Origin of the sequence: Halorubrum sp., from assembly GCF_046498025.1 — an archaeon.
In the GTDB taxonomy this organism is placed as follows: domain Archaea; phylum Halobacteriota; class Halobacteria; order Halobacteriales; family Haloferacaceae; genus Halorubrum.
Genome location: NZ_JAWOBM010000047.1, coordinates 1 through 46,565, shown reverse-complemented (window position 1 = coordinate 46,565; position 46,565 = coordinate 1). Strand labels below are relative to the sequence as shown.

At 69.1% G+C, this 46,565-nt stretch carries 41 protein-coding genes and 3 tRNA genes; 19 read left to right on the top strand and 25 right to left on the bottom strand.

The annotated features are described in order from the left end of the window. Window positions 1-262, bottom strand: a 262-nt coding sequence (locus R6U01_RS10165) for a cation transporter (protein WP_410286342.1), incomplete at its 3' end; no start/stop codon positions are given. Between the two features lie 320 nt (window positions 263-582). After that, the gene (locus R6U01_RS10160) at window positions 583-1,182 is read right to left on the bottom strand and encodes an AsnC family transcriptional regulator (RefSeq protein ID WP_410286341.1); all 600 of its coding nucleotides are present in this window, start codon (window positions 1,180-1,182) and stop codon (window positions 583-585) included. Between the two features lie 132 nt (window positions 1,183-1,314). On the opposite strand from R6U01_RS10160, the gene R6U01_RS10155 reads away from it, so the two are divergent. Then, complete coding sequence (locus R6U01_RS10155) at window positions 1,315-1,512, top strand: heavy-metal-associated domain-containing protein (protein WP_410286340.1); 198 nt, start codon at window positions 1,315-1,317, stop codon at window positions 1,510-1,512. A gap of 71 nt (window positions 1,513-1,583) precedes the next feature. Here R6U01_RS10155 and lpdA read toward each other — a convergent pair whose 3' ends face one another. From lpdA to R6U01_RS10120, 7 genes are all read right to left on the bottom strand, one after another. Further along, window positions 1,584-3,011 carry a dihydrolipoyl dehydrogenase gene (lpdA, locus tag R6U01_RS10150; RefSeq protein WP_410286339.1) on the bottom strand — a complete coding sequence of 476 codons (1,428 nt, stop codon included), beginning with the start codon at window positions 3,009-3,011 and terminating at the stop codon, window positions 1,584-1,586. Then, window positions 3,011-4,648, bottom strand: coding sequence for a 2-oxo acid dehydrogenase subunit E2 (locus tag R6U01_RS10145; protein WP_410286338.1), 1,638 nt, complete (start codon window positions 4,646-4,648; stop codon window positions 3,011-3,013). The genes lpdA and R6U01_RS10145 overlap by 1 nt, the downstream gene beginning before the upstream one ends. Before the next feature lie 48 nt (window positions 4,649-4,696). Next, window positions 4,697-5,683 (bottom strand): alpha-ketoacid dehydrogenase subunit beta, encoded by a 987-nt coding sequence (locus tag R6U01_RS10140; protein WP_410286337.1) that lies wholly within the window; start codon window positions 5,681-5,683, stop codon window positions 4,697-4,699. Continuing rightward, complete coding sequence (pdhA, locus tag R6U01_RS10135; RefSeq protein WP_410286336.1) at window positions 5,684-6,787, bottom strand: pyruvate dehydrogenase (acetyl-transferring) E1 component subunit alpha; 1,104 nt, start codon at window positions 6,785-6,787, stop codon at window positions 5,684-5,686. A gap of 336 nt (window positions 6,788-7,123) precedes the next feature. Next, window positions 7,124-7,561, bottom strand: a complete 438-nt coding sequence (locus R6U01_RS10130; protein ID WP_410286335.1) for a CopG family transcriptional regulator — start codon at window positions 7,559-7,561, stop codon at window positions 7,124-7,126. A gap of 126 nt (window positions 7,562-7,687) precedes the next feature. After that, the gene (locus tag R6U01_RS10125) at window positions 7,688-8,362 is read right to left on the bottom strand and encodes an RPA family protein (RefSeq protein ID WP_410286334.1); all 675 of its coding nucleotides are present in this window, start codon (window positions 8,360-8,362) and stop codon (window positions 7,688-7,690) included. 1 nt (window position 8,363) lies between these two features. Beyond that, window positions 8,364-9,290: a replication factor A gene (locus R6U01_RS10120; protein ID WP_410286333.1), complete on the bottom strand. Its 927-nt coding sequence runs from the start codon at window positions 9,288-9,290 to the stop codon at window positions 8,364-8,366. Window positions 9,291-9,646: 356 nt separating this feature from the next. Between R6U01_RS10120 and R6U01_RS10115 the strand changes: the two genes are divergently transcribed. The 4 genes from R6U01_RS10115 (at window position 9,647) to R6U01_RS10100 (ending at window position 14,188) form a co-directional block, all read left to right on the top strand. Then, a complete protein-coding gene (locus tag R6U01_RS10115; RefSeq protein ID WP_410286332.1) occupies window positions 9,647-9,949 on the top strand; it encodes a hypothetical protein in 303 nt (100 codons plus the stop codon). 86 nt (window positions 9,950-10,035) lie between these two features. After that, window positions 10,036-11,226, top strand: coding sequence for a hypothetical protein (locus R6U01_RS10110; protein ID WP_410286331.1), 1,191 nt, complete (start codon window positions 10,036-10,038; stop codon window positions 11,224-11,226). Between the two features lie 194 nt (window positions 11,227-11,420). Beyond that, on the top strand, window positions 11,421-13,277 hold the full coding sequence (locus R6U01_RS10105) for an ABC transporter substrate-binding protein (RefSeq protein WP_410286330.1): 1,857 nt from the start codon (window positions 11,421-11,423) through the stop codon (window positions 13,275-13,277). Continuing rightward, entirely contained in the window at window positions 13,274-14,188 is a 915-nt protein-coding gene (locus R6U01_RS10100) for a phosphatase PAP2 family protein (protein WP_410286329.1), read from the top strand. The genes R6U01_RS10105 and R6U01_RS10100 overlap by 4 nt, the downstream gene beginning before the upstream one ends. Window positions 14,189-14,247: 59 nt before the next feature. Here the strand turns inward: R6U01_RS10100 and R6U01_RS10095 are convergent, their stop codons facing one another. Next, the gene (locus tag R6U01_RS10095) at window positions 14,248-14,967 is read right to left on the bottom strand and encodes a DsbA family protein (protein ID WP_410286328.1); all 720 of its coding nucleotides are present in this window, start codon (window positions 14,965-14,967) and stop codon (window positions 14,248-14,250) included. A gap of 85 nt (window positions 14,968-15,052) precedes the next feature. Between R6U01_RS10095 and thiD the strand changes: the two genes are divergently transcribed. Then, a complete protein-coding gene (gene thiD / locus R6U01_RS10090) occupies window positions 15,053-15,898 on the top strand; it encodes a bifunctional hydroxymethylpyrimidine kinase/phosphomethylpyrimidine kinase (RefSeq protein ID WP_410286327.1) in 846 nt (281 codons plus the stop codon). Window positions 15,899-15,980: 82 nt separating this feature from the next. Here thiD and R6U01_RS10085 read toward each other — a convergent pair whose 3' ends face one another. From R6U01_RS10085 to R6U01_RS10050, 8 genes are all read right to left on the bottom strand, one after another. Continuing rightward, window positions 15,981-16,778, bottom strand: a complete 798-nt coding sequence (locus tag R6U01_RS10085) for a ZIP family metal transporter (RefSeq protein WP_410286326.1) — start codon at window positions 16,776-16,778, stop codon at window positions 15,981-15,983. A gap of 230 nt (window positions 16,779-17,008) precedes the next feature. Continuing rightward, window positions 17,009-17,593: a hypothetical protein gene (locus R6U01_RS10080; RefSeq protein ID WP_410286325.1), complete on the bottom strand. Its 585-nt coding sequence runs from the start codon at window positions 17,591-17,593 to the stop codon at window positions 17,009-17,011. Continuing rightward, a complete protein-coding gene (locus R6U01_RS10075) occupies window positions 17,593-18,435 on the bottom strand; it encodes a signal peptidase I (protein WP_410286324.1) in 843 nt (280 codons plus the stop codon). The genes R6U01_RS10080 and R6U01_RS10075 overlap by 1 nt, the downstream gene beginning before the upstream one ends. A 74-nt stretch (window positions 18,436-18,509) precedes the next feature. Beyond that, window positions 18,510-19,325, bottom strand: a complete 816-nt coding sequence (locus R6U01_RS10070; RefSeq protein WP_410286323.1) for a SipW-dependent-type signal peptide-containing protein — start codon at window positions 19,323-19,325, stop codon at window positions 18,510-18,512. Next, complete coding sequence (locus R6U01_RS10065) at window positions 19,322-20,080, bottom strand: hypothetical protein (RefSeq protein WP_410286322.1); 759 nt, start codon at window positions 20,078-20,080, stop codon at window positions 19,322-19,324. The genes R6U01_RS10070 and R6U01_RS10065 overlap by 4 nt, the downstream gene beginning before the upstream one ends. Before the next feature lie 181 nt (window positions 20,081-20,261). Beyond that, window positions 20,262-21,626, bottom strand: a complete 1,365-nt coding sequence (locus R6U01_RS10060; protein ID WP_410286321.1) for a SipW-dependent-type signal peptide-containing protein — start codon at window positions 21,624-21,626, stop codon at window positions 20,262-20,264. Window positions 21,627-21,782: 156 nt separating this feature from the next. After that, a complete protein-coding gene (locus R6U01_RS10055) occupies window positions 21,783-23,315 on the bottom strand; it encodes a SipW-dependent-type signal peptide-containing protein (RefSeq protein WP_410286320.1) in 1,533 nt (510 codons plus the stop codon). 106 nt (window positions 23,316-23,421) lie between these two features. Then, entirely contained in the window at window positions 23,422-24,234 is an 813-nt protein-coding gene (locus tag R6U01_RS10050) for a SipW-dependent-type signal peptide-containing protein (RefSeq protein ID WP_410286319.1), read from the bottom strand. 428 nt (window positions 24,235-24,662) lie between these two features. On the opposite strand from R6U01_RS10050, the gene R6U01_RS10045 reads away from it, so the two are divergent. Continuing rightward, complete coding sequence (locus tag R6U01_RS10045; protein WP_410286318.1) at window positions 24,663-25,223, top strand: hypothetical protein; 561 nt, start codon at window positions 24,663-24,665, stop codon at window positions 25,221-25,223. Between the two features lie 400 nt (window positions 25,224-25,623). On the opposite strand, the gene R6U01_RS10040 is transcribed toward R6U01_RS10045, so the two are convergent. Next, window positions 25,624-26,493 (bottom strand): hypothetical protein, encoded by an 870-nt coding sequence (locus tag R6U01_RS10040; protein ID WP_410286317.1) that lies wholly within the window; start codon window positions 26,491-26,493, stop codon window positions 25,624-25,626. A 289-nt stretch (window positions 26,494-26,782) separates the two neighbouring features. Between R6U01_RS10040 and R6U01_RS10035 the strand changes: the two genes are divergently transcribed. From R6U01_RS10035 to azf, 4 genes are all read left to right on the top strand, one after another. Beyond that, on the top strand, window positions 26,783-27,337 hold the full coding sequence (locus tag R6U01_RS10035) for a hypothetical protein (protein ID WP_410286316.1): 555 nt from the start codon (window positions 26,783-26,785) through the stop codon (window positions 27,335-27,337). Between the two features lie 58 nt (window positions 27,338-27,395). Further along, entirely contained in the window at window positions 27,396-30,284 is a 2,889-nt protein-coding gene (gene mutS / locus R6U01_RS10030) for a DNA mismatch repair protein MutS (RefSeq protein ID WP_410286315.1), read from the top strand. Between the two features lie 62 nt (window positions 30,285-30,346). After that, window positions 30,347-30,697, top strand: a complete 351-nt coding sequence (gene sepF / locus R6U01_RS10025) for a cell division protein SepF (protein WP_410286314.1) — start codon at window positions 30,347-30,349, stop codon at window positions 30,695-30,697. Window positions 30,698-30,828: 131 nt separating this feature from the next. Beyond that, entirely contained in the window at window positions 30,829-31,716 is an 888-nt protein-coding gene (gene azf, locus R6U01_RS10020) for an NAD-dependent glucose-6-phosphate dehydrogenase Azf (protein WP_410286313.1), read from the top strand. A 9-nt stretch (window positions 31,717-31,725) separates the two neighbouring features. On the opposite strand, the gene R6U01_RS10015 is transcribed toward azf, so the two are convergent. The 3 genes from R6U01_RS10015 to R6U01_RS10005 form a co-directional block, all read right to left on the bottom strand. Beyond that, window positions 31,726-32,403: a DUF309 domain-containing protein gene (locus R6U01_RS10015; RefSeq protein WP_410286312.1), complete on the bottom strand. Its 678-nt coding sequence runs from the start codon at window positions 32,401-32,403 to the stop codon at window positions 31,726-31,728. Between the two features lie 174 nt (window positions 32,404-32,577). Further along, window positions 32,578-32,859: a hypothetical protein gene (locus R6U01_RS10010; protein WP_410286311.1), complete on the bottom strand. Its 282-nt coding sequence runs from the start codon at window positions 32,857-32,859 to the stop codon at window positions 32,578-32,580. A 108-nt stretch (window positions 32,860-32,967) separates the two neighbouring features. After that, window positions 32,968-33,261 carry a hypothetical protein gene (locus tag R6U01_RS10005; protein ID WP_410286310.1) on the bottom strand — a complete coding sequence of 98 codons (294 nt, stop codon included), beginning with the start codon at window positions 33,259-33,261 and terminating at the stop codon, window positions 32,968-32,970. Between the two features lie 597 nt (window positions 33,262-33,858). On the opposite strand from R6U01_RS10005, the gene R6U01_RS10000 reads away from it, so the two are divergent. Then, on the top strand, window positions 33,859-35,715 hold the full coding sequence (locus R6U01_RS10000) for a cation:proton antiporter (protein WP_410286309.1): 1,857 nt from the start codon (window positions 33,859-33,861) through the stop codon (window positions 35,713-35,715). A gap of 162 nt (window positions 35,716-35,877) precedes the next feature. Here the strand turns inward: R6U01_RS10000 and R6U01_RS09995 are convergent. Further along, window positions 35,878-35,950 (bottom strand) — tRNA-Arg (locus R6U01_RS09995). Between the two features lie 339 nt (window positions 35,951-36,289). On the opposite strand from R6U01_RS09995, the gene R6U01_RS09990 reads away from it, so the two are divergent. The 3 genes from R6U01_RS09990 (at window position 36,290) to R6U01_RS09980 (ending at window position 39,332) form a co-directional block, all read left to right on the top strand. After that, on the top strand, window positions 36,290-37,756 hold the full coding sequence (locus tag R6U01_RS09990; RefSeq protein ID WP_410286308.1) for a single-stranded DNA binding protein: 1,467 nt from the start codon (window positions 36,290-36,292) through the stop codon (window positions 37,754-37,756). Between the two features lie 139 nt (window positions 37,757-37,895). Further along, a complete protein-coding gene (locus R6U01_RS09985) occupies window positions 37,896-38,327 on the top strand; it encodes a histone (protein WP_410286307.1) in 432 nt (143 codons plus the stop codon). Beyond that, the gene (locus R6U01_RS09980; protein ID WP_410286306.1) at window positions 38,328-39,332 is read left to right on the top strand and encodes a histone deacetylase family protein; all 1,005 of its coding nucleotides are present in this window, start codon (window positions 38,328-38,330) and stop codon (window positions 39,330-39,332) included. 140 nt (window positions 39,333-39,472) lie between these two features. Here the strand turns inward: R6U01_RS09980 and R6U01_RS09975 are convergent. Both R6U01_RS09975 and R6U01_RS09970 read right to left on the bottom strand, forming a co-directional pair. Next, window positions 39,473-39,545, bottom strand: a tRNA-Asp gene (locus R6U01_RS09975). A 30-nt stretch (window positions 39,546-39,575) separates the two neighbouring features. Beyond that, window positions 39,576-39,648: transfer RNA gene (locus R6U01_RS09970), tRNA-Asp, on the bottom strand. A 260-nt stretch (window positions 39,649-39,908) separates the two neighbouring features. Here R6U01_RS09970 and R6U01_RS09965 point away from each other — a divergent pair. The 4 genes from R6U01_RS09965 to R6U01_RS09950 are packed head-to-tail and all read left to right on the top strand — an operon-like array spanning window position 39,909 to window position 46,457. Then, window positions 39,909-40,136: a DNA-directed RNA polymerase subunit H gene (locus tag R6U01_RS09965; RefSeq protein WP_410286305.1), complete on the top strand. Its 228-nt coding sequence runs from the start codon at window positions 39,909-39,911 to the stop codon at window positions 40,134-40,136. Beyond that, window positions 40,133-41,698, top strand: a complete 1,566-nt coding sequence (locus R6U01_RS09960) for a DNA-directed RNA polymerase subunit B'' (RefSeq protein WP_410286304.1) — start codon at window positions 40,133-40,135, stop codon at window positions 41,696-41,698. Before R6U01_RS09965 ends, R6U01_RS09960 begins: the two co-directional genes overlap by 4 nt. A 1-nt stretch (window position 41,699) precedes the next feature. Further along, on the top strand, window positions 41,700-43,529 hold the full coding sequence (gene rpoB, locus R6U01_RS09955) for a DNA-directed RNA polymerase subunit B (RefSeq protein ID WP_410286303.1): 1,830 nt from the start codon (window positions 41,700-41,702) through the stop codon (window positions 43,527-43,529). Between the two features lie 6 nt (window positions 43,530-43,535). Further along, window positions 43,536-46,457, top strand: coding sequence for a DNA-directed RNA polymerase subunit A' (locus R6U01_RS09950; RefSeq protein ID WP_410286302.1), 2,922 nt, complete (start codon window positions 43,536-43,538; stop codon window positions 46,455-46,457). Window positions 46,458-46,565: the final 108 nt, after the last annotated feature.

Sequence of the window (46,565 nt, the reverse complement as noted above, 5' to 3'; positions counted from 1 at the left end):
CCGCGCAGTTCGCACAGGTCATGTCCGTGATCGCGACGGTGACGGTCTCGCTGACCGCGCCGTAGCCGGCCGCCTCGATCGCGTCGAATATCTCGCCGAGCGACACCGCTTCCGGGTCGTACTCGACGGACCCCTCGTCGGTGGCGTAGTTGGCCTTCGCCGAGACCACCCCGTCGAGGTCGTCGAGGGCGTCCTCGATCGACGCCGAGCAGTTGGCACAGGACATGCCGGTGACGTTCAGATGGGCTGTTCTCGTTGGCATGGGTCCCACTACGGGTCCCACCCTTAGGCGGCTTTCTGCTTCGAGATCGGGGGTTCAGGTGGATCGAAACCTTGGATTCCAAAGCGACGGGCGGGCAGGGCGTCGGTGAGAGACGAGCGACAACATTGTTTAAAAAGAGGACAGTGGCGCGCGCCTGCGAGCGGCTGGGGCTTTGGAGGTGTCCACGGAGTCACCGACCGCGGAGAGCCGAGCGGCTGGGATTTTGGAGGTGGTTCCCGACGAAAACGATTTATAAACGGTCATCGGTCGGATTACTGAGAATCGAGGAGAAAGCCTCGCGCTTCAGCGCGGGGAGGATGTCAAACCCCTTCCTCCAGCCGCTGGTACCGCTCTCGGAACCGCGACAGGCAGGACGAACAGCAGAAGTGGTACACCGTCCCGTCGATCCGCGCCGTCTCGCCCTCGCTGTCGACGGTGTTGGAACACTCCGCGCAGGTCAGCGCGAACGCCACCCCCTCGATGGAGGGCGTCCACTCGAACTCGTCGACCAGCGTGACCGCGTAGTCGTCGATCGCCACCCCCTCGAACAGCCCGCCGACCCACTCCCGGACGTTGCGCCCCTCGACGCGGGCGTACGCCCGCAGGTCTCCCTCGGCCGTGACGAACACGTGCTCGACGGCGTCGGCGTCACGGAGGCGGTCCCGCGCCGCGTCGAGCGCCTCGGGCCGGTCCGACGGCAGTTCCACGTCGATCAGCATGGGGACGCCGGCCCGGAGCGTCGTCCGGTCGACGTCGACGGTGAACCCATTGATGACGCCGGCCTCCTCCAACCGCGTGACGCGGTCGGAGACCGCCGGCCCCGACAGCCCCACGCGCTCGCCGATCTCGCTGAACGGTCGTCGGGCGTCCTCGGCCAGCAGCGACAGGATCTCCAAGTCCGTCTCGTCGAGGTCGCGCATGCCCGAGGCGACGGTCTCACGACACAAGACGGTTGCCCCGATTCGCTTCGGATTCGAAAGTTTGGACCGGGATCTCTCCCCGGTCGCGAAGCAACAAGCGACAAACGTCTCCCCCGCGTAGGATCGGTCATCATGAGCCGAACGCTCACCGTCGAAGGGATGTCCTGTGAACACTGCGAGCAGAGCGTCAAAGAGGCGCTCGAAGGCGTCGCGGGCGTCGAGGACGCGAGCGCCGACCACGAGAGCGCGTCCGCGACCGTCGACGGCGACGCCGACCCCGACGCACTCGTGGCCGCGGTGCGCGAGGCGGGCTACGACGCGTCCGCGTGAAACGGAAGGCGGGCTACGACGCGCCCGCTTAAAAAGGAAGACGGGCATCGAACCCGCGGATTTCTCCCGTTCTACCGGTTCAACGTGTGGATCGCCTGGCCGCGGGCGTTCTCCGCGGCCTCCATCACCGCCTCCGCGAGCGTCGGGTGCGTGTGGACCGTCGCGGCCACGTCCTCCAGCGTCGCGCCCATCTCGATCGCGAGCGCGACCTCGGCGATCAGCTCGGAGGCCTCCGGTCCGACGATCTGTCCGCCGAGCACGAAGCCGGTCTCCTCGTCGGCGACGAGCCGGACGAACCCCTCGGTGTGGCCCGTCGTCATCGCGCGCCCGGAGGCGTTGAACGGCATCTGGCCGACGACCGGGTCGAACCCGGCGTCCTCGGCCTCGCGCTCGGTCATTCCCACCGTCCCGATCTCGGGGTCGGTGAAGACGGCCGCGGGGATCGCCTGCTGGTCGAGCGCGGCCGGCTCGCCGGCGATCACCTCGGCGGCGACGATCCCCTCCGTCGAGGCCGCGTGCGCGAGCATCGGCTCGCCCGAGACGTCGCCGACGGCGTGAATGTGGTCGACCGCGCTCCGCGTGCGGTCGTCCGTCTGGATGAAGCCTCGGTCGTCCGTCTCGATGCCGGCGTTCTCCGGGTCGAGCCCCTCCGTGACCGGCTGGCGGCCGACGGCGACGAGGATCTTGTCGACGCCGTACGTCGACTCGTCCCCCTCTTCCGTCTCCGTGTGCAGGAGGTAGCCGCCGTCGGCGGCCTCCGACCACTCGCTCGCGCCCTCGCCGAAGTGGAACTCGACGCCGAGCTCCTCGGCCCGCTTGCGGACGATCCGCTTCACGTCGTCTTCGTAGGGGTCGAGGATGTCCTCGAGCATCTCGACGACCGTCACGTCGGCGCCGAGCTTCGCGTACGTCGTCGCCAGCTCCATGCCGATGTAGCCGCCGCCGACGATCCCGAGCCGGTCCGGGACGGAGTCGGCGTCGAGCGCGTCCGCCGAGGTCCAGACGTGGTCCTCGGCGAAGTCGAACCCGGGGATCTGAATCGGCCGCGACCCCGTGGCGACGACGGCGTGCTCGAACTCGATCGACTCGGACCCCTGTCCCTCGCCGCCGTGGGCGACGCGCGCGGTGTGCTCGTCGACGAACGAGGCGGTTCCCGGCACGAGGTTGACGCCGTTCGCCTTACAGAGCTTCTCGACGCCGCCGGTCAGTCGGTCGACCACGCCGTCCTTCCACTCGACCATCTGCCCCATGTCGACGGCGGGGTCCGCGTGGACGCCCATGAACTCCGCGTTGCCGGCCTCGTGGGCGAGCCCGCTCCCCGTGATCAGCGCCTTCGAGGGGATACAGCCGCGGTTCAAGCAGGCGCCGCCGTAGGCGTCTCTCTCGACCAGGGTGGTGTCGAGCCCCTCTTGTGCGGCGCGGATGGCGGCGACGTAGCCGCCCGGTCCGCCGCCGATTACCAGTACCTCCGTTCCGGTTGCGATGTCTCCGACGACCATTAGTGAGTCAACAGTAGCAGCGGGTGTTCAAGGTGTTCCATTACGGTGTTCGCGAACTCGGCCGCCACCGCGCCGTCGACGACGCGGTGATCGATCGACAGCGACAGGGGGAGCGTCGGCGCCGGGACGACCTCGCCGTCGCGGACGACCGGCCGCTCTTCGAGAGCGCCGAGTCCGAGGATCGCCGTCTCGGGGTAGTTGATGATCGGCGTGGCGTACTCTCCGCCGATGGCGCCGAAGTTGGTGACGCTGAACGTACTCCCCTTCATCTCCGCGGGCTTGAGCTTGCGCTCGCGGGCGCGCGACGCGAGATCGCGCACCTCCGCGGCCAGCTCGAAGAGCCCCTTCTCGTCGACGTCGTCGACGACGGGCACCATCAGCCCGGCGTCGGTCGCGACCGCGATCCCGAGGTTGTACTCCTTTCGTAACACGATCTCCTCGTCGTCCTCGCGCAGCTCGCTGTTGAGGTACGGGTACTCCTTGAGCCCCGCGACGATCGCCTTCATCACGAACGGCATGTAGGTGAGTTTCACGTCCGCCGCCTCCGCCTTCGGCTTCAGCTCCTCGCGCGCTTCCACGAGCGCGTCGACTTCGACGGTGTCGTGGTGGCTGACGTGGGGAGCGGTGTACTTCGACCGCTCCATCTGCTTCCCGATGGTGCGGCGCACGCCGCGGTACGGGACGGTCTCGTCGCCCGACTCCGTGGCGCTCGCCTCGGACGTGCCGTCGCCGGCGGCGGCCGGCGCGTCGGTCGCCGCGGACGCCGCGTCGGCGTCGACCGGCTCGGGCGCCGACTCGGTCGACGCCGACTCCAGCGCGTCCGCGTACGCCTGCACGTCCTCGCCCGTGACGAACGCCTCGCCGTCGCGGGTCTCCTCGGTCGGCACGTCGTCGACGTCGACCCCGAGGTCGCGCGAGAGCTTCCGAGTCGCCGGCGTCGCGAGCGTCGTGTCGCGGCCGGCCGGCTCGGGAGCCCCGGCGGCGGGCGACGCGGATTCGGCCGACCCGTCCGCGCCGCGCTTGCGCACGGCGGACGTCCGGTCGCCGGAGCCGACGTCGGTCGGGGTCGGCGCGGGCCGCGGTTCGGGGGCGTCGTCGCCGGTGCCCGTGTCGCTCTCCGCGTGCGCCCGCACGTCGGCCTCGCTGACGCGACCGCCGGGACCGCTCCCGTCGACGGCCGCGACGTCGACGCCGAGCTCGCGAGCGAGCCGGCGGGCGGACGGCGGGGCGAACGTCCGGCCCGCGGGCGTGTCCGGTTCGGATTCGGGGCCCGTCTCGGCCGGTCCTGACTCGCCCGCGTCGGGGCGCTCCTCGGCCGCGCTCTCCTCGGCGGCCGGAGATTCCGAGTCGGCGGCGGCCGCGTCGTCCTCACCGCTCGCCTCCCCGGCGTCCTCCTCGTCGACCCGGAACGAGATGATCACGTCGCCGACGGGGACGACGTCCCCCTCCTCGACGAACAGCTCCTCGACGGTCCCGTCGTAGCGCGACGGGACCTCGACGAGCGCCTTGTCGGTCTCGACCTCCGCGACCGGCTGGTCCTCCTCGACGCGGTCGCCGGGCGCGACGAGCCACGAGACCAGCTCGCCCTCCGCGACGCCCTCGCCGACGTCGGGCAGCCTGAACTCCTCGACTGTCATGCGTCGACCTCCTCGACGGTCATGTGATGAGTCTCCGCGGGCGTCATCTTAAAACTCGACCGCCTCCAAGATGCCCTCCTCGATGCGCGCCGCGGTGGGGAGGTAGTAGTCCTCCAACGCGTACAGCGGGTACGGAACGTCGAAGCCGGTGACGCGCGTCACGGGCGCCTCCTGGTACAACAGCGCCTCCTCCTGGATGATCGCCGTGATCTCCCCGGCGAGCCCGCCCGTCTTGGGCGCCTCGTGGACGACGACCGCGCGGCCGGTCCGCTCGAAGGCGTCGACGATGGCCTCGCGGTCCAGCGGAGAGACGGTGCGGAGGTCGACGACCTCGCACTCGACCCCATCCTCGGCGAGGCTCTCGGCGGCCTCCAGCGTCGGGCGCGTCATGGCGCCGTACGTGAACACCGCCACGTCGTCGCCCTCGCGGCGGGTGGCCGCCTCACCGAGCGAGACCGTGTACGGCTCCTGGGGGACTTCCTCGCGGAACGCGCGGTAGATGAGCTTCGGTTCGAGGAAGATCACCGGGTCGGGGTCGCGGATCGACGCCGCGAGCAGCCCCTTCGCGTCGCGCGGCGTCGAGGGGATGACGACCTTCAGCCCCGCCTCGTGCGCGTAGAACGCCTCCTTCGACTCGGAGTGGTGCTCCGGCGCGCGGATCCCCCCGCCGTAGGGGGCGCGCAGCGTCATCGGGAGGGAGAACCGGCTCCGGCTCCGCGCGCGGAACCGAGCCATGTGAGAGACGATCTGGTCGAAGCCAGGGTACATGAAGCCGGAGAACTGGATCTCCGGGACCGGACGAAGCCCCATCGCGGCCATGCCGACCGCGCAGCCGACGATGCCCGACTCCGCGAGCGGGGTGTCGACGACGCGCTCGCCGCCGAACTCGTCGAACAGCCCCTCGGTCGCCCGGAAGACGCCGCCGTTCTTCCCGACGTCCTGGCCCAACACGAGGACGTCGTCGTCCTCGCGCATCTCGCTGTACAACCCGTCACGTACCGCCTGTACGACGGTGAGGTTCTGTGTGTCGCTCATTTACTCCTCCAGGAACGCCTCGTCGCCGTGCGCCTCGCGGAAGGCGGTGAACGCCTCGTACTGTCGCTCCAGTTCGGGCGGGACCTCCGCGTACGCGTGCTCGAACAGTTCGCTCGGGTCGGGTCGCGCCGCCGACTCGGCCGCGTCGATCGCGTCGGCGACGCGCTCCTCGACCGCGGTCTCGACCTCCGCGACGCGTTCGTCGTCGAGGACGCCCTCCGAGCGAAGGTACGTCTCCAGCCGCGGGATCGGGTCCTTCGCCTTCCACCGCTCGACCTCGTCGTCGTCGCGGTAGACGGTGGGGTCGTCGGCGGTCGTGTGCGCGCCGAACCGGTACTGGATCGCCTCGATCAGCGTCGGCCGCGGCCGGTCGGCCTCCGAGTCGCGCGCCTTCTCCACGGCGGCGCTCGTGACGCTGTACACCGCGAGGGGGTCCATCCCGTCGACCTGTACCCCGTCGATCCCGTACGCCTCGGCCTTCTGCGCCAGCGTCGCGCTCCGAGTCTGCCGCTCGCGGGGCACGGAGATCGCCCACTGGTTGTTGTTACAGAAGAAGACCGTGGGCGTGTCGAACACGCCGGCGAAGTTGACCCCCTCGTGGAAGTCGCCCTCGCTGGTCGCGCCGTCACCGAAGTAACAGAGGAACGCCTCGTCGGTCTCGCGGAGCTTCGCGGCCCACGACGCGCCCGTGGCGTGGGGGACCTGCGAGGCGATGGGAACGGCGACCGGGAAGACGTTGACGTCCTCGGGCGACTTGTTGCCGGCCTCGTGGCCCATCCAGTAGAGGAGGGTCTGTTTCAGCGGGAGCCCGCGGACCAGGGCCGCCCCGTGCTCGCGGTAGGAAGGGACCATCCAGTCGTCCTCCGCGAGCGCCATCGCGGAGCCGATCTGGGCGCCCTCCTGTCCCGACAGCGGCGGGTACGTCCCCATCCGCCCCTGTCGCTGGAGGCTCACCGCCCGGGCGTCGAAGTGTCGCGCGAGCCGCATGTGCCGGTACATGTCGACGAGCTCCTCGTCGTCGATGTCGGGGACGTCGCCGACGACCTCGCCGTCCTCGTCGAGCACGCGCACCGGATCGTCGTACGCTCTGTCGAACACGGTCACGGTCGAACCCACCTGTTCATGTGCGAACCGTTCGCCGCCCGCGTAATATCGTTTTCGTAAATAGTTTATTATAATAAGAAATCGCCGGGGGTGCTGAGAAACTGTCCATCAGATTCCCGGAGAATCGGACGTTTTTGAACAACTCGCGTCGAGTCCGGCAATATTTTCGGCGACTCGGCGGTTTCCCCGAACAGTAACGGACAAACAGGAAGGTTTGCCGAGGGAGCCACCCCGTCGGAGGAGAGGGAGCCGGGACTCACGCGGTCGACCGAGAGCGGGAAAGCCGGAACGGCCGACCGGATCGCGGACGCGGTCGTCAGGGCGTTCCGGCGCCGGTCACCCGAGCCGGAAGGAGGGTTCGTCGCGCTCGCCGCGGTCGGCATGCTCGCCGCGGTCGCCGCGGTCGTCGAGGTCCTCCAAGTAGATCACGTCCTCCTCGTCGCCGTCCAGCTGTTCGCGGAGGTGGGTGACGTACCGTTTGTACTCGTCGAGCTGCTCGCGGAGGTGGTCGGCCTCTAACTCCAGCCGCTCGTGCTCGCGGACGAAGCTCTTAGGGACCTCGACGCGCGGCGGGAACGACTCGCCGGTCTCGCCCATGCTCTCGAGCTCCGCCTCCGGAACGGCGCGGACCTGTCCGTCGTGGGCAACGAGCGTGTCCACGTAGTCTCGGAACACCGCCGACAGCGAGATGTCCCGCTCCTCGGCGATGTCGCGGAGCGCCTCGAACGCGTCCTCGCTGACGCGGAACGAGATCGTCTTGTTCTTGTTGCCCATTACCGGAATATCCCTCTCGCGATCCACTTAAGCGTTTGTCAGACGGTGGCAAGAAAAGTGGAATGTCGGGTGTTGCGGGCGTGAAACGCCCGATCTCTGCACGGATCGGGTCGACTTCGGCGCCGATCAGGGGTCCGGCGTCCCGGCCGGGTCCGTCGCGTCGGCGTTGTCGGGGACGTCTCCGTCCCCGAGGCCCTCGTCCGCGGCGTCGCCGGCGAGCTCGTCGCCGGCACCGTCGTCGAGGTCCTCCAGCGCCGACAGCGCGGCGGCCTTGTACGTCTGGGGGTCCAGATCGTACTCCTCGCGGGCCATCCGGGCGTACTCGTTGCCCTCGTCGTCGAACGCGGCGACGCGCTCGACGGTGCGGCGGGCCGTCTCCGCGACCCAGCGGTCACGGGTGGCGGCGTCGACCTCGGTGATCGACTCGGGGCGGACGGAGACCCGGACGGTGCCGTCGTCGGTCTCGTACGTCCGGGGTTTCCCCACGACTGCGACGTAGGCGGGCGGCTCCAGGTCGCGGAGCTTGGAGGCGGCCTCGGGCTGGTACTGGCCGGCGTACACGAAGAACGTGCCCGTCGGGTCGACGATGCGGCCGCGCCAGTACTCGGCGTCCTCGCCGACGTCCTCCTTCTCGGTGAGGGTGCCGACGAAGAACACGCGGTTCGAGGATTCGCCCGTCGGCAGCAACGCGTAGACGGGGGCCCGCTCGTCGTCGGACTCGGTGAACGTGTAACCGGCGTCGTTGAACTCGCTCGCGAACACGCGCCGGGCGACCTCTCTGGTGGGTGTTGACTGGCTCATGTCAGATCGACCTCGCTTCGATCAGCGCGCTCTCGACGTCGACTGTTCCGGGGTCTTCCAGCTCGTCGACCAGGACGTACCGGCCGAAGGTGGGGCCGGTGACGCGGTAGTACCGCCCGAGCACGTCGTCGGCCATCTCCTCGGCGACGACGGTGGTGTCGAGCGCGTCCATCGCCATCTCTTTGGCCTCTTCGAGGCCCATGCCGGTGAGCTCCTCGGTGGCCTCGCGGTCGAAGATGACCTCGGTGACGGTCTCGCCGTCGTCGAGGACGCCCTTGATCCGGAGGTCGAACTCGCCCTCGACCTGGCCGTGCTCGGAGCACCGGCCGTTCTGGAGGACGCGCGTGCAGTCGTCCTCGGGACAGCGCTTGATGAGTCCGGAGCCGGACTGGATGTCGACCAGCGCGCCCTCGACGGTGTCGGCGTTGTCACCGACCTCGATCTCCTCGTCGATCTCGGTGATTCCGGTGGTCCGGTTGAGCTTCACCGAGTAGTTGCCCTCGTACTCGTCGGTGACGACGTTCGAGAGCTCGTACGCCTGTCCCTCCTCCAGCTTCGGGAGGTCGGACGTCTCGAAGGCGACGAACTTGATCGTGCCGGACTCGTCGCCGACGAGCCCGACCTGCGAGATCGAGTCGCTACGGGGCTCCCAGAGGTCGACCAGCTTCACGCGCAGGTCGACCCACTGTTCGTCTTCGTCGATCTCGTTGACGAGGACGGACTCGCTGCCGCCGCGGCCGAGCTCGTCGCGCTCCATCCCGGCGTCTTCGAGGTAGCTGTTGGTGACGCTCCGGCGCGCCTCGTCGACGGGCACGCGGTACTCGTTGACGAGGTTCTCCAGCCGCTCCTCGACCTCGTCGGCGTCCACGTTCAGGTGGTCCGAGAACTGTTCCGCTATCGCTTCCGCTTCCTGTCGCAGTTCGCTCATGGGGTGTCTCCGCCTCCGGTCGTGTTTCAATGGGAGGCGTACGACGGTTGGTTCCTCACGGTATTAAAAATCCCGCAACCGCGGTGAAAGTGGTCGTCTTCGACGCGTTGACGGACCTCTTCCGGCGGTTTCGAGGCGTGACGGCCGGCCGCGTCAGACGCTCGTCAGCCGCGCGGGGGCTTCGTTTCGAGTGGAACGGTACCACGGGGTCGATCGGCACAGTCGACGGGGGAGACTCGGGATCGGGTCGTCATCGTCTGCGGTACGAACGCCGGGAGCCGCGACGCGCTCGGCGACGGAGCCGCATCCGGCGCGCCCGCCAACGGACCTATATTCCACGCGCCGGTATGACCGCCATGGACGACCGACTCGAACGCGTCATCCGCCGAAAGCTCCGCGAGGCGGGCAAGCAGTTCGAGGAGGCGAAACGGGCGTACGCCGAGGGGAAGGGCGATCCCGACGGCGACGCCGCGGGGGCGGAGCGGTACGATCTCCCCACCGACGGTGACGGGCGCGCCCGGATCGTCTGCCGGCGGCACGCCGAGCGGCGCGCGGTCTCCGTCGACGCCGAGGGGCGCCCCTCGTGTTTCGACCCCGGTCACCCCGACTGCGAGGGCTGCGCGGAGGACGTTCGCGACGGATTCGTCGAGACCTGGTGATTCCGGATGCGGAAGACGCCCTCGCAGAGCGGAGGTACATCCAGATCACCCGAAGGTGTTTTTATATGGGTTCCCTCTGAGCGGGCATGAAGCGGACGACGGTCGTCGTCGGTCTCCTCGTCGTCGTCGCGGTCGGGCTCGCGCTGTCCGGCGTCTTCGCCGGGCCGCCGGCGGAGGAACCGTCGGCGGCGGTCCCCGAGGAGTCGCTCATCGCGGTCGAGGGCGACTACCGGCTGTGGCCGTACACGAGCCGAAGCACGTCCGTTCGGGGGCGGACGCTCGCGATCAACGTCGTGTTCCACGCCGACGCGGAGACGACCCGCGCGGCGATCGAAGGCGGGGCGGAGACCGATTGGCAAGAGACCAACGAGACGGAGGCGGAGACGACCGCGGACGCGGAGCAGGTGCGGGCGTTCGTCGAGCGCGACTGGTCCGACGCTCGCAGCTCGACGCGGTACGGCTACGTCGAGGGACCCAGCGGCGGGGTCTGGCTGACGGAGACGTTCGAGGTCCACGACGGGACGTACCTCGGCGTGCGCGACCACGTTCGGGCGTACGAGTCCCCCGACGGGGAGTACACCGCGATACAGGCCCACGAGGAGTACTACGACTGGTTCCGGCTGCGACACACGGTGCCCGGGATCGACGACGCGGCGGTCCGGCTGGAAGACGAGTTCATTCACGGCGAGGTCGACGCCGAGGTCCGCCGCGAGTACCGCGGCGTCGAGGGCGGGTGGAGCGACGGGTGGATCTCGGTGATCGAGCTGGCGTCGCTCGCGACCGTCGCGGGCGCGCTGCTCCGACGTCGGACGCGGGCGGCCGCCGTCGACCTCGCGCGCCGCGTCCGACGGGAGGCGACGAGACACGCCGACGCCGCGGTGCTCGGGGCCGCGCTCGGCGCCGTCGTCGTGGGGGTGCGGGTCGCCGGAGTGAGCTTGGAGGTCGCGTATCCGACCCTCCCGCCGAAGGCGATCGCCGGGCCGCTGTACCTCGCCCTCGTCGCAGGGCTCCCGGGGCTCGTCGTCGCGCGGGCGCAGGACTGCGACCCGACGGCGGCCGGACTCGCCGTCACCCTCGGGCTCGGCGCGGGGTTCGTCCTCGACTTCGCCGCGCTCGGCGTCGCGGTCCCGCCCGACCTCCTCGTCCACCGGATCGCGCTGCTCGCGGCGATCGGGGTGGTCGCCGTCGGCCGCGCGGCGGGCGACCGCCCCGTCCTCGTCGCGGGACTCCTCGCGTGGACGGTCGGGCTGGTGCTCCCGCTCGCCGACGTGATCTGAGTCGGAAGCCCGACCGCAGTCGGCGGATTCTCCGGCGAGATCCCGACCGCAGTCGACGGGTTCGGCGGCGAGATCACGACCGCCTCGGCGGATCGTCCGCCGGAACGCGGTCGACGCTGGAGGAGCGATCGGCGGAGATCTGGCAGCGAGACCGCAGAAGAGATATACCCTGCAGCCGAAATTGGAGAGAACGAATGAACGGAAACGTCAGCCGGCGGAAGGCGCTTGCGGGGATCGCCCTCGGCGCACTGAGTGCCGGCTGTCTCGGCCGGACCCGAAACCTCGCGGGGCGCGGCCGGACGGCGCAGCTCACGCTGCAGATCGACACGGCGCCGGCCGACAAGGACCCGAACGCGATCCGGATCGCGCGACACCTCGCCGAGAATCTAAACACGGTGGGGATCGACGCCCGTATTAACACCCTGAGCCGGACCGACCTCTGGCGGAAGGTGCTGATAAACCAGAACTTCGACATCTACGTCGGGCAGTTCCTGGAGTCGGAACCGTTCGACCCGGACGCGATGTACGGGTTCACCCACTCGCAGTTCGTCGCGGAGTCCGGCCGCCAGAACCCGTTCGGGCTCACCGACGTCAACGGCGTGGACGAGCTGCTCGAGGAGCAGCGGCGCGTCGAGGGAGAAACCCGGGCCGACGCCGTGGCCGACCTGCAGCGCGCGCTGTGTGAGCTCCAGCCGTTCACCGTCGTCGCGTTCCCCGATCCGCTCACGGCGGTCCGCGAGGAGCGGTTCGAAGGCTGGACGAGCGAGCGGCCGCTGTCGGCGGGAGCCCTGCTCGGCTTAGAACACGCCGACACGGCCGGCGACGACACGGTCGAAAACGAGACGGCCGGCGACGACGCGGAGGACGCGGAGGCCACGCTCCGACTCGTGACGACCGACACGCACATGACGGAGAACTGGAACCCGATCGCGGCGGAGTACCGACGAGGGGGGACGTTCACGTCCCTCCTGTACGACCAGCTCGTGCTGGTCGACCGAGACGAGGTCGTCCCGTGGCTCTGTTCGCGCTGGGAGCGCACGGGCGACGAGCGCTTACGGATCAGCCTCCGAGACGCGCACTGGCACGACGGCGAGCCGGTGACCGCCGAGGACGTCGCGTTCACGTACCGGTTCTTCAGAGACACGTCGAGGGGAGACCAGGAGACGGCGGTGCCGACGCCGCGGTTCCGGGGGCGCAGCTCGGTGGTCAGGTCCGCGACGGTCGTCGACGACGAGACGGTGGAGCTCACCATCGACGACGTCAACGACGCGGTTTCGATCCGGGCGCTACAGGTACCGATCCTGCCGGAACACGTCTGGGCGGAGCGAACCGACGTGGCGACGATAGCCGGCTTCGAGTTCGACGTGGAGACGACCGAGGCGCTCGTGGCGAACAACGAGGATCCGGTCGGCAGCGGACCGATTCGGTTCGTCGAGGCGTCGGCCGAGGAGTCGGTCGTCTTCGATCGGAACCCCGACCACTTCCTCGTCCGGTCGACGGAAGAGAGCGAGACGACGGACGAGGACGGTCCGAGAGCGGGGATTCCGGACCGGTTCCACGGGAAGCCGGCGTTCGACCGGCTGGAGCTCACGGTGTTGTCGTCGGACATCGCCGCGGTGCAGGCGGTCGGGGACGGGCTCGCGGACGCGACCGTCTCGAACCTCGGGCCGGACGCGGTCCCGCGGATCGGACGGGAGGCCGACGCGCGACTGGTGACCGGTCGCTCGGGCGGCTTCTACCACGTCGGATACAACGTCCGGCAGTCGCCGCTGTCGAACCCGCGGTTCCGGGGTGTGCTCGCGTCGCTGGTCGACAAGGACACCCTCGTCAACGACGCGTTCGACGGATACGCGAAACCGGCGGCGTCGCCGCTCGGTGCGTCCCCGGAGTGGGTGCCTTCCGACCTCGCGTGGGAGGGCGACGGTCCGGATCCGGTCTACCCGTTCGTCGGGGACGGCGGGTCACTCGACGTCTCGGAGGCCAAGGATCGGCTCCGCGAGGCGGGGTACCGGTTCGACGAGGAGGGACAGCTCCTCTCGGGGGACCGATGACCTGGCTTGTGTCGGTTCTCGGCGCCGTGGCGTTGTGGGTCGGCGGGGGGCTGCTCGTCGCCGGGGCGGTGATCATCGGTCCGAGCCGACTTCTCGGCCTGCGCGGCAACCTCGTGTCGCGCCTGTCGGATTCGAAACGGGAACTCGTCGCGCTCGGGGTGGTACTGGTCGCGAGCGCGGTCGGGCGGAGCTCGCTGCAGACGGTCTCAGAGCTGTTCGGACTGAAGCTGACCGGGCTCATCTGGGCGCTGGAGGGGAACTTCGTCGAGTCGCTCCAACAGACGTACGCCTCGCCCGAGTTGACGATGTACTTCTCGTGGGTGTACGTGTACGGCTACGCGTTCCTGCTGGCGTTCCCGTTCGTCGCGTACCTCGCGCTGCCGCGAACGGAGACGCTGAAGCGGCTTCTCGTCGCCTACGCGCTCAACTACGCGATCGGACTCGTCATATACACGGTCGTGTTCGCGCACGGACCGCGAAATCTCGACGTCGGGACGTCCCTGCTTTTCACTCACAACCCCAATTTCACTGCGTTGACGAGCCAGGTCAACGAGGCCACCAACGTCTTCCCGTCGCTCCACACGTCGCTGTCCGTGACCGTCGCGTCCTTCGCCGTCCTGACGCGCCGGGAGTACCCGCTGTGGACGCCGATCGCGCTGTGGATCTCGACGTCGGTGGTGATCGCGACGATGTACCTCGGGATCCACTGGCTCACCGACGTGATCGGCGGTATCGCGCTGGCGCTCGGCTGCGTCTACCTCTCGTATCGGTACGTCGACGCGGACGACGCCGACGCGGATACCATCGGCGCGGACGACGTCGATGCGGATACCATCGGCGCGGACGACGCCGACGCGGACAGGGCGGACTCCGAGCGACGCGCGGCGCCCGTCGTCTCGGACGACGAGTGAGCGGGGACCGAGAGCGGTCCCGGACCGAACGAGGTCGGCGGCGGTGATCGATCCGCGGCTCAGACGCCCTCGACGAACCGTTCGAGCTGCTCCGGCGGCACCGCACCGCGGGCGGCGTGACCGTCGAACGCGAACGTGGGCACCCCGGTGACCCCGCGCTGCCGCGCCGCTTCGAACAGGTCCGTCACGCGCTCGCGGAGGTCCGCGTCGTTGAGCGCGGCGTCGACGACGTCGGCGTCGAGCCCCTCGACGTCGCTCGCGAGGTCGACGAGGACTTCGCGGTCGCCGATGTCGCGGCCGTCCCGCCACAGCGCCGCGAACACCGCGTCGTCGAAGGCGGGCCACGACTCGGGGGCGGTCTCTTTCACGTGGAGGGAGACGATCTGGGCGGGCAGCGAGTCGACGTCGGTCGCGATCGCCTGGGCCATCTCGACGTCGTACTGCTCTTGGAGCCGACGGACGTTTTCGCGAGCCTGCGCGTAGTACTCGTCGCCTTTCCCGTCGTCGACGTCGTGGTCGATGCTGCCGTCGGGGTTCCGCTTTCCGGCCCGGAGGTCGAACGGGTGCCAGTCGACCGCGAGCGGCTCCTCGCGCGTCTCCTGATACTCGGCGAGCGACTGTCGCCCGAGGTAGCAGAACGGGCAGACGTAATCGGAGTAGACGGTGATCGAATCGGTCTCGTCGCCTCGGTCGGCGCCGATCGCGTCGTTTCGGCCGACACCGGTCGCGTCGTCGTCCCGATCGGCGTCGGTCGCGTCGTCGGAGTGAGCGTTCGTCATACCCTCGGTTCGGCGGCGAGCGGCAAAGGACGTTCGACGGCCGCGATCGCCACGGCTTTGTATAACCGAGTGGTACTACTAATGCATGACATGGGGTCGCGAGCCCGTCTCCCCGCCGGTCGCGCTGACGATCGCCGGCAGCGACGCCGGTGGCGGGGCGGGGATCCAGGCGGATCTGAAGGCGATGACCGCTCACGGCGTCTTCGGCACCGCGGTCGTGACGGCGACGACGGCACAGAACACCCGCGGCGTCGCGGACGTCCACGCGGTTCCGGCGGGGCACGTGGCGAGCCAGTACGACGCCGTGATCGAGGACTTCGACGTCGTCGCCGTCAAGACGGGGATGCTGGCCACGGCGTCGATCGTCGAGACCGCGGCCGGGCTGCTCGCCCGCGGCTCGGCCCCGGTCGTCGTCGATCCGGTGATGGTCGCCGCGACGGGCGACCGGCTGCTCTCGCCCGCCGCCGAGGACGCCTACCAGGGGCTGATCGAGCGGGCGACGCTCGTCACCCCCAACGCCGACGAGGCGGCGGTACTGGTCGGTGACCCGGTCGAGACGCTCGCGGACGCCGAGGCTGCCGGACGGGAGCTCGTCGCCCGCGGCGCCGGCGCGGCCCTCGTGAAGGGCGGTCACCTCGACGGCGAGACCGTCGTCGACACGCTCGTGATCGGCGACAGCGGCGAGGGGAGTGGCGACGGCGACGAGCCGACCGTCGTCCGCTTCGAGAACCCCCGCGTGGCGACCGACGCGACGCACGGGTCCGGCTGCGCGCTGTCGAGCGCGATCGCGGCGCGGCTGGCGCGCGGAGAGCCCCTCCGCGAGGCCGTCGCCGGCGCGGTAGACGACATGGGGGCCGCGATCCGTCGCGGCTACGACGTCGGCGAGGGGCCGGGCGCGGTGAACCCGACGGCGTTCGACGGCGGGGTCTGAGTGGCGCGCCCGGCCCGCAACCGGTGAGTGACGCGCAGGGCCCGCAACCGGTGAGCCGTCGCAGTCGGGCGGTGGCCGCCGGTCAGATGAACGCGAGGGGGATCATCAGCACGACGCCGAGCGCGATCCCGACCGCGAGCACGGGCTTCCCGCCGTGGGGGAGCGCCGCGCCTGTCTCGAGCGCCTCCGGGATGAATTCGGTGGCGACGAGGTAGATCATCGCGCCGGCGGCGAACCCGAAGCCGTAGGGGAGGAACTCCCGGGCGTACCGGACGAACGCGAAGGCGAGGACCGCGCCGATCGGCTGCGGGAGACTGGAGAACACCGACCACCAGACCATCTTCCACTTGGAGACGCCCATCGCCCGCAGCGGGATCGAGATGGCGGTCCCCTCGGGGACGTTGTGGATCGATATCGCGACCGTCATGAACACCGCGAGCACCGGGACGGTGAACCCGAACAGCTCGGTCCCGCCCGCCAGCCCGAGGTCCGCGAACGAGACGCCGACGGCGACGCCCTCGGGGAAGCTGTGGACGGTCAGCACGCCGAGTATCAACACGAGCTTCTTGAAGTTCGCCTCTTCGTACTCCCGCGGATCGATGTCGGCGTCCAGCAGCACGTCGTGCGCGACGACGACCAGGACGACGCCCGCGGCCAGACCGATCCCGATCTCGATCGGCGTCCCCTCGGCGAGCCCCTCCTGAACGAGGCCGAACAGCGACGCGGAGACCATGATTCCGGACGCGAACCCCCACAGCACCACGTTCCCCCGATCGCTGATCGAATCGAGGACGAAGAACGGCAGCGCGCCGATCCCGGTCGCGAGCGCCGTGATGAAGCCGGCGACGAAGACGAACACGAACGCGTCGACGGAGACCATACATTCGAGGGTTCGGCGAGTACCTACTTAATAGTCGTGAATGAATCCCACAACACTGCGGACGACACCGACGAGCAGCGCGGCGAGGAACAGCGTCAGCATCAACAGGAGCGCGGCGAGCTTCAGGCCGAATCCCCGACGGCGTCGGCCGGTGATCGCCCCGCGGCCGGCGATCGCCCCGCGACCGGCGTGACGGCCACGGCCATGCGGTCGAACGGGAGCGGCCACGGTCACGGCGTCCCGGTGTCCCCGGGCTGCCCGCCTCCGGATTCGTGCGAGTCGTCACCCGTGCCGCCGTCGCCGTCCGCGGCGGTCGGGTCAGATTCGTCGCTCTCATCGTCGGCGGGATCCGTCGTCGATTCCGACGCGTCGTCGTCCGACTCCGGCGCAGTGGTGTTCTCACCGACGCCGGAGACGTCGTCATCCGAGCCGCCGTCCCCGACCGACTCGTTCCCGGTCGGGTCGTCTTCGACCGACTCGTTCCCGGTCGACTCGTTCCCGGTCGACTCGTTCCCGGCCGACCCGTTCCCAACTGGCGCGGTGCCCGCGGTCGCGTTCCCCACAGCTGCGCCGGCTACGGCGTCGCTCCCGACCGACGCGTTACCCGGGCTATCGCTCGTCGCGGCGATCGCCGAACCGCCGGATTGACCGAATGCACCGGCGGAGGCGGACTCCGTCGAGTCGAACTCCGTTTCGAACGTCCCGTTCACGGTGGCGGTGGCGCTGAACAGTGCGAGCGAGTAGCCGCCGAAGGCGATACTCCACACCAGCAGCGCGGCGACGACGACCGCGACCGCGGAGCGGTTCGCGGGCATCAGTCCACCTCCCCTGCGCCGTCGGCGATAGCGACCGGATCGTCGGCGGCGACGGAGCTATCACCGCGGTCGTCGCCGTCCCCGTCGTCAGCGACGGGTGACGGATCGGACCGGTCGAGCGCGCCGGTGTCGGCGACCCACAGCGCGACCGCGCCGAGGAGCAGCGCGACGGCCGCGATCGCCGCGGAGATCGCGAGCGCGGTCCGGAGCTGGAACGCGACGTAGACGCTGTACGGCGCGACCGCCGCGAGCACGGCGCCGGCGCCGACCACGGCGTCGACGGAGACCCCGACGGGTTCCGAGCCGGTCGCGGGCGTCACGGAGGCCGCGTCGGAGTCGGTCGCGGGCGTCACGGAGGCCGCGCCGGCGTCGGTTGCGACCGCGACGCCCGAGTCGGCCTCGGTCGGACCGCGACCGCGGCCCCGGGCGACCGTCCAGAGCTCGGAGGCCACCAGCAGTCCGAAGGGGACGACGACGAGCAGCGCGAACCCGACCGGCGAGTCGGCGAACTGGATCGCGTACCCGAGGTACGGGATCGTGACCGCGACGACGCCGAGGACGTTCGCCCCCGGAACGAGGGCCGCGTCGGGCGCCCCGTTGGCGTCGCCCCGCGTCTCGAAGGCCACCCCGCCGCCGGTCGTCGTCACGCCGACGACGCGGTGGGTGACCGGGACCTCGCTATCGCCCCGGACGAACGTGATCACGTCGCCTTCGGCGATCGCGGCGGGGTCGCGCTCGTCGACGATCACCACGTCGCCCGGGGCGATCGCGGGCGTCATGCTCGCGGTGAGCACGACGAAGCTGTATTCGGCCCCGACGACCGCGGGCACCGCGTACACCACGAAAGGCGCGACGACGGCGACCAGTAAGACGATCCCGAGTACGTTTGCGAGTGATTTGATTGATATCGATGTGTTCATGATTGCGCCTCACTGTCCGACTCGTCTGAGTTCTTCCCCCTTCGCCTCTCGTCGTCGTCCGTCTTATCAGAGCCATTTTCGTCGGGGGACTTCCCCTCCTTCTCGGAGCCTTCCGGAGCCGTCTCGTCGTTCGGCGTACCCTGAGGGCCAGCCGCGGTACCCGACTCAGACCCGGTACCGCCGTTACAGACGCGTCCCTCGAACGGGTTCGACCGGTCCGCGTCGGTCTCGGAGACGTGACGACACTGCTCGGCGTACAGCTCAAACGCGAACGTCGTCCGTGACCCGTCGAGAGAGGCGTCGACGTCTGCCGGGAGCCGCCAGTGGAGCGTCAACGGGGCAGGCACGTCCGGGGAGAGACAGCCGTCGTCGAGCCGGAGTCCGTCGAAGAGGGACCGCCGGAAGACGGCGAACGACTGCCAGCCGCCAGAGACGGACTCCTCGGCGAACGTCAGTCGCACGTCGAGCGCCTCGGCGAGTCGGTCGTCGTGGTCGGGGCAGTCGGTCGCGAGCCAGACGCGAGCGGGGTTGGTTCGGACGCGAAGGTCGACCGTACTCTCGCCCGACGCCCCGCGATCGATCCCGCTAACGTCGAACGTCACCGGTCCGTCGACCGAGTCGTCGGTCAGTTGCAGCTCGAGCGACCCGGTGTCGACGTCGTTGCTGGCGAACGTCTCGCGGTCCGAGAAGTACGCGACCGTCCCGGCCCCGCCGGCCATGCCGACCGCGCCGACGCCGCCGAGGCTCGCGAGGAGGCGGCGGCGGCTCATGCCGGACGGAGAGCCGGGAATCGGCCCGTCGTCCGCGGTCATCCGGACACCCCCGCGGCGTCCGCGGCGAAGGGGTTGCCGGTGCGGTCGCACGACACCGCGTGGAACGTCACGTCGAAGTCGAGAGCGCCCCCCTGTCCGGCGTTGCCGCCGTCGGCGGGGAACCGCCAGACGAGGGTGAGACAGCGGCGCTCGCCGGGGGCGAGACAGCCGTTGTCGAACAGCCCGGGGTCGAGCTCGACGCCCGCGGCGAGGTCGCCGTCGGCCGCGAGCCCGGCCATCGTGCCGGCGTAGATCGGTTCGCCGAAGTCGACGAACTCGTCGTCCGCCCCGGCGCAGCGCCCGATGCCGAGGACGCCGGTGTCGTAGCGGACGTCGACCTCGATCCGCTCGGCGAGCGCGCGGCTCGCGGCCGCGCGGCCGTCGTCGCCGTCGACGGCGATCCGCATCCAGACGCGGGCCCCTTCCGGGACCGCCTCGCCGGGGTCGTCCAGACGGAGCCCGACGCTCGCGCTGCCGGTGTCACCCGGGAGGACGTTGCGCAGGTCGATCAGGCGGATCCCGTCGGCCCCGTCGACCGAGTCTGTCGGGCTCGCCGCGACGCGCTCGTCGTTGTACGTGCTCCGCCACCCGACGAGGAGCCGCGACGGCGCGTCCGACTCCGCGTACGTGTAGTTCGTGTACTCGTCCGGGCTGGCCGTCGATCGGCCGCGGCCCATACCTATGGTCGCGAAGCCGACGGCTCCGGCGCCCGCGAGTGCCTTCCGCCGCGTTAGGTGTGGTTCGTCTCTCTTCATTCGTGTTCCCGCTGTCGGCTTCGAACGGCCGCTCGTCTACGCACTCTCGACGCCCCCTCCCGACCTATGTATGGGCGTCCTACCCGTCGCTCCGCTCGCGTCCCGTGGCCGGTAGCGGTGTCCTGCCGAACGGTAGGGCGCGACTGCCAAGGTGGGGCGGTTCGGAGTCAGGACGTCGCCGTCACTCCGCCGCGTCCTCCGCGAAGGGATTCTCCGGGTCCGGGTTGTGGCGGCACTGCTCGGTGTAGAACGACAGGTCGAACGACACCGAGTCGCCCTGCACCTCGTTGCCGACGTCGGTCGGCAGGCACCACTCGAAGCCGATGAACGACGTGTCCGACGGCCGGAAGCACGCCCCGCCGTTCTCGACGGGCGGCAGTTCGCCGTCGTGGTCGGCGCCGACATCGCAGACGTAGAACCGGAAGTTGCTGATGCCGTACGGCGATCCGCCGGGCGCGAGCGTCGTCGCGACGGAGCCGCTGGTCTCGCACTCGTACAGCGTCGGGAGCCCTTCGCCGGGAGCGATACCGTCGGGACCGCCCTTCAGCGTCACCTGACAGATCGGAGCGGTGCTGGACCACGCGAAGCCGGTCGGCTCGTCGTCTTTGTACGTCACGTCTGTGAGCGTGATGACGACCTCGGTACCGTCGGCGAGCGCGTACTCGAAGGTGTCACCGGCGGCGAGACCGTCGATGACCGCGCCGTCGTCCTCCTTGGGGAGCGGGGTGCACGCGGCGCCCTCGTCGACCGGGGCGTCGCCGTCCGGAGCGTCGCCGTCCGGAATCACCGTCTCCGGCGGTTCGACCGGCGTCGGATCGGACGTTAACAGCGTACCGTCCCGGAGCGCGTCGAGCACCTCGCGGAGCGTGCCGGAAACGATCTGCGGTTCGCCTTCGTCGAAGACGTTGTCGCCGTCGTCGTACCACGCGCGGGCGACGATCTCGTCGGCGAGCTGCGGAACTCCTTCCTCGCCGTCCGGGTGGTCACCGCTCGTCTCCGACTGCAACAGCCCCCGGAGCCAGATGTACCCGGGGTTGTCACAGAGCGTGATACCGAAGGTGACCTCGCCGCAATCGCCCGGCTTCACGTCGTCGAGCTCGATGAGCGCGTTCTCGTTCGGAGCGAAGGAGGGGTCGTCGAAGGCGGCGATCTCGTCGCAGGCGAACTCGAGGTTCGTCCCAGCCTTCGCGGCCTCCTCGGGATCAGTAGAGCCGTCGAGATCGACGTACTGGTCGACGTCGCCGTCGCGATCGAACGACTGGAGTCCGTCGCCGTCGTGATCCGGGTACGCGTTGACGAACGGCCGCTCCGCAGTCCCGTAATCCTGTGACCGCGACGACTGCGGACCGCCGTAGTAGAGCTGCTGCCAAGTGACGCTCAGATCGAGCTCGCCCGCGGTGATCGTGTTGTCCTCGAACGACTCCGCGTCGCTGAAGTACGCCGTGGTTCCGAGGCCCGCGCCCGCGGAGGCGACCCCGACGGCCCCGAGGCCGGCGAGCATCTTGCGTCGCGAGAGTCGGATCGTGGATGATGTGTTGTCTGTCATGAGTGGTCCCCGATGGGGAAGTCCCACCGGCGGAGTCGAACCGCCGTGTCACGGACCGATTCCGTGCCGAACGCGCTCAGCGAGCGCGATGTCCCGGTGTGGGTGTGTCACCAGCGATCATCGTCACGTTACGAACGAGAGACGACCGAGACTGGATTAGTCGTCGAGGTCGTTGTGCCGGCACTGCTCGGCGTAGAAGCCGAGATCGAACGAGACGCTCTCGCCCTGCGCATCGTTCACGTTCGCTTGGTCAGTCGGGAACCACCACTCGAACGCGACGCACGAGGAGTCGACGATCGGATCGAAGCACTCGTCGCCGTCTTCGTTCTCGAGCTGCTCTCCCTGGAACGAGGAGTCGTCGAGCGCGCCGAGAACGTCGTTGAGAGTTCCCTGGATGAACGAGTCTCCGTCGAAGTTCGCGATGTCGTCGAAGCTGTCGTTCTCGTTCACACAGCCGGGCACTAATCGTGCACGCGCTTGGACGAACTCACCGAGGCCGCCATCGAGGGCGCTGATTTCGGTCGCGCCCATCCAGACGTACGCGGGGTTGTCGCAGACGTGAAGCGAGAAGGTGACCTCGCCGCTGTCACCGGGCTTGACGTCATCGAGCTCGATGAGGCTGGACCGGTCCCGTCCATACGAGTCCGCTGCCGTGCTCATGTCGAGGCCGCACTCGCTGTGGATGACGATGTCGGAGAGGTCGTCGTCTGCCATCGGCCCACCGAGATCGTTTTCGAGCACGATCTCCTCTCCGGCGGTGGTGCCGCCACTCAAGACGAGCAATCGGGTAAGACCGGTCGAAATGTCGGGCGAGAAGTTCTCTCCGCCACCGGCGAGCGCCGCCGCACCATTCAATTCGGGGTTAATACGAACGGCGAACTGTTCGGTGAGGGAACCGAGGACACCGCCGTCGGTTCGGCCATCGCCCCAGATCCAGCTCGCCGTCGCTTCAGTCGACGTGAGCGAGTACTCGTCGTCACTGTCATTCCCCGGATCGTCCTCGATTTTCCACTTGATATCGTCCCAGTCGGCGTCGGTAAGATCGCCCTCGATGGTGAACGTCGCGTAGCCGCCGCCGTTCTCGTTGCCGAACTTATCCATCACAAAGAACAGGTGGGGCTCACCGAGATTGCCGTCACCGCGGTCCTGACGGTAAACGAATAGCGTCGCGCCGTTTTCACGCTGAATGTCTTCGAAGCGTGAGGAGACATCCGGTCGACTGTCGTTGTAGAAGTCTTCCGGCGCGGGCTCGTCGATTATCGGTGCGATACAGTACGACTCGCTTTCGTACGTGACGTAGTACTCGCCCTCGTTGCAGCCACAGCACGCCGGGACGTCGGCGGCGCTGAACACCGCGTTCTCGCCGGCGTAGACCACCCCGCCGAGGTCCTGTTCGCCGTCGCCAGAGTCGTCCGGGAAGGCGTTGACGTACGGGTAGTTCGCTTCGCCGTTCTTTTGAGCGTAGTCCTGCGGGCGAACGTCCGGCGACGCGCCCCAGTAGCGCTGCTGCCAGTCGACCTTGAGCGCAAGCGTGCCCGCCGTGATCGTGTTGCCTTCGAAGGCCTCAGTGTCGCTGAAGTAGGCGGTCGTGCCGAGGCCCGCGCCCGCAGACGCGACGCCGACGGCACCGAGACCGGCAAGCATCTTACGTCGCGATATTCCGAGCGTGTTGGATTTGTCGTCGGTCATGAGTGTATCTCCCCTTGGGGGAAATCCCGCCGGCGGAGTCGAACCGTCGTTAGTAGATCCGCGCACGCAAGTGCACTATCCAGCGGGAAGTCGGTCGAGAGTCGGTTCAGGCAGAGGCCGAGTCGTCAACCTCGGAGCCGTTCGCCTCCTCACCGAGGAAGGTCTCGATGTCGTTGTGGCGGCACTGCTCGGCGTAGACCAAGAGATCGAAGCTCGAGGTCGCACCCTGGAGTTCGTTACCGACTTCAGCGGGGATCTCGATCACGACACAAAGCGTGACGGGACACTCGACGTCGTGACAGAACACATCCTCGCCTCCTTCTTCGCCGGAAGGCACGGCGATACCCTCAGCGAGGGCAGCCAGCAAATCACCGAGCGAGCCGCCGAAAATCTCGATTTCCTCGCCCACGTCTTCCCCGTCTTCGGGACACAGCGTCAGCGTCGCCGTCGTATCGGCGACATCGCCGAGTGAAACCATATCACCGTCAGTATCAATGTCATAGAGGTCGTCAGCGGAGACGTTCCCTGCCTCCGCACCGGTCAGATCATCGACACCGTCGACCTTCACCATCGCGAATCCGGGGTTCCCCTCGAGCTCAACCTCCCAGCAGAACTCGTACTCGTCGCCGGGCTTGGCGTCAGTAATAACGATTGGCGCCTCGATCTCAACGGGGCCCTCGCCGGAGCCGAAGTAAGTCTCTTCATCCGGGCCGATCCCGTCCTGATCGAGGGTGTGAATTGACTGCCTCACGTTCAGTGCGAGCGTACCTGCCTGGAGCTCGTTGCCCTCGAACGACTCCTCGTCGCTGAAGTAGGCCGTCGTTCCGAGTCCCGCGCCCGCGGACGCGACGCCGACCGCGCCGAGGCCGACCAGCATCTTGCGCCGCGAGAGTCCGATTGTGTTGTCTTCGGGGTTCATGAGTGGTTTGTGTCCGACGCGCTCCCGTTCCGGAGGCGGCATCGGTTACCCCTCACTGAGCGGGATACGGACGTAGTTACGAGCAGCCACGTCACCGTCGAAGGCGAGCTTCGACCCGGTGGAACGGCGCGTTCGACCGGCGGTCCGGTGGTCCTACTCGAGGCGAAACCGACGGTATGAACTTCCTACCCGGGCCGGAACGACGGTACGGACACCGTGCCGCCGCCGCGACGGAACGCGAATCGAAACGCGATCGTAGGAGCGCCCGATCGGGGCGAGGTCCCTCGGTTTCGTCGGGACGGCGCCGCCGTCATCGACGTCGGCGCGAGCGACAGGGGAGAGGTATCTGACGCATACATATGCCCTCGACCGGCGTGGAGGGAGCAACGACCGACACTCCGCACCCGGCGGAGCGTCGGAGCCGCATCATGAAACTCCGATCCGACGTCCTTCCGGCCGAACAGGTGTACGCCGTCCTCGCGAACGAGCGCCGCCGGCGCGCCCTCGAGCAGATCGGGTGCGCCGGCGGCGCGGTGACCGTCCACGAGCTGTCGACGCTGGTCGCGGGCCGCGAGACGGGCGAGAGCCCGCCGCCGAGGCGGTCCCGCGAGAGCGTGTACACCTCGCTCGTCCAGACGCACCTGCCGAAACTCGCGGCGCTCGGCGTGATCGAGTACGACCGGGAGACGCAGACGATCGAGCTGTCGCGGCACGCTCGCGACGTGTCCGTGTACACCGAGATCGTCGCCAAGGGCGGAGTCACGTGGTCGGAGCTGTACCGCGCGCTCGGCGTCGTCTCGCTCACCCTCCTCCTCGCGATCCTGCTCGAAGCCCCGATCCTCTCCGCGATCGACCCGGTCCTCTGGACGAGCCTCTCGCTCGGCGCGTTCGCGGTCGCGAGCGCCTACCAGCTGTGGGTCAACCGCTTCTCCGTGCTCCGGCAGTTCCGGATCGGACGCGACGGCCTGCTCTCGCGGCACCGGCGCTGAGACGAACGCCGAGTTCTGCGATCTGCCGGTCCTATTTATAAATACGCGGACGCTGCGGTCGGCGCGCGCCTGCGAGCGGCCGCCCTCGTCGGCCGCGAGGAGTGGCGCGCGAGGGACGCGGTGAGCGCTCGAAGAGCGCGAACCGCGAGGCTGGGGAGGTGTGAGGTGCGGTCGCTGTGCGGTACGGGGTGGGACTCAAAGGGGCAGTCGCGAGGACCGCACAGGTGACGTAAGCACTGCAAGGAGTGAGCGAAGCGAACGACCGAAGCGCGCAGCGAGCGTGTGCGGTCCTCGCGACTGGGGCTTTGGAAGTGTTCACCGGCGATCCGGCGTCGACTATTTATAAGCGAGTGGCTGTGGCTTCGGGGGGCTTCACCGCGGAATTACCGGACGCGTTGTGTTATTCGGCCGCGAGCGACGGCGGCAACTCCACCTCGAACAGCCGCGCGTCGCAGGCGACGCATCGCCCCGCGACCACGTCGTAGCTCGCACAGCAGGACTCGACGACGCGCTCCTCCAGGGTCACCGAGCCCTCGCAGGCGGGGCACTCCGCGACGAACAGTCGGAGCGCGCCGAGGACGCCGCTCCGCGCCGCGAGCGGGAGGGCCGTCCAGTCGTCCAGCCGGTCGGTCAGCGCGCGGTCGGCGGCGATGTCGGCGAGGAACGCGGCGCGTGACTCCCAGTGGCCGATACGCTGGCCGTCGGCGAATGCGAACGCGGCCCCCTCGCGCCAGTCGAACGAGAGCGACGCCTCCTCGACGCCGGTGAGCGTCGCGAGCGCCGCCACGTCGCCGACGTCGTCGGCCTCGGTCACGGGGCTCGTGGCGTCGGCGAGGCCCGCGTCGAGGCGCAGTCCGTCGAGCGCATCGCCCCACGCGGACGCGAACCAGGGAGCGAACGCGAGGTCGGTCCCGTCGGGCGTGTCGACGAGCACGTCCGCCGACAGGAGGTACGACTCCGCGTCGATTTCGGTCGGCGGGGCGGGCTCGCGGCCCTTTCCGAACAGCCGTAAGGCGCGCTCGGGGAGGTAGCGCTTCGTGAGTTCGGGCGTCCCGGGGACGAGGTAGCCGCGCAGCCAGATCGCCGCGAACGAGGCGGCGAGGGCGACCGCGGCGAGGCCGGTCCGACCAGCGGCCGCGAACGCGCCGGCGACGCCGAGCGCGAGAGCGGCGTTGACCGCGGTACAGGGGACACAGCGGTTTTCGCCGGTGTACTCCGGGCGACGAAGCCGGTCGAGCCGACCGAGACGGGTGTCGTGTGACGTCGTCATACTCCCTCAGAGGCGCCGGCCGGTCGTATGTATGGACGCCATACCGTCTCCCGCGGCGTCGGGCGTGCCGCCGGGGACGCCGACGGGGCTCCCGGGTCCGTCTCTGACGCGACCGACGCTCCGAAGCGCTCGCGGCGGGCGCTCCCGAACGCGGCGTCACCGCGGAACGTTGCCGTCGTGGTTACTCAAAGGCGGAGACCGGTAGCCGGGCGCGTCGCGCAAAGTTATTATAGTAAGAAATATGGCTGTTGGTGACAATCTTTACAAAGAGATATTCTCACAACTGTAAATGTCGACCCAACTCACCGGCCAAACGGATACGCAAGCGAGTGAGCCTGACGGCCCTTCGCGCGACGAGATCTTCACCGCGTTGAGTAACCGACGGCGGCGGAACGTGATCACGTATCTGAAACAGAACGGCGACGACGCCCGCGTGAGAGACATCGCCGAGCAGCTGGCCGCGTGGGAGAACGGCCTCGAGATCAACGAGGTGACGTACAAACAGCGGAAGCGGGTCTACACGGCCCTCCACCAGTCGCACCTGCCGAAGCTGGCCGGGAACGGATTCATCGCGTACGAACCGAACCGGGGGATCGTCTCGCTGACCGAGGAGAGCCGTCAGCTCGAGGTGTACCTCGAAATCGTCTCCGAGAACGAGATCCTCTGGAGCGAGTACTACGTCGGGCTCGCCGTCGTCTGCGGGCTGCTCGGCGGGGCCGCCGCGATCGGGACGGTCCCGTTCGCGAGCGTCTCGGGGTACGCGTACGCGGTTCTCTTCGCGGCGGTGTTCGGCGTCTCCGGCCTGATCCACCGAACGATGACCCGTCGAAACCGGGTCGGGTAGCGTCCGATCGGGCCGACACCCGTAGGGTTTTAGCCGCCCACGGCGGGAGTACGGGTATATGCCAACGGGGATCGTCGGGGAGTTCCTCGATCTCAAGGCGGAGACGGACGCTGACGTCCTCGCGATGCAGTGCGGCGACTTCTACGAGTTCTTCGCGGACGACGCGGAGCTGGTCGCCGACGAGCTCGACCTGACGGTGTCCCAGAAGTCCTCGCACGGCTCGTCGTACCCGATGGCGGGCGTTCCGCTCTCGGAGCTGACCCCCTACGTGAAGGCGCTCGTCGAGCGGGGGTACCGGGTCGCCGTCGCCGATCAGTACGAGACGGCCGACGGCCACGCCCGCGAGATAACCCGTATCGTCACGCCCGGCACCCTGCTGGAGACGGCCGACGACGACGCGCGGTACCTCGCGGCGGTCGTCCGCGACGGCGACCGCGGCGGACGGGCGGGCTCCCCGGAGACGAGCGCCGGGAGCGAGGAGGCGGGCGGTCCCTACGGGCTCGCGCTGGCGGACGTCACTACGGGGCGGTTCCTCGTCACCGAAGTCGACGACGAGAGCGACCTCCGGGCGGAGCTGTACCGGTTCGACCCCGCGGAGGTGCTGCCGGGCCCCCGCGTCCGCAACGACGACCGGCTGCTCGGCGCGGTCCGGGAGGACCTGTCGGGGTCGGTCTCCGTGTTCGACGCGGAGGCGTTCGCGCCGGGCCGGGCGAAACACGCCGTGCGCGAGCAGTTCGGCCGGGAGACCGCAGACAGCGTCGGGGTCGACTCCGACCTCGCGCTGCGCGCGGCCGGCGCCGTGCTCGGCTACGTCGAGAAGACGGGCGCCGGCGTGCTCGCGTCGATGACCCGGCTCACGGCGTACGGCGACGGCGACCACGTCGACGTCGACGCGACCACTCAGCGCAACCTCGAACTCACGGAGACGATGCGCGGCGAGGGCGAGGGGTCGCTGTTCAAGACGGTCGACCACACCGTCACCGCGGCCGGCGGGCGGCTGCTCCGGGAGTGGCTCACGCGGCCCCGACGGGACCGGGCGGCGCTCGAGCGGCGGCTCGACGCGGTCGAGGCGCTGGCGGCGGCGGCGCTCGCGCGCGACCGCCTGCGCGAGACGCTGGGTGAGGCGTACGACCTCGAGCGACTCGCCGCGCGGACGACAAGCGGGAGCGCGGGCGCGCGCGAACTCCTCTCGGTGCGGGACACCCTCGCGCTGGTGCCGGCGATGGTCGACGCCGTCGAGGGGACCGCCCTCGCGGCCTCGCCGGTGGCCGGCGTGCTGAAGGACCTCGACCGGGAGCGCGCCCGCGCCCTCCACCGCGAGCTCGCCGACGCGCTCGCGGACGACCCGCCGAAGGCGAAGACGCAGGGCGGGCTGCTCCGGGAGGGGTACGACGACGAGCTCGACGAGCTGATCGCGAGCCACGAGGAGGCCGTAGAGTGGCTCGACACGCTCGCGGAGCGGGAGAAGCGGCGGCACGGGCTCAGCCACGTCACCGTCGACCGCAACAAGACGGACGGCTACTACATCCAGGTCGGCAAGTCGGTCGCCGACCAGGTGCCCGAGGGCTATCGCGAGATCAAGACGCTGAAGAACTCCAAGCGGTTCGTCACCGACGAGCTGGCGGAGCGGGAGCGCGAGGTCCTCCGCTTGGAGGAGGCCCGCGGCGAGCTGGAGTACGAGCTGTTCGAGGAGCTGCGCGAGCGGGTCGCCGACGACGCCGAACTGCTGCAGGACGTCGGGCGGGTCGTCGCCGAGGTCGACGCGCTCGCGTCGCTGGCGACCCACGCTGCCGGGAACGACTGGACGCGCCCCGAGCTGACCGACGAGCGTCGGTTCGACGTGGAGGCCGGGCGCCACCCGGTCGTCGAGCGGACGACGGACTTCGTGCCGAACGACCTCCGGCTCGACGACGAGCGCGGCTTCCTGATCGTCACCGGGCCGAACATGAGCGGGAAGTCGACGTACATGCGACAGGCGGCGCTGATCCAGCTGCTCGCGCAGGCGGGGTCGTTCGTCCCCGCGCGGTCGGCCGCGGTCGGACTCGTCGACGGGATCTACACCAGAGTGGGCGCGCTCGACGAGCTCGCGCAGGGGCGCTCGACGTTCATGGTCGAGATGCAGGAGCTGTCGAACATCCTCCACTCGGCGACCGCGGACTCGCTCGTCATCCTCGACGAGGTGGGTCGGGGCACCGCCACCTACGACGGCATCTCCATCGCGTGGGCCGCGACCGAGTACCTCCACAACGAGGTGCGCGCGCGGACCCTCTTCGCCACGCACTACCACGAGCTGACGACGCTGGCGGACCACCTCCCGCGCGTGGAGAACGTCCACGTCGCCGTCGACGAGCGCGACGGGGAGGTGACGTTCCTCCGGACGGTCCGCGACGGTCCGACGAACCGGTCGTACGGGGTCCACGTCGCCGACCTCGCCGGCGTCCCGGCGCCCGTGGTCGGACGCGCCGACGAGGTGCTCGACCGGCTCCGGGAGGAGAAGGCGATCGAGGCGAAGGGATCGAGGAGCGGCGGCGGAGCCGGGAGCGGCGACGGAGCCGGGAACGCGGAGGGTATCGGAAGCGGCGAGGGGACGCGGCAGGTCGTCTTCGACCTCTCGTCCGGGTCGTTCGCGGGCGACGGCGACGCGGGAGCGGCGGACGGAGACGCGGCCGAGGCGGACGCGGCAGCGGGCGAGGGGAGTCGGAACGGAAGGCGGGCGGAGGCGCAGTCGGGCGGTGCCGGCGGGGTCGCCGAAGGCGGCGAGCCCGCCGAAATCCCGGAAGCAGACCGGCTCGATCCCGAGACGCGCGCCGTACTCGAGGAGCTGAGCGACGTCGACGTCGCGGCGACCGCCCCGGTGGAGCTGCTCGCACGCGTGCAGGAGTGGCAGGAGCGGCTCGACGAGGAGAGAGGACTCGACGAGGAGGGAGGACTCGACGAGAGCCGCTGACGGCCGGCGCGAGGGGAGCGTCTGACGTAAGAACTAATGTCCGACCTCGACGTGTGGTGTGTATGGGCATCATGAGCAAGATCCTCGGCGGGGGCGGAAACCGCTCCGTCGACGACTACGTCGAACTCAACCTCGACGACTTCGCCGAGGCACACGCGGAAACGGGGATGCAGGTACACATCGCGGAGATCGGCGACCAGAGCGACGTCATCCCGATCAAAGACGCCGTCTACGACGGCGATTTCGTCATCGCCGACATCACCCGCCACTCGACGTCGGACCGCACGATCGAACACATCATCGACGAGCTGCGGCAGGTCGCCCGGGAGGTCGACGGCGACATCGTCCAGAAGGGCGACGACCAGATCGTTCTCACCCCGACGGGCGTCTCTATCTCGCGGAAGAAGCTGTAGCGGGGACCGTCGGGTCCGGGTCGCCACATTTCCGCGCCGAACGACGGGAGTGACGGGCTCGTTCTCGGCGACTGACCGGTGCGTGGCCGAACCGTGTATTATATGCCCGTCTCTCGCCCACGTACGACCGAATGGACGAGCCGGTCCTGCTGACGGGCGCCGGTGGACGGGTGGGACAGGCCATCCTCCGCGGCATCGGCGACGACTACGAGTGGCGACTCCTCGACAGGGAACCCCTCCCGGCAGCGAAGGTGCCGGACGGAGTCACCGGCGCCGACCGGTACGTCGCGGACATCGCCGACGAGCGGGCGGTCCGGGAGGCGATGACGGGCGTCGGCGCCGTGATCCACCTCGCCGGCGACCCGCGGAAGACCGCGCCGTGGGACTCGGTGCTCCGCAACAACATCGACGGGACGCAGGTCGTCATGCGCGCGGCCGCCGAGGAAGGCGTCGAGCGGTTCGCGTTCGCCTCCTCGAACCACGCCGTCGGCGGCTACGAGACCGACGACCGGACTCCCGACCTGTACCGCCCGGACGACGACTACCGACTGGACGGCACCGAACTCCCCCGCCCCGGAAACCTCTACGGCGTCTCGAAGGCGACCGGCGAGGCGCTCGGACGGTTCTATCACGACGAGTACGGGATGAGCGTCGTCTGCGTTCGCATCGGAAACCTCACGAAGGACCACCCGCCCCGGGAGTACGAGCGCGGGCAGGCGATGTGGCTCTCGCACCGCGACTGCGCGCACCTGTTCGACCGCTGTCTCCAGGCCGACTACGGCTACGAGATCGTCTACGGCATCTCGAACAACGACCGGCGGTACTACTCCCTCGAGCGCGCCCGCGAGGCGCTCGGCTACGCCCCCGCCGACAACTCCGCGAACTACACCTTCGAGGGCGAGCCGAAGGAGGGGGCCGCGACGGACGCGAACGGGGACGCCGATCGGTCCGCCGCGGGTGACGCGCCCATGGAGCCGAACTTCCCGTCGGACCCCGACACGCCGACCGACGGCGCCTGACGGCGACTTTTAAAAGAGGTCGTCGACGTCGCGTCGCTTCCGGTCGGTCAGTTCCACGTGATCCGCGAGTCGCGCGGCCACCTGCGGGCGGGCGCCGGGCTCGCGGAGGAACGCGAAGAGCAGCTCCGCGAACCGCGTCCGGCCGGTGCCGCGCTCCGCGCGGGCCAGCGCCGCCGCCCGCTCGAACGTCGCCTCGTCCCCGTGCGCGACCGCGTCGGCGAGCGCGGGGGCCGCGAGCAGCGTCGCCGCGAGGTCCAGGTCGGCGAACGTCGGCGCCGCGCCGTCGATCCGGATCGCCGGCGGTCGGGCACGCTCGATCGTCTCGGGGTCGGTCACGAGGCGGCGACACCACTCGCTGACGGTCGCGACGTCGACGCCGCGAGCCGCGTCGTCGACGCCGCCGAGGTACCTCACGGCGTTTTCGGCGCAGCCGGCCGCGCCGGACCAGTTCCGCTCGGTCGCGTGGTGGGTCGCCGCCGCCGCCGCGATCAGCCCGTGGAGCAGGCGCTCGTCGTCGCCCGCGTCGAGGGGGAGCCACGCCGCCTCCCACGGGTCGTGGGCCGCGAGGACGTGGCCCTCGTTGAACAGGGCGGCACCGGCGGAGAGGGCGGCCGGGACGGAGGGGGCGCCCTCGGGATCGGCACCGGTGGCGTCCCCGCCGCGGGAACCCGAGTCGCGGTCGGTCATGGCCGACCGTCGGCGACGGCGATATAAAAGGGCGGCCCCCGCGCTCGAACGTGGGGGAGCGTCAGCGGGGGGAGAAGCGTCAGCGGGCGTGAGGAGGGGAAACGTCGACCGGTGGGGAGAAGCGTCAACGGGGCGGAGGGGACGCTCAGCGGGGAAAGCCCCGAGAGACTCGACTTAGCGGTCTCCGGCGGCGACCGGGTCGCCGTCGGCGATCGAGAGCGTCCGGTCGACGGCGCTCGGGTACCGCCGCTGGAGCGCCGCGCCGGCGACGACACCGACGAGGGCGGCCAGGGCGAACCCGGCCGCGACCGGGAACGAGGCGACCGCGACGGTCAGGACGGGCAGCGCCGCGAGGACCGCCGCGGTTCGCGGAGACGGGAGGGGCGCGGCCGGGTCGGGACCCGCGTTGGGGTCGGGGTGTACGGTGCGTCTGGAACGGGATCGGTCTCGTGTCATTGTCGGATGGAGGTGGGTGGCGCGAAGGCCTCGCGCCGCGGCCGGTGTCGGTTCGTCAGTCGGGGACCGTGTCGCGTCCGCAGCGGTCCGGTCGTCGCCCGCGGGCGTTTATCGGTCGTGATCGGTCGCCGTCCGCTCTCGCTGGCGGGCCTTCGACACTCCGACGACCTCGGTGAGGTCGGCGACCTCGGCGTCGGGCGCGAGCCGGACCGAGGCGTCGACCACGACCGCGAGGTCGTTGAGTCGGGGGCGGAGGTCGACGATGTCGACGTCGAGGACGTCGACGCCGTCGCGACCGTCGAGCTTCGATCGGACGCCGGCGTGGAGGTCGCCCGCGGCGTCGCGGGGGACCGCCACCCGGAGCGCGACGTCGGTCGCGCGGTGGCAGGGTGGGGCTGCCATACGGACCCGGGAGGGAGTCGATTCCTCACCCCGAGGCTCTGCCGCTTGAGCTACCGGGCCGACGGTGACGCGGCTGAAGCGTCGGAAGCCGAGAGAAGGCGGCGCACGCCTCGACGGGCGGGGGCCGGCCGTCCCCGCGTCGGGGTCACGCGGCGACGGCGTCGAGACGAGCGACGACCGGTCCGCGGACCCGCCTCCCGACGCTCCGGCGGGGGGCGAACGTCGGAATGGGGTCGCGGACTGTCATGGTGAGGCGCCCGGCGGAGACGTCCGCTCGGACGTATTCTCACTCAGAGGAGGAACCGAGTTAATAGTTGCCCGTGTGTGCGGATCAATGGCGTGATTCGTCGCGGCGGGAGTATACTCTAGAGTTATTTTTCACGGACCACCGAGGTCGTCGCCGCCGAAGCGGGAATCGGAGCGACGAAGAGCGGGGTCGTCCTCGTCACCCTCGTCGTCTCCTCGTTCGTGGTCGGTTCGCGCCGACCCGCGTCACGAGACGGCTCTCGAGCGGGCGGACGGGGGGTCGTCACGGCCGATCGACCATACCTGATCGGGTAAACAGTCATCCGTGTCGGGTGCGTAGGTCGTATAGGCGTGTCTGGAAGTCTCCTACCTGTCATCGCGGCGATCCTTGTGTCGGGGCTCGTTGTCCAGCTGGTCGCTCACCGTTTGAAAATACCGAGCGTCATCTTCTATCTCCTCATCGGAGTCGTGCTCGGACCGGAGGTGTTGGGGCTCGTAACGCTCGAGACGTTCGGAGAGGGCCTCGAGATCATCGTCGGGATCAGCGTCGCCATCATCGTCTTCGAAGGGGCGTTCGCCCTCCGGATCGAGCGGATCCGCGGCGCGTCCACGGTGTCGCTCCGGCTGGTGACGATCAGCGCCCTCGTGATGTTCCTCGGAACGGCGGCCGCGGTTCGGTTCTTCGAGGGGGCCGACTGGGAGATCGCGCTGCTGATCGGCGCGCTGCTCGTGGCGACCGGCCCGACCGTGATCACGCCGATACTCAACGTCGTCCGCGTCAGGGACCACGTCGCGACCGCGCTGGAGACGGAGGGGATCGTCAACGACGTGACGGCCGCGATCGTCGCCGTGGTGATCTTCGAGACGCTGCTGCTCGACGACCTCGGTGTTTCGGCGAGCGTCTTCGCGTTCGTCGAGCGGCTCGGCGTCGGCGTGCTCGCGGGGGTGGTCGCGACGGTGGTGATCTACTACCTGTTGAACAGCGACCTGGTCCCCGAACGCGACGTGCAGGCGGGTCAGTTCCTCGTGTTGGCGGCCGCGGTCGGGGCGTTCGCGGCCGCCGAGGCCGTCGCCGCCGAAGCGGGCATCGCGGCGGCCGCGACGAGCGGGATGCTGCTCGGGAACCTCGAGATCACCAACAGAGAGGAGATCGAGGAGTTCGTGGGGAGCACGACGCTCGTCGTCCTCTCGTTCGTGTTCATCTCGCTGGCCGCGCTGATCGACGTCGAAGCGATACTGCAGCTCGGCCTCGGTGCGGTCGCGCTCGTGCTCGTGATCATGCTGGTGCTCCGACCCCTGGGAGCGCTGATCGCGACGGTCGGCGTGGAGCGGTTCACGTGGCCGGAACGGTTCTTCCTCGCGGGCGTGGGCCCACGCGGGATCATCCCGGCGAGCGTGGCCACGCTGTTCGCCATCGAGCTGGAACTCGCGGGAAACGTGGCGGCGGGCCAGCTGCTCGTCGGAACCGTGTTCGCCGTCATCTTCGCGACGGTCGCGATCGAGGCCGGGTTCGCGCGGCAGATCGGCGAGTTCCTCGGAGTGTCACCAATGCGTACGATAATCATCGGCGGCGGCCGGGTCGGCCGGGCGCTCGCCACACGACTGGAGCGGCGGGGTGAGTACGTCGTCATCATGGAGATCGACGACGAAGAGATCGAACGAGCGCGCTCGGACGGGTTCACCGTCTACGAGGGCGACGGCAGCGACGCGGAAAAACTGCGCGGCGCGGGCGTCGAGGACGCCAAGCGGGTGATCACGGCGACCGGCGACGACGACATCAACCTGCTCGCGTGCCAGCTCGCGAAGACGAAGTTCGGCGTCGAGTCAGTGTACTCGCGCGTGAACGAGCCCGACAACATCGAGGCCTTCGACGGCCTCGGCGTGAAGGGGATCGACTCGTCGACGGCGACGGCGTTAGCCATCGACGACGAGATCGAGCGGCCGGCGCTCACTCACTGGATGAACGAGCTGGGCGACAGCCACGACGTCCAGGAGGTGGAGGTGACCGCGGAGAACCTCGCGGGGAAGACGATCCAGGAACTCAACGCGCAGATCCCCGACGGGACGTTCGTCGCGGTCGTTAGCCACAACGGCGTGAACCACGTTCCCTCGGCGGATCGCGTGCTGGAGTACGGCGATCACGTCACCTTCATCGGCGACGCGGGCGCAGTCAGGCAGGCGATGGACCGGTTCCACCCGCACGACTGAGCCGACGGTTGCAATCGCCGACGCACGGCTCGCGACGCTCACCGGTTGGTGTGTCCGAAAACGTCCTGACGGAGTCTCACGCGAGCGAAGCGAGCGTGATGCACGTCAGGACCGAACGCCGAAGCAGGCGCTCCGCGATGCGGAGCGCCTGCGAGAAGTGAGCGTCCTGACGGAGATTTGAACTCCGGTCCCTGGCTCCGCAAGCCAAGAGGATAGTCCACTACCCTACCAGGACTCACTCAATTCTACCGCGGTAGAACTTAAGACGGTTACGGTCCGTGGGTCGCGTGGCGATCGGTCGCATGCGACGCGAGCAGCCGTCTCGGTGGGATCGGCCGGGCGCGGGGACGCCCCCGTCGGGGGGAGCGCGGACGCTCGGCGCGGGGATTGCACACCTTTTGTATCGAGGAGACCCAGAGTCCGGTATGACGGAACCCCGAACCGCGGCCGCGACGCCGCGGGCTCGACCGGCGACGACGCCGCGGAGCGGACCAGCGACGGACGCGAGCGCGGCTGCGAGACCCCCGCAAGGACAACGCTTATGCGCGGACTCGACAACCGAGAAGGTACGCGTATGGGAGTGATAGAGGACGTCTACGAGGATCTCGACACCGACGTCGAGTTCGAGGAGTTCGAGGCGGCCGTCGAGGACAAGGTCGAGCAGATGGGGGGGCTCGCCGACGAGGAGACGGCCGCGATGCTGATCGCCCACGAGTTGCGCGACGAGGAGGCCGACACGATCGCCGACATCGAACCCGGCATGAACGACGTGAAGTTCCTCGGGAAGGTGACATCCATCGGCGACGTCAGGACCTTCGAGCGCGACGGCGAGGACGCCGAGGAGGGGCGCGTCTGCAACGTCGACGTCGCGGACGCCTCCGGCTCCGTGCGGGTCGCCCTCTGGGACGACATGGCCGCGGCGGCCGACGAGGAACTGGAGGTCGGACAGGTGCTCCGCGTCATGGGCCGACCGAAAGAGGGGTACAGCGGCCTGGAGGTGAGCGCCGACAAGGTCGAACCAGACGAGGACGCCGAGGTCGACGTTCAGGTGCTCGACACCTACCGGGTCGAGGACCTCTCGCTCGGCGCCTCAGACGTGGATCTCGTCGGCCAGGTGCTCGACACGGACTCGGTCCGAACGTTCGACCGGGACGACGGCAGCGAGGGGCGCGTGGCCAACCTCACCGTCGGCGACGAGACGGGACGCGTCCGCGTCACGCTGTGGGACGACAAGGCCGACCTCGCCGCCGAGTTCGAGGCCGGCGAGGTCGTCGAGGTCGGCGACGGCTACGTCCGCGAGCGCGACGGCGATCTCGAGCTTCACGTCGGCGACCGCGGCACGGTCGAGCGCGTCGACGAGGACGTCGAGTACGTACCCGAGACGACGGACATCGCCGACCTGGAGATCGGGGAGACCGTCGATATCGGCGGGGGCGTCATCGAGACGGACCCGAAGCGCACCTTCGACCGCGACGACGGGTCCGAGGGACAGGTCCGGAACGTGCGAATCAAAGACGACACCGGCGAGATCCGGGTCGCGCTGTGGGGCGACAAGGCCGACCGGGAGATCGACCTGGCGGACCGCGTCGTCTTCACTGACGTGGAGATCCAGGACGGCTGGCAGGACGACCTCGAGGCGTCCGCAAACTGGCGCTCGACGGTCACCGTCTTCGACGAGGGGGCGGAGGCGTCGACCGGCGCGCGGGGAACGGACGACGAGCGACGAGACGGGGCCGACACCGGGCTCGGCGCGTTCGCCGACGACGCGAGCGGCGCCGGCGACGAGAGCGGTGACGCGACGACTACGGCCGGCGACGCCGCAGCGGCCGACTCGTCCGGCGGCGGCGCGGCGACCGCGACGGCGACCGCGGAGGAGGTCGAATTCACGGGCACCGTCGTCCAGACCGGCGACCCCGTCGTGCTGGACGACGGCCAGCGAACGAAGAGCGTCGAGACCGACGCGAGCCTCCGGCTGGGCGAGGAAGTCACGGTGCGGGGCGCGGAGCGTGACGGCACGATCCACGCGGAGGACGTGTTCTAGTCGTCGCGGGCGGGGAATGAGGGTGGGGACGCTTTCGAACGGTAAGGAGCGACGCGTCGAGTAGCCGCGACGCCAGCGCTCGGCGGCGGAGACGGCGGTAACGGAAAGCGTTATACGGTACACGGACGCGACTGTGTGTATGAGTGTCGAGTTGCCGTTCGCGCCGGTCGACGGGATCATCCGGCGGAACGCCGGGGAGCTCCGCGTCAGCGCCGACGCCGCCGAGGAGCTGGCCCGTCGCATCCAGACGCACGGTGCGGAGCTGGCGATCGACGCGGCCGAGCGGGCGACCGAGGACGGGCGGAAGACGCTGATGGCGGCGGATTTCGGCGTCGAACAGGTGATCACTCGCGAGGAGCTCACCCTGCCCGTCGCGCCCATCGACCGGATCGCGCGGCTCCGGATCGACGACCGGTATCGGGTCGGCGTCGACGCGCGGATCGCGCTGGCCGACATCCTCGAGGACTACGCCGACAACGTGGCGAGCGCGGCCGCGACGCTCGCGCGACACGCCGACCGACGGACCGTACAGGCCGAGGACATCGAAACGTACTTCGCGCTGTTTGAGTAGATGCGGTTCGGCTACAGCGAGCGGTGTCTCGCGCACGACACGGGAGAACGGCACCCGGAGAATCCGGACCGCCTGCGGGCGATCCGCCGGGGGCTCGCCAAACGACACGGGGTCGAGTACACCGAGGCGGACCCGGCGACCCGCGAGGAGGTCGTCGCCGTCCACGACGAGGAGTACGTGGACGAGCTCGAGGCGTTCGTCGACGACGGCGGCGGGAGCTGGGACCCCGACACCGTCGCGAGCGAGGGGACGTGGGAGGCCGCGCTCACCGCCGCCGGCCTCGCGCAGTGGGCGGCCCGAGCCGCGCTCGACGGAGCCAGCGGACGGGCCACGCCGTTCGCGCTCGGTCGGCCGCCGGGACATCACGCGGTGCCCGACGACGCGATGGGGTTCTGCTTCTTCAACAACGCCGCCGTCGCGGCACAGACCGTGCTCGACGACGACGCCGCGGACCGGGTCGCGATCTTCGACTGGGACGTTCACCACGGGAACGGCACCCAAGACGTGTTCTACGACCGAGGGGACGTCCTCTACTCGTCGATCCACGAAGACGGACTCTACCCGGACACCGGCGAGTTAGCGGAGATCGGTCGCGACGACGGGGAGGGAACCACGGTGAACCTCCCGCTCGCCGCCGGCGCGGGCGACGCCGACTACCGATACGCCATTGAGGAGGCGGTCGGGCCCGCGATCGAGCGGTTCGACCCCGACCTCGTGATCGTCTCGGCCGGATTCGACGCTCACCGCCACGACCCGATCTCGCGGATGCGCGTCTCTTCGGAGGGGTACGCGATGATGACCGATCAGGTCCGGTCGATCGCCGACGACGTCGGCGCCGTCGACGCCTACGTGCTGGAGGGCGGGTACGGGCTCGACACCCTCGCCGAGGGCGTGTCGATGGTCCACGAGACGTACGACGGGCGGACGCCGGTCACCGACGACGAGGAGCCGGACGCAAAGACGGAGTCGCTGGTGTCGGACCTGCGGGAGCTGCTCGATCTGTAGGCGGATACGTCCGGAACGGGATTTGAACCACAGTCGTTCCGCTCGTTTCACTCGCGCCACTCCCTGATTCAAATCCGTGGGCGAGAGTTCGTCGACTCCGGTACGGCTCGCTACGCTCGCCGGTCGGAGTCGACAGAGGACGCCCGGAGCGGGATTTGAACCCGCGTCACGACCGTGACAGGGTCGTATGATGGGCCACTACACCATCCGGGCAAACAGCGACAGAAACCCCGAACGAGGGGACGCCCGGAGCGGGATTTGAACCCGCGTCACGACCGTGACAGGGTCGTATGATGGGCCACTACACCATCCGGGCTTGTCGCAGTCAGTTGTATCCCTGTCTGGCAAATAAGGCTTGTCATCGCCGGCGGCGGTGGGGACCGATGACAGGGCGAACGACGGGCGGCGTCGTCGACCGCGGCGGTAGTCTTTTGTGTGATACCCGCGTGAGTGTGAGTATCGCACGCCCCGACGTCGTGAGCCGTGCACGGCGGAGTCGGTTGACAAGTCTTATGCCGCTGGCCCATATATCCATCTGTAGTATCTCGTGATAGCTTCTTTCAATAACCACCACCCATGGTAGACGTAAGCCAACACGAACTCGTCCCGGATCACGTCCTACTCACCGACGATGAGGTCGACGAGGTTCTGGCGGAGTACGACGTGAAGCGGACGAACCTGCCGAAGATCAAACGCACGGATCCCGCGCTCCCCGACGAGGCCGAGGTCGGCGACGTGGTGAAAATCGTTCGAGACTCCCGCACGACCGAGGAGGCGGTCGTGTACCGACTAGTCGTCTCATGAACAGGCAAGACCGACGCGTGGTGTCACGCGAGTACTTCTCCGACGAACGGCTCGCCGAACATCACTTCCGCTCGTTCAACAACTTCCTCGACCGCGGCATGCAGGAAGTCGTCGACGAGAAGGAGACGATCGAGACCGACATCGGCGACAAGGAGGGCCAAGAGCCCGTGTACGTCGAGCTCGGTGACGTTCGGATGGTCACCCCTCGCGTCCGCGAGGCCGACGGCTCCGAGGAACTGCTGTACCCGCAGGAGGCCCGCCTCCGGAACATCACCTACTCGGCGCCCGTGTTCATGGAGATGTCCATCGTGCGCGGCGGCGAGGACGAGCCCGAGCAGGTCGTCGACACGACCGAGACGAAGGTCGGCCGGATGCCGATCATGGTCGGCTCGGACAAGTGCAACATGGCCGGCTTCTCCGACGAGGAGCTCATCGACATCGGCGAGGACCCCGTCGACCCCGGCGGCTACTTCATCGTCAACGGCTCCGAGCGCGTGCTGATGACCTCGGAGGACCTCGCGCCGAACAAGATCCTCGCGGAGTACGACTCGAAGTACGGCGACGAGATCCAGGTCGCCAAGACGTTCTCCCAGCGCCGCGGCTACCGCGCGCTGGTCCTCTGCGAGCGCAACCGCGAGGGGCTGCTCGAAGTGTCGTTCCCGTCCGTCTCGGGCTCGATCGACTTCGTGACCCTCGTCCGCGCGCTCAGACTCGAGTCGGACGAGGAGATCGTCCACCGCGTCTCGGACGACCCGGAGATCGTGAAGTTCATGCTGGAGAACTTAGAGGAAGCGGAGGTGCAGACGACCGAGGAGGCCATCGAGACCCTCGGCGAGCGCGTCGCCTCCGGCCAGGGGAAGAACTACCAGCTCAAGCGGGCGAACTACGTCATCGACCGGTACCTCCTCCCGCACCTCCACGAGGAGGGCGTCGAGGAGGAGGACGTGCGCATCAACAAGGCGTACTACCTCTGTCGGATGGCCGAGGCGTGCTTCGAGCTCGCCTTAGAGCGCCGCGAGTCCGACGACAAGGACCACTACGCCAACAAGCGCCTGAAGGTCTCCGGCGACCTGATGCGCGACCTGTTCCGGACCGCCCTGAACAAGCTGGCGCGCGACGTGAAGTACCAGCTCGAGCGCGCGAACATGCGGAACCGGCAGCTGACCGTCAACACGGTCGTCCGCTCGGACGTGCTGACCGAGCGGCTGGAACACCCGATCGCAACGGGCAACTGGGTCGGCGGCCGCTCGGGCGTCTCCCAGCTCGTCGACCGGACGGACTACATGGGCGTGCTCTCGCACCTCCGGCGCCTGCGCTCGCCGCTGTCGCGGTCGCAGCCGCACTTCGAGGCGCGGGACCTTCACGCGACCCAGTGGGGTCGCATCTGTCCCTCCGAGACGCCGGAGGGGCCGAACTGCGGACTCGTGAAGAACTTCGCCCAGTCGATGGAGCTGTCGCAGACGGTCGAGGACGAACAGGGGCTGAAACGAGAACTGGCGTCGATGGGTGTCGAGGGGATCCCCGGAATCGAGGGCGTCGAACGACAGACGGCGGACGACTAATATGGCTCAGGCAGAACGCGAAGCGAAGGTATACGTCAACGGGAGCCTCGTCGGGACCCACCCGGACCCCGAGGCCCTCGCCGAACAGATCCGCGAGGCGCGCCGCCGAGGCGACGTCTCGGACATGGTGAACGTCTCGGTCAGAGACCGGACCCAGGAAGTGATCGTCAACGCGGACGCGGGGCGGGCCCGCCGACCGCTGATCGTCGTCGAGAACGGCGAGCCCCTGCTGGGCGACGAGGAGGTCGAGGCGCTCGAGCGCGGCGACATCGAGTTCGAGGACCTCATCGACCGCGGCTACGTCGAGTTCATCGACGCCGAGGAGGAGGAGGACATCCTCGTCGCCGTCGACGAGGAGGACGTGACCGAGGACCACACGCACCTCGAGATCGACCCGCAGCTCGTGTTCGGCATCGGCGCGGGGATGATCCCGTACCCCGAGCACAACGCGAGCCCCCGAATTACGATGGGCGCGGGGATGATGAAGCAGTCGCTCGGACTGCCCTCCGCCAACTACCGGATCCGGCCGGACACGCGCCAGCACCTGCTGCACTACCCGCAGCTGGCGATGGTCAAGACGCAGACGTCCGACCAGATCAGCTTCGACAAGCGGCCGGCGGCGCAGAACTTCGTCGTCGCCGTGATGTCCTACGAGGGGTTCAACATCGAGGACGCGCTGGTGATGAACCAGGGCTCCGTCGACCGCGCGCTCACCCGCTCGCACTTCTTCCGGACCTACGAGGGCGAGGAGCGGCGATACCCCGGCGGACAGGAGGACCGCTTCGAGATCCCCGACCAGGACGTCCGCGGCGCACGCGGCGAGGACGCGTACACGCACCTCGACGAGGACGGCCTCGTCAACCCGGAGACGAAGGTGAACGAGTCCTCGGTGCTGCTCGGCAAGACCAGCCCGCCGCGCTTCTTAGAGGAGCCCGACGACATGGGCGGGCTCTCCCCGCAGAAGCGGCGTGAGACGAGCGTGACGATGCGCTCTGGCGAGTCCGGCGTCGTCGACACGGTGACGCTGATGGAGGGCGAGGACGGCTCCAAGCTCTCGAAGGTGAAGGTGCGCGACCAGCGCGTCCCCGAGCTGGGCGACAAGTTCGCGTCCCGGCACGGCCAGAAGGGCGTCGTGGGCCACCTCGCACCGCAGGAGGACATGCCGTTCACCGAGGAGGGGGTCGTCCCCGACCTGGTGATGAACCCGCACGCGCTGCCGTCGCGGATGACGGTCGGCCACGTGTTGGAGATGCTCGGCGGAAAGGTCGGCTCGCTGCGCGGCTCGCGCGTCGACGGCACGCCGTTTCAGGGCGAGGACGAGGAGAAGCTCCGGAGCGGGCTCGAGGAACACGGGTTCAACTCCTCCGGAAAGGAGGTCATGTACTCCGGCGTCACCGGCGAGAAGATCGACGCGGAGATCTTCGTCGGGACGATCTTCTACCACAAGCTGTACCACATGGTGTCGAACAAGCTCCACGCCCGTTCGCGCGGGCCGGTCCAGGTGCTCACGCGCCAGCCGACCGAGGGGCGCGCCCGCGAGGGCGGGCTGCGCGTCGGGGAGATGGAGCGCGACACGATCATCGGCCACGGCGCGTCGATGGTGCTCAACGAACGGCTCCTGGAGTCCTCGGACGCCGAGACGGTTCACGTCTCCGCGGAGACGGGGCTCGTCGCCGTCGAGGACCGCGAGCAGCGCCGCGTGTACGACCCTGTCACGGGCGACGAGGACGACATCCACGAGCTCGAGGTGAGCTACGCGTTCAAGCTCCTCCTCGACGAGATGATCGCGCTCGGCATCCGGCCGAAGCTCGAACTGGAGGACGCAATTTAAATGTCAATGCAAACACCGAAAGTGCTCGGCGGCATCGACTTCGGCCTCATGGACCCGGAGACGTACCGGGACATGTCGGCGACGAAGGTGATCACGGCCGACACGTACGACGACGACGGCTACCCGATCGACATGGGGCTGATGGACCCGCGGCTCGGCGTCATCGACCCCGGATTGGAGTGTCGGACCTGCGGCTCTCACTCCGGCTCCTGTAACGGCCACTTCGGCCACATCGAGCTCGCCGCGCCGGTCATCCACGTGGGCTTCACGAAGCTCATCCGGCGGCTGCTCCGTTCGACGTGCCGGGAGTGCGGCCGGCTCGCCCTGGACGAGGCGCAGCGCGAGGAGTTCCGCGACCGCTACGACCGCGCGAAGGAGCTCGGCGACGACGAACACGACGTATTAAAAGCCGCCGTCCGACAGGCCCGGAAGGCGTCGACCTGCCCGTTCTGCGGCGAGCCGCAGGCGGACATCAAACACGAGAAGCCGACCACGTACTACGAGGTCCAGGACGTGCTCTCGGGCGACTACTCCGAGCGCATCGCGGCCGCGATGCAGCCCGACGAGGAGGAGGACGACCCGGGCACGTCGCCGCAGGAGCTCGCCGAGAAGACCGACATCGCCCTCGACCGCATAAACGACATCATGGCCGGCGAGTTCCGCCCGCGCACGGAGGACCGCCGCGCCATCGAGAAGGCGCTCGACGTCGACCTCACCGAGGAGGACATGAACAAGCTGATGCCCTCGGACATCCGCGACTGGTTCGAGGACATCCCGAACGAGGACCTCGAGGTCCTCGGCATCGACGCGGAGGACTCCCGACCGGAGTGGATGATCCTGACGGTCCTCCCCGTCCCGCCGGTGACCACGCGCCCCTCCATCACGCTCGACAACGGCCAGCGCTCCGAGGACGACCTCACGCACAAGCTGGTCGACATCATCCGGATCAACCAGCGGTTCATGGAGAACCGCGAGGCGGGCGCCCCGCAGCTGATCATCGAGGACCTCTGGGAGCTGCTCCAGTACCATGTCACCACGTTCGTCGACAACGAGATCAGCGGGACGCCGCCGGCGCGACACCGCTCCGGCCGCCCCCTCAAGACCCTCAGCCAGCGGCTGAAGGGGAAGGAGGGCCGCTTCCGCGGCTCGCTGTCGGGGAAGCGCGTCAACTTCTCCGCCCGGACCGTCATCTCGCCGGACCCGACCCTCTCGCTGAACGAGGTCGGCGTGCCGGACCGCGTCGCCAAGGAGATGACCCAGACGCTCAACGTCACCGAGCGCAACGTCGAGGAGGCGCGCCAGTACGTCCGGAACGGACCGGAGGCGCACCCCGGCGCGAACTACGTCCGACGGCCGGACGGGCGTCGCCTGAAGGTGACCGAGAAGAACTGCGAGGAGCTCGCCGAGAAGGTCGAGGCCGACTGGGAGGTCAACCGCCACCTGATCGACGGCGACATCGTGATCTTCAACCGGCAGCCCTCGCTGCACCGGATGTCCATCATGGCCCACGAGGTCGTGGTGATGCCGTACAAGACGTTCCGGCTCAACACCGTCGTCTGTCCGCCGTACAACGCCGACTTCGACGGCGACGAGATGAACATGCACGCGCTCCAGAACGAGGAGGCCCGCGCCGAGGCGCGCGTCCTCATGCGCGTGCAAGAGCAGATCCTCTCGCCGCGGTTCGGCGGGAACATCATCGGGGCGATCCAGGACCACATCTCCGGGACGTACCTGCTCACGCACTCGAACCCCGAGTTCACCGAGACGCAGGCGCTCGACCTGCTCCGGGCGACCCGGGTGGACGAGCTGCCCGAGGCGGACGGCGTCGACGACGACGGGCGCGAGTACTGGACCGGTCGGACGCTGTTCTCCGAGCTGCTGCCCGACGACCTCTCGCTGCACTTCTCGTCGTCGACCGGCGACGACGTCGTCATCGAGAACGGCCGGCTGATCGAGGGGACGATCGACGAGGACGCGGTCGGCGCGTTCGGCGGTGAGGTCGTCGACACCCTCACCAAGGAGTACGGCGAGACGCGCTCGCGCGTGTTCATCAACGAGATCGCGTCGCTGGCGATGCGCGCGATCATGCACTTCGGCTTCTCGATCGGGATCGACGACGAGTCGATTCCGCCGGAGGCCGAAGAGCAGGTCGACGACGCGATCGAGAGCGCCTACGAGCGCGTCCAGGAGCTGATCGCGACGTACGAGGCCGGCGAGCTGGAGTCGCTGCCGGGCCGCGGCGTCGACGAGACGCTGGAAATGAAGATCATGCAGACGCTCGGCAAGGCCCGCGACTCGGCCGGTGAGATCGCCGACCAGCACTTCGGCGACGACAACCCGGCGGTCGTGATGGCCCGGTCCGGCGCGCGTGGGTCGATGCTGAACCTCACGCAGATGGCCGGCTCCGTCGGCCAGCAGGCGGTTCGGGGCGAGCGGATCAACCGCGGCTACGAGGACCGGACGCTCTCGCACTACAAGGAGAACGACCTCTCCGCGGAGGCGCACGGCTTCGTGGAGAACTCCTACCGCGGCGGGCTCACGCCCGAGGAGTTCTTCTTCCACGCCATGGGCGGCCGCGAGGGGCTGGTCGACACGGCGGTCCGGACCTCCAAGTCCGGCTACCTGCAGCGCCGCCTCATCAACGCGCTCTCCGAGCTGGAGGCGCAGTACGACGGCACGGTCCGGGACACCTCCGGCCGGATCGTCCAGTTCGAGTTCGGCGAGGACGGCACCTCGCCGGTGAAGGTCTCCTCGGGGGAGGGCGACGGCATCGACGTCGACGACATCGTCGACCGCGTCGTCGACGCCGAGTTCGAGTCCGACGACGAGAAGGAGCGGTTCCTCGGCGAGCGCACGCCCCCGACGAACCTCTCCGAGCACGCCGGCCCTGGCCTGAACAAGGCCTCGGGGGTGGAATCCGATGACTGAGTACGCGCACGTCACCGACGACATGGAGGCGGTCGTGGAGGCGACCGAGCTCCCCAGCCGCCTCAAAGACGAGGTGTACGACGCGCTCGAACGCAAGGCGGAGGAGAC

Excerpts from the sequence above, each read along its gene's own strand:
- R6U01_RS10160 (WP_410286341.1), bottom strand. The coding sequence starts at position 1,182 with ATGCGCGACCTCGACGAGACGGACTTGGAGATCCTGTCGCTGCTGGCC.
- R6U01_RS10155 (WP_410286340.1), top strand. The coding sequence starts at position 1,315 with ATGAGCCGAACGCTCACCGTCGAAGGGATGTCCTGTGAACACTGCGAG.
- lpdA (WP_410286339.1), bottom strand. The coding sequence starts at position 3,011 with ATGGTCGTCGGAGACATCGCAACCGGAACGGAGGTACTGGTAATCGGC.
- R6U01_RS10145 (WP_410286338.1), bottom strand. The coding sequence starts at position 4,648 with ATGACAGTCGAGGAGTTCAGGCTGCCCGACGTCGGCGAGGGCGTCGCG.
- R6U01_RS10140 (WP_410286337.1), bottom strand. The coding sequence starts at position 5,683 with ATGAGCGACACACAGAACCTCACCGTCGTACAGGCGGTACGTGACGGG.
- R6U01_RS10130 (WP_410286335.1), bottom strand. The coding sequence starts at position 7,561 with ATGGGCAACAAGAACAAGACGATCTCGTTCCGCGTCAGCGAGGACGCG.
- R6U01_RS10125 (WP_410286334.1), bottom strand. The coding sequence starts at position 8,362 with ATGAGCCAGTCAACACCCACCAGAGAGGTCGCCCGGCGCGTGTTCGCG.
- R6U01_RS10120 (WP_410286333.1), bottom strand. The coding sequence starts at position 9,290 with ATGAGCGAACTGCGACAGGAAGCGGAAGCGATAGCGGAACAGTTCTCG.
- R6U01_RS10115 (WP_410286332.1), top strand. The coding sequence starts at position 9,647 with ATGGACGACCGACTCGAACGCGTCATCCGCCGAAAGCTCCGCGAGGCG.
- R6U01_RS10110 (WP_410286331.1), top strand. The coding sequence starts at position 10,036 with ATGAAGCGGACGACGGTCGTCGTCGGTCTCCTCGTCGTCGTCGCGGTC.
- R6U01_RS10105 (WP_410286330.1), top strand. The coding sequence starts at position 11,421 with ATGAACGGAAACGTCAGCCGGCGGAAGGCGCTTGCGGGGATCGCCCTC.
- R6U01_RS10100 (WP_410286329.1), top strand. The coding sequence starts at position 13,274 with ATGACCTGGCTTGTGTCGGTTCTCGGCGCCGTGGCGTTGTGGGTCGGC.
- R6U01_RS10095 (WP_410286328.1), bottom strand. The coding sequence starts at position 14,967 with ATGACGAACGCTCACTCCGACGACGCGACCGACGCCGATCGGGACGAC.
- thiD (WP_410286327.1), top strand. The coding sequence starts at position 15,053 with ATGACATGGGGTCGCGAGCCCGTCTCCCCGCCGGTCGCGCTGACGATC.
- R6U01_RS10085 (WP_410286326.1), bottom strand. The coding sequence starts at position 16,778 with ATGGTCTCCGTCGACGCGTTCGTGTTCGTCTTCGTCGCCGGCTTCATC.
- R6U01_RS10080 (WP_410286325.1), bottom strand. The coding sequence starts at position 17,593 with ATGCCCGCGAACCGCTCCGCGGTCGCGGTCGTCGTCGCCGCGCTGCTG.
- R6U01_RS10070 (WP_410286323.1), bottom strand. The coding sequence starts at position 19,325 with ATGACCGCGGACGACGGGCCGATTCCCGGCTCTCCGTCCGGCATGAGC.
- R6U01_RS10065 (WP_410286322.1), bottom strand. The coding sequence starts at position 20,080 with ATGAAGAGAGACGAACCACACCTAACGCGGCGGAAGGCACTCGCGGGC.
- R6U01_RS10060 (WP_410286321.1), bottom strand. The coding sequence starts at position 21,626 with ATGACAGACAACACATCATCCACGATCCGACTCTCGCGACGCAAGATG.
- R6U01_RS10055 (WP_410286320.1), bottom strand. The coding sequence starts at position 23,315 with ATGACCGACGACAAATCCAACACGCTCGGAATATCGCGACGTAAGATG.
- R6U01_RS10050 (WP_410286319.1), bottom strand. The coding sequence starts at position 24,234 with ATGAACCCCGAAGACAACACAATCGGACTCTCGCGGCGCAAGATGCTG.
- R6U01_RS10045 (WP_410286318.1), top strand. The coding sequence starts at position 24,663 with ATGAAACTCCGATCCGACGTCCTTCCGGCCGAACAGGTGTACGCCGTC.
- R6U01_RS10040 (WP_410286317.1), bottom strand. The coding sequence starts at position 26,493 with ATGACGACGTCACACGACACCCGTCTCGGTCGGCTCGACCGGCTTCGT.
- R6U01_RS10035 (WP_410286316.1), top strand. The coding sequence starts at position 26,783 with ATGTCGACCCAACTCACCGGCCAAACGGATACGCAAGCGAGTGAGCCT.
- mutS (WP_410286315.1), top strand. The coding sequence starts at position 27,396 with ATGCCAACGGGGATCGTCGGGGAGTTCCTCGATCTCAAGGCGGAGACG.
- sepF (WP_410286314.1), top strand. The coding sequence starts at position 30,347 with ATGGGCATCATGAGCAAGATCCTCGGCGGGGGCGGAAACCGCTCCGTC.
- azf (WP_410286313.1), top strand. The coding sequence starts at position 30,829 with ATGGACGAGCCGGTCCTGCTGACGGGCGCCGGTGGACGGGTGGGACAG.
- R6U01_RS10015 (WP_410286312.1), bottom strand. The coding sequence starts at position 32,403 with ATGACCGACCGCGACTCGGGTTCCCGCGGCGGGGACGCCACCGGTGCC.
- R6U01_RS10010 (WP_410286311.1), bottom strand. The coding sequence starts at position 32,859 with ATGACACGAGACCGATCCCGTTCCAGACGCACCGTACACCCCGACCCC.
- R6U01_RS10005 (WP_410286310.1), bottom strand. The coding sequence starts at position 33,261 with ATGGCAGCCCCACCCTGCCACCGCGCGACCGACGTCGCGCTCCGGGTG.
- R6U01_RS09990 (WP_410286308.1), top strand. The coding sequence starts at position 36,290 with ATGGGAGTGATAGAGGACGTCTACGAGGATCTCGACACCGACGTCGAG.
- R6U01_RS09985 (WP_410286307.1), top strand. The coding sequence starts at position 37,896 with ATGAGTGTCGAGTTGCCGTTCGCGCCGGTCGACGGGATCATCCGGCGG.
- R6U01_RS09980 (WP_410286306.1), top strand. The coding sequence starts at position 38,328 with ATGCGGTTCGGCTACAGCGAGCGGTGTCTCGCGCACGACACGGGAGAA.
- R6U01_RS09965 (WP_410286305.1), top strand. The coding sequence starts at position 39,909 with ATGGTAGACGTAAGCCAACACGAACTCGTCCCGGATCACGTCCTACTC.
- R6U01_RS09960 (WP_410286304.1), top strand. The coding sequence starts at position 40,133 with ATGAACAGGCAAGACCGACGCGTGGTGTCACGCGAGTACTTCTCCGAC.
- rpoB (WP_410286303.1), top strand. The coding sequence starts at position 41,700 with ATGGCTCAGGCAGAACGCGAAGCGAAGGTATACGTCAACGGGAGCCTC.
- R6U01_RS09950 (WP_410286302.1), top strand. The coding sequence starts at position 43,536 with ATGCAAACACCGAAAGTGCTCGGCGGCATCGACTTCGGCCTCATGGAC.